Consider the following 56,971-nt stretch of genomic DNA (forward strand, 5'->3'; position numbering starts at 1 on the left):
TTCGGCAAATAAGACGATAGGCGCGGAGATTTATAAAGGCATAGTTGCGCCTGATTCGGCGTTTCGCGCCCAAAATCGTGCGAAATTCAAAGTCTTTGTCGCAATGTATCACGACCAAGGGTTAAGCGTCCTAAAAGCCCTATACGCGGAAAAAAGTATCAATGTAACGCTAGGAATCCCTATTTTGCGCGTCTCTGTCGAGCACGGCACAGGCTTTGATATCTCATACAGGGGGATTGCAGGGATAGACAGCTATAAAGAAGCGGTGAAATTTATTGCAAAGCATTAAAACACGTTGCGCTTTGCAAAAGGGCGTTTTTATCCCACTAGCAAATTCGCAGAATCTTTGCTATAATCGCAATTTTTGGAGAGAAAGATGAAAAATATCGCTGTGATTGTCCCCTGCTACAACGAAGAGAAGAGCATTATTGCCGTTATCGATGAAATATTTGCGACTTTGCCAAATGCTAAAATTTATGTCTTCGATAATAATTCTACGGACAAAAGCGCGGATTTGGTTAGGGCAAAAATCGCGCAAACAAAAACAGATGGGGGGGGGGGAATCGCCTAAATGCAATAACGCCGAATCTGCGAATCAAATAAAAATCGCAGAATCTAAATTAAATTCTACCCACCCCCTAGCCCCCTCCGCAAGGGAGGGGGAACAATTCGATTCAGCCTTTGCACGAAATAGAGATTCTGCGAATTGCCACGAATCGCTACGCGATGCAGGGTTTGCAAGCAAATCTCGTAATGACAATTATGACTTGCGCGGAAGTATTGTGAGTGAGAAATCGGGGTTGTGCAGCCACGAGCAAGGAAATAAGACTGATAGTCAATGGTTGCTTCGCTTAGCTCGCAAATCCTACGGATTAACGAAGCGAGTGGCAAATCTCTCCGATTTATCACCACAAGACAATCGCGCCAAACTTTACCTTCGCTCCACTTCCACGCAAGGCAAAGGCGCGGTTATCGCCGATGCGTTTGCACTCATAGAAGCTGATATTTATATAATGATTGATGCGGATTTAGAGTGCGATACGAGCATTTTGCCACGCGCCTTGCAAATCTTTAAAGAACAAAATTTAGATATGCTAAATATCGCCCGAAGCGCAGATAGCGCGAATCTCTATCGCAAAGGGCATAGCTTTGGCAACGCACTTTTTACCAAAATCGCGCAAATACTTTTTGGCGTTAGCCTAAAAGACTTATTAAGTGGCTACCGCATTTTTTCGCGTGCCTTTGTCAAAACATTCCCCGCCACAAGCAAAGGCTTTGAGATAGAGACGGAGCTCAGCGTCTTTGCACTTCAAAGCGGTTTGCGTATCGGCGAAATCACAGCACCTTATCGCTCACGAGTTGAGGGTAGCTTCTCAAAACTCCGCACATTTAGGGACGGATTTAAGATTTTATCGATGATAATGCAACTGCTTTTTACCGAACGCCCATTATTTGTCTTTGGAATCGCGTCATTTGCGTGTTTTATAGTCGCATTTGCGCTTGGAGTGCCTTTGGTGGTGGAGTTTATGCAGACTTCAAAAGTGCCACGCTTCCCTACGGCGTTTATCTGCGTGGGATTTGGCGTAGTGGGCGTGGTGCTTGGAATCGCGGGACTTTTGGCGCATTTGGTTGTGCGTGGGATTAGGGAAAATAGGCGATTTTTTTATTTGACAAATAAGAAATCTATGGCGAATCGCTCCGCGCGGGAGGGCGATAAATGAAATCCACGCAAAAGCAATTCGCGCTGTATTTGATTTTGGGCGGAATCCTTACGCTTTGCGAGTGGGTGGGATTTTACGCGCTGACTTTTATCGCACAGATTCACTACCTAATTTCAAGTGTCATAATGTTTGTGGCAATCTCTGCGCTTGGGCTTTTTGTGTATAAAAGGGCGATTTTTGGGCGTTCGCATTTGAGTTTGGGGCGCGAAATAAGCGTGATTTATGCAATTAATATCTTTGGAATCGCGCTAAATAGCGTGATTTTGTGGCTTTGCGTAGAATTTTTTGGCACAAATGCAATGCTTGGTAAAATCATCGCTTCGTTTTTGGTGGCGTTTTATAGCTTTTTTGCAAGAAAGCGATTCGTATATAAAAATCTTAAATAAAAAGGACGAAAAAATGAGTAATTTTAGGACAAAAATGGCGAATCTAAAAGCACTTTTTGCACCTCCAAAGTGGCTAAAAGTCTTTTTAATCGTTTTAAGTGCGATTTTTGCGGTGGGAATAATAGGCGCGTGTGCGCTAAATATCGCCACAAGTGGCAAGATTTACAGCGCGAAAATGTCCTTGCACGAGCAAAAAACTGCGCTAGAGCGCAACGAAATTAAGGGCGAGTTTAGCTACACAGCGCGGATACAATTTCAAAGCCTTGCGGCTTTGCTTCGTTCTAGTTCTATCTCAAATGTCGTAGCACAGGGCTATAAATGGGATAGTGCGGTGGATACAAGCGCGTTTAAGGGGCTAACGCACAGCAAACGCAATGTATTTTTTAACTCCACGCAGGATTTGGGGGCTTTGGGACTTGAATCGCTTGGCATTGTAGAATACAAAGTGGATTTTTATCCTTTAATATGGAGTTTGGTAAGGTATTTTGTCAATATTTTAGTTTTTGTAATGGTATTTTTTGCGCTGTGGCGTGTGTGTGTGGATTTATTGCGCTCTTTGCCACCAAAACGCCTTGAATCTATGCAAAAAATCGCACTAACACGCAAAGACTATGCCTTTTTAGGATTTGCCTTTGCGCTTTGTGCTGGGATTTGTGCCTTTACATTTTGGCTAGGATTTCCGGGATTTATAATGGATTCTGATACTTTTCGTGTGCTAAATTTTGATACAAGCAATTATGGACCTATTATGAACTCCATATTTATCGGGTTTCTATCGCTAATTTTTGGCAAACACACATTTTATTTCTTTTTGCTAAATAATCTAATGCTTTATTTGGGGATTTGGTTTTTGATTGCTGGATTTTATTTGCGATATAAAAGCATTTTTAGCCTTACTCCGCTACTCATCGCATTTATCGGCAATATTTATTTGGGTAATTTCATTTCGATGAATTATATTTTGATGGCAAATTTTATCTTTTGTGCGTATAGCATTATTTTATTTTTGATTTTGGCAGGGGATTTTGTAGGCAAAAAGATTCGCATTTTGCTTTGGATTTTGATATTTGTGCTTTTATTTTTAGGGCTTTTATGGCGACATAATGCCATTTTTAGTGCATTCCCTGCATTTTTTATCATTATATATTTATGGCTCAAAAATCGTGGTTTAGATTCTGCGATATTTTGCAAATTCAGCGCAAAACTCATCATTTTAAGCGCGATTTTGTGTTTGGCGATTGTAAGTGGTTTTCCAAAAGCTTTTTCCAAAGGGTCAAATCCGCAAAATCATTTGCTTTTATTGCAAATCGCTGGGGCTTGTGTGCCTAGCGATGATAAATCTTGCTTTAAAGATTCGTGGTATGAAAAGGGTGCAAATTTTGATGATGTCAAAAAAGCCTATCGTAGCAATCCGCTAAATGGGGATTTATATAGTGGATTTGGTGGGAAAATGTTTGGCTATGGCACGCTAAATGGACTGACATTTTCGTGGATAAAAGCCATTTTAAAGCACCCGATAAATTATACAATGCACGAAGGGCGATTTTTCAAAGCAATGTGGTGGCAAAATCCACGCGATGATGATATAAATGGCTTTGTTCGCTCTGTTATAAAATCGCCACAAACCATTCAACAACAGCCAGATAAATGGCGCACAGAGTCGCTTAAAAACTATCCAAAAAATGAATGGAGTATTACTTTTAGCCCCGTGAGAGAGAAAATCTATGCGTTTCTTTATGAAAATCTGCCCGTGCTAAATCACGCTATTTTTGTGGCTTTGGGGTTTGTGCTGTTTGTCATAAGTGGATTTTTGATTGTGCGGTGGCGCAAATGTGAGTGCGATAAATCATTGCTAATCTTTACCTTTGCAACTGCACTGACTGCCTTTGCAAGTGCCGTAATCATCGCTGGTATGGCAATCGTTACACATTCGCGCTATATGAGCCCTGTGGCGATTTTTAGCATTATTGCGCTTGTAGGTTTCGTGGCGGTTATGGCAGATTCTGCGAAATGTAATAAAAAATCATAGATTCTGCAAGGCGCGCACAAAAAACTCATAGATTCTGCGTTTTTATGCAAAAATCGCAGAATCTAGCGCAAATTCTCAATTTTTTTATGCAGTTTTATAATCTCGCTTCCAATGTTGTTTATTTCCATAAACTTCTCTTTTGCGCCACGCACAAAGTCCTGCGGGATTTCGATATCATAAAGTTCATTTATATTGATACTTTTTCGCTCGCTTTTTACGCACAAATCGCGCAAGAGATTCTGCGCCCCCTTGCTAAATAAAAAGCAAAATAATCCATACGCCTCATCCTCACTTTTTGCGCGAAGCACGATAATGCCGGCGTTTGCCACCATTGGATTTTTGCTTTTATTTACAATCGTAATCTTTGGATGCACCCCGCGCAAGGACAAAAGCACATCAAATGCGCGTAATTTATTTTTCTCAATCTTATCTTTATCGCCGATATGCGCCTCAATCGCCTCGCAGTCGATGAATCCATATTCATTAAAATTCACAATGCCGATGTTCGTGTAACTTTGCGCGTTTGACTCTTTTGTGCTGTAAATGCGCACCCCACGAAAAATCTTTACCCCAATGCTTTTTATGCTGTGCTTTGGCGTTTTCTTTTGTTGCAAAAGATAGTTTTGCACGCGCAAATCATCAATGTCAATTTGCGAATACGGCGTGAATTTCGAATACGGCGAATTTTGCCTATTTCGCAGAATCTCTAAAATTTGCTGCGTGTTTGTTAGGTGATTGTATTTCCCCTCTTTTTTGTGGAAGTTTGACGCATCAATATGCAAAATGCCATCATTGTTTTTTGAAATCACCATCAGCGAAAATTCCGCGCTATCGTGTGGGAAAATATTATTTGGCAGTTCGATAATCGCCTCAATTAGGCACTTTTGGCAAAGGATTTCCTTGAACTTTTCCTCCACCGAAGTTTTTTTGAGTATTTGATTTCGCAAAATAAAAACGCCCTTGTCCTTCAAATACGAAATGCCATTTATTATAAAACTAAGTTCAGGCACGCTTTTTGTGATAAGTCCCCACTGCGCGAATCGCTCGTTGTGCTTCAAATCCAAAATGCCTATATAAATATCGCGCGGCGGGTGGCAGATAATCTTGCTAAACTTGCGATTTGGCGGGAAAATCTGCTTTTTTAAAATATTATTGACAAATAAATTACTCGCATCAATTTTTATCGCCTTTAAAATCAGTCGCGCCACGCGGTCTAATTGCATATCTAATTCCTCGCCATAAATGCTAAAATGCCGTGCTTTGTGGGTTAGTGCGAGAAACAGCGAACCAATCCCATAGCAGGGATTATAAATCTCATCATTTTCGCTCAAATCCAAAATATCTGCGATTAGATGATTGATTTCTAATGGCGTGGAAAATGCGTAGAGTTTATTTATCGTTTGCTTTTGTGAGATGGTATTGATAAAACTCTCAATATCGCTATTTGTGGGATTTATCTCATCTACCATTCGCAGAATCTTAATGAAATTTACATTATTATTTGGCGCGACATAGAGATTTCCAAGCAGATTCTGCAAGGCGATATTTATATCAAATCCGATTTCTTTGCGCTTTTTGGCGCGATTTAGCAAAATGCGAATGTCATCTGGCGCGTGGATTTTGAGATTTATAAACCCAAGCGCAATGCAAAGCACATCCAAAATGTCGCTGTGATAGCGTTTGAGATAGTTAAACATAAGTAGCATTTGTTGCATTTGCGTCCTTTGAAAAGTGAAATTAACTTGATATTATATAATTTTTATTATAGAATTGCGAATTAAAATTTATCAAATACGATTTGTGTTTGTAATTTATCGTAAATTTATGGCGGTTGATGATAGAAATATAAGACGCCAAAAAGGATTTGATTTGAAGGAAAAAGTGGATTTAGTGATGGAAAAAATGCTTGGAGATTCTGCGTTTTTAAGCTATGAAATCGTCCCGCAAAAGGCATTTAGTGTTGAATCAATTTTGCAAAGCATAAAACAAAGCGCGATTTTTGGGGAGTTTGACGCCTTTGTATGCACGGATTCGCCACTCTCACGGCTAAAACATAGCGCGATTTTAGCAAGCATAAAAGTCCAAAATTTTTTAAACAAACCCGCCATTTGCACGATAAGCGCGAGAGATAAAAATTCCATTGCGATTCAAGGCGAGATTTTGGGATTAAATGAATTTGAAGTGCGAATCTTTCTTGCGCTTCGTGGCGACCCGATAAAATTAGGCGATAATCCACAAGCAAAGGCGGTTTTTGAGGGCAATAGCTTTATGCTACTTGAAATTATCCGCGCACTAAATAACGGCGTGGATTTGAATGGCGGGGCGATTAAGGACAAAGGCAAAATGATTTATCCGCTCTCTGTGGCAAATGCTTACGCAAATGATATGGAAAATATCGCCAAAAAAATGCGCAAAAAAATCGCGCTTGGCGCACTTGCGCTAATCACGCAACCCATTTTTGATGTCCAAAACGCCAAAGATTTACTTGCGATGATGGGGCAAATCAACGCTGATTTAGGCACAAATGCGAAGTTAATCTTTGGATTTTATCCAATAACTAGCCTAAAAACGGCGGAATTTTTATATCACAAATTACCGGGCTGTTTTATGCCACAATCGTGGATTGACGCGCTAAAAAGCGCGGGAGATTCGGCGCAATCGCAACGCAAAATCGGCGTAGAATTAAGTCGCAATTTGTATAAAGAAATTTCCGCTTTGCACCCAAAGATTCACTTTATGTGCGGAAATAAGATAGAAATAGCAGAGCAGATTGTAGTGTAAAAAATAATTGCGAGATTTAGTGGGTTTAGATTCTGTGAATTTGTTAAAAGTGTAGATTTGTAAATTTTTTACTAGATTCTGCGATTCGCAGAATCTCAATCGAAGTAATGGCGGTGTGGCTTTCGTAGTTTTTGATAATTTTTGGGAGCGAAGCTAGACTTGGGGTCTGTGAGCCTCCCAAAAATTATCAAATCTGCGAAATTGCATACCCCAGAACAAATTGCACCACCAAAGAAGCAATGCTTTACAAATTAGTCAAGCTAGAGAGTTCAAGCAAGACCCGCCACCAGTCGCTTGAATCTAGTGGCTTGGCTTATCTTAATAACAAACATTGACTAATACAAAAAATATCAGTATAATTGCCATCAAGATTTTTCTGGAAATCTTGCTTTTCATAGCCTCACCTCCTTTTTTGGATTTGAGGCTACACTAGGGAGGTCGCAACTCTCTAGTGCAACCTCGAGCGAAATTATACAATAATCTTAAATCATTTTGCTACAATACGCGGTTCAAATAATATCACAAGGATTTATAATGAAAAAAGTTGCCTTGCTTATGAGTGGCGGTATTGATAGCTCATACAGCGCGTATTTATTGCGCCAAAATTACGAAGTTTATGGCATTTATTTGAAGCTACACAACAACGACAAAAAACACGATTTTTTTATCCAAAAATGCCAAAAAGTCGCGGCGAATCTCAATATCGATTTTCGCGTTATCGACTTGCGAACGGCATTTAAGGCAAAAGTTTATGATTATTTTATAGCTTCGTATAAAAACGCGCAGACGCCAAATCCGTGCGCGATGTGCAATCCAAATATAAAATTTGGGCTTGGATTAGAAAAGGCTTTGGAGTTGGGCTGTGAGTTTATTGCAAGCGGACATTATGCGCGAATCAAGCGCATACAGGGCAAAAATTACATTCAAGAGGCGGTGGATAAAAGTAAAGACCAAAGCTATTTTCTCTTTGGAATCTCACAATTTGCCAAAGATAGGCTCATTTTTCCGCTTGGCGACAAACTCAAAGAAAATGTCAAAAAAGAAGCATTTGCCAAAATGTCGTGGTTTGGGGAGTTAGCGGACTACAAAGATTCGCAAGAGATTTGCTTTGTGGAAAAAGACTACATTGACACGCTAAAAAATGAGCTAAATATCGAGCAAAAAGGCGCGATTCGCAACTTGCAAGGCGAACAAATCGGCACACACAAGGGCTATATGCAATACACCATCGGCAAACGCAAGGGGCTAGACATTCCGCTGTCCTTAAAGGCGCAATATGTGGTGAAAATTGACGCGGGGCGCAATGAAATCATCGTAGGCGACAAGGCAGACTTGCTAAAACGCGAAATTGTCGCAAAGTCGCTTACGCCGTGTGATTTGGAGAGTTTAAAAGACGGCGAATATCATATAAAGATTCGCTATCGTAGTAGCGCGGTTCGCGCGAATCTAGCATTTAGTGGCGATGAGATTAGCGCAACGCTATTAGAGCCCGTGTATGGCGTGGCAAACGGACAGGGGCTAGTCATCTATAAAGATGATATTGTGCTAGGTGGTGGGTTTATAGAGTCGTCAATTTAGATTCACGTGTTTGTAGGCACAATTTGTATTTACTGAAAGAAACTGCACTTCGTTTGCTTACGGACACAAAAGTCCGCTATCATTTATATAGATTCGCCAAAATCACGCCTTTATTGCCTCAAATAGTGCGAAAGTTAGCTCTTTTAGTCCCCTTTTTTGAATGCTTGAAATTTGCAAAATAAATTTTTGTGGGTTTTGCAAAGCATTCAAATGAGCCTCCAAATCCGCTATATCGCGCAAAAAATTCGCATTGATTTGCTCTGCAATGTCGCTTTTTGAAATGGCAATGCCAAAATTTTTGCCAAAAAGTTCGCTTGAAAACTTCGATAGCTCACTTCGCAAACTCTCAAACTGCGCCAATACGCTATTTTGGCGCGTGGAGTCCAGCACAAATAGCAAAAATCGCGTCCGCTCGATATGCTTTAAAAATTGCAATCCAAGCCCCCGACCGATACTTGCGCCCTCTATTATGCCCGGAATGTCCGCCATTACAAACGAATCCAATTCACTCACCGCCACAACGCCCAAATTTGGGATTATCGTGGTAAATTCATAGTCCGCAATCTCGGGCTTTGCGTTTGATAGCGTTGAAATTAGCGTGGATTTGCCGACATTTGGGAAGCCCACTAATCCTACATCGGCGATTAGTTTTAGCTCTAATTTGATATGAAGTCTCTGTCCTTTTATCCCGCTTTGCGCGTAGGTGGGCGTTTGATTCGTGGCGTTTTTAAATCTTGCGTTGCCAAGTCCGCCCTTTCCGCCGACTAAAAGCGTGAGTTGCGAATCTATTCTATCCAAATCTGCGATTAGTTTGCCGCCCTCAAAGTCAAAAATCTGCGTTCCTAGCGGGACTTTTATGATGAGGTTTGCGCCGTTTTTGCCTTTGCAGTTGCGTGAGCTTCCTTGTGCGCCGTTTTGGGCTTTGTAGTGCTTTTTGCCACGAAATTTTGAAAGCGTATCGGCGTTGTTATCCACTTCAAAGATTATATCGCCACCTTTTCCGCCATCTCCGCCATCAGGTCCGCCTTGAATGACGAATTTTTCGCGCCGAAAGCTAACCGCCCCCGCGCCTCCATTGCCAGAACTTACAAAAATATCAACGCTATCAACAAACATTTTGCATTCTTATATTTAACTCGCATAATCCAAATCCACAAATCGCAGAATCTAGCGCAATTCACGCACTTAAATCGCATAAGATTCTGCGAATCGCACTAAAATCGCAGAATCTAGCGGACTTTTGCGACACTTTGCAAAATATGATTAGTTTGCATTGCTTGCGATGACGGAGACTTTTTTGCGATTTTTGTCCTTGCGCGAAAAGCTAACCACGCCATCAACTAGCGCAAAAATCGTGTGGTCTTTGCCAAGCCCGACATTGCTTCCTGCGTGGATTTTCGTGCCTCGTTGTCTTATGATGATATTTCCTGCGCGGACAAACTCCGAGCCAAATTTCTTTACGCCAAGTCTGCGTCCCGCTGAATCGCGGTTGTTTTGGGTGCTACCTTGTCCTTTCTTATGTGCCATACCTTAATCCTTTCTATAAATTTCTACTTGCTAATATCCACGATTCTAGCGCGTGTAAAGTCGCGTCTAAATCCTCGCTTCGTCTTGCTGTCCTTGCGTCTGCGCTTTTTAAAAGTGATGACTTTTTTTCCGCGCCCGTGATTGATAACTTCGATTTTAACTTTAGCACCCGCCACAAATGGCGTCCCAACGGCGATTTTCTCGCCCTCTACTATCGCTAAAACCTCCGTGATTTCAATGCTTGATTTTGGCTCAAGGTCTAATCTATCAAGTAGCAGAATGTCCCCTACTTGCGCCTTGTATTGTTTGCCTCCATTCTTAAATATTGCTTGCATTTCGGTTGTCCTTAAAATATAAAATAAAAGTGCGGATTTTATAATAATTTGGTTTATTTTTTTCTTAAAAAGTCTATAATTTATAGTATAATTTCGCATTTTTTTAAAAATTAACACCGATTCGTAAAGGACTGCGATGAAAAAACTTGCATTTTTAGGGCTTATTTTTTGTGTAAATTTAGGCGCAAATGACATTTACAATTTAGTCGATGAATACCGCAAAGGCGGGATTGCAAACATAAAATCCACACTTGAAAAATACTTTTTAGACAAAAATTATTGGAGCAATTATCTTGCAAAAAAAAACACAAGTTTTGGATATTTTGAAAATATGAATTTTATTTTTGTCGCTTCTAAAAAATCGCAGAATCTTGCACTTTATGAAATTAAAGGCGACAAAATAAATTTGCTAAATAAAACAAATGCGATTTTTGGCTCAAAACAAAGCGATAAATTCAAAGAGGGCGATTTGGCAACGCCGATTGGCGCGTATGATTTGACGCATAAACTGACGAATTTAGACCAATATTACGGACCTTTGGCGTTTGCGACTTCATATCCAAATCTCTATGATAGATTGCAAAAAAAGACGGGTGGCGGGATTTGGATTCACGGATTGCCCCTAAATGGCGATAGAGACAAATTTACCAAAGGTTGCATTGCTATTGATAATAAAACGCTTTTGGGTTATGAGAGCGCGATTGATTATAAAAAGGCGATTCTTATCACATATCCAAACGAAGTCAAAGAAACCTCCAAAGACGCCCTAGCGGTGATTTTGCAAGGGCTTTTTGTGTGGCGTGATGCGTGGGTAAAAAATGATTTGGAGGCATATTTGAGCTTTTATGATGAGAATTTCACGCGCTTTGATGGTATGAAAATCGCGCAGTTTAGGGACTTTAAGAAAAGCGTTTTTGCCAAAAATGAGAGCAAAACAATCGATTTTAGCGACATAAATATCGCGCCATATCCAAACGAATCGGGGCTAGATTTGTATCGTGTGCGCTTTTTGGAGGATTACAAAGCAAAGGGCGGATATAAATTTAATGGCACAAAAGAGCTGTATGTGGTGGTAAGCGCGAATAAAATGAAAATTTTAGTGGAGCGATAGGGGCGATAAAAGCGAGTAGATTCTGCGATTTCGCAGAATCTAACATAAAACGCAGAATCTAATACGCATTTCACAGAATCTAGCACGAAAAACGCAGAATCTAGTATATTTTTTAACGCAGATTCTGCGATTTTTCTCGTCATTGCGAGACTTGACAAAGTCAAGTCGTGGCAATCCAAATCAATTTCGCAGTCTAATGTGAAATTCTACCCGAGATTCTGCGATTTTTGAGATTTTTCGCTCGCTTCGCTCCCTCAAAATGACAAAAATTCTGCGCGAGATTCTGCGATTCGCACGAAAATCGCAGAATCTTACACAAAAACTTCACAGAATCACACGCAAAAATCACAGAATCTAATGTATGGATTGCCACGATTCTGCTTCGCAGAATCTCGCAATGACGAAATATTATATTCTTCACATAAATCTAGCGCGGAAGTATCGTGAGTGGAGTTCGTGGGTTGTGCCGAAAAATTCGAGCGAAGATAGGACTTGGGAGTCCATCGAGCGAGAATTTTTCAAACTCCCGCGAAATCCGCCACGAGACAAACGCACCCTTAAAAATCCACGATATAGCGAATCGTTACCCTATACGGATTATTTATCGTATATCCCGGGCGGTGCGTTGTGACGCCATTTACTAGCTGTATATCAGGATTTGCCGTAGCTTTATAGTCAAGCAATGGGAATTTCGCATTTAGCTCGATATTATGCCCTATGTAAAAGATAGGCACACGGCACACGCGCTTACCTTTGACATAATCACCGCACACCCTAGCTCCCGTGCGCCGAATCTTTTGAAAAATCACAGCGCGAAGCCCCACAGAAGCATTCACATTAAAAAAATGCTTTGCGTCATCTGCCAAGCCAATGGGCTGTCCAGCCGAATTATATTGCGCTAGATATTTGCTAACGGCATTTTTATCAAAGCTAGTCCCGCCAAAGCCCATACCGCCCAGCATTCCAATAGCCCAATGCGTCGTCTCATAAAAGTCGATTAGCAAGTCCGCATTTAGCGTATAATCCACAAAGCCAATTTCTTGCTTGTTAGAAGCAAATGATACGGGTTTATAGTGCTGAATCCCTATATTTCCATAATAACGAAAGCCTACCCAATCATTTATAAAGTGCTTGTAGCCGACTAAAAATTCCCACGCAACGCCCCAATCCTTTGCGCTTGTCGCGGTTATGACTTGATTTTGATTGAAAGCACCATTGCCTATATTTTTGACAAACGCAGAATCTGAGTATTTTTGGTCAATCGTGCTAAGTCCAGCACCAATTCCAAAGCCAAAAAGCCAATTTGTCGGCTCTTTGGCAAAGAGCGAATTGCCTAAAATGCCCCCCCCCAGCGCAAAAATCAGCAATATTTTGAAAATAAAATCAAATGAAGCAAATAGCCTGCCCGTAACGCCCGCCATATTTTCTTACAAACCCCTTAAATAAATGTAGGCGATATATCGTCCAATATTTAATAATTTTTTAACGCCATTTTAACAAAGTGAAAATTTATGCAAAATAAAGCAAAATTTTAATTAAATTTAAACTTTATTTGTGGTAAAATCCCGCCTTTGAATCTAAATTTTGTAATGAGCAATGGCTCTTAAATCACACACATTAGGGACTAAAATGAAATATTACAGATTTTTACTCGCAGGTTTTGGCACTGCTTTTATTGTAAGTGCGATTTTGGTAGGCAATCTCTTTGCCAAAGGCAACTCTAACCAATCGCGACTTGATGGATATAGCAAGATTCGCACGGTGATTTCAAATATCGAAAATTACTATGTCGATGATATTTCGATGAATGAGATTGTAAATAAAGCAATCAGCGGACTTTTGAGCAATTTGGACGCGCATTCTGCATATCTCACGCCCAAAGAATACACGGACTTAAAGGTGCAAACAAGCGGACATTTCGATGGAATCGGCATTCAAATCTCTATGAAAGATTCAGCACTTACCATTATTTCGCCAATCGAAGGCACACCGGGCGACAAAGCAGGACTAAAAGCAGGTGATGTGATTTTAAAAATCAATGACCAAAGCACACTAAATATGACTATTGATGATGCCGTGAATCTAATGCGTGGCAAGAAAAAAACGAGCGTTAAACTCACCATTATCCGCAAAGGCGCGCCAAAACCGCTTGTTTTTGACATACAGCGCGACACTATTGAGATAAATTCTACTTATGCAAAAAAGATTGATGGGACGGATTATCTTTATTTGCGCGTGAATACCTTTGATGAAAAGGTTACCAAAAATGTCGAATCGCTTGTAAAAAATAGCAAGGCAAAGGGCATAATTTTAGATTTACGCAACAATCCGGGCGGACTTTTGGAGCAAGCTGTGGGACTTGGCAATCTTTTCATAAAAGAGGGCGTTATCGTCTCACAAAAAGGCAAGATTAAAAGCAACAATGAAGAATTTAGCGCAGACGGCAAAGCTCCATTTGCCAAAATCCCGCTTGTGGTGCTAGTAAATGGCGGAAGTGCGAGTGCAAGTGAGATTGTCGCAGGGAGTTTGCAAGACCACAAACGCGCCATAATCGTGGGCGAAAATACCTTTGGCAAGGGAAGCGTTCAAATCGTGTTGCCACTAGATAATAGCGACAATGGGGACGCGCTTCGATTAACTACTGCGAGATATTATCTGCCTAGTGGGCGGACGATTCAAGCAGTCGGCATTACGCCAGATATTGTCGTGTATCCGGGAGCTGTGCCAAAGGACGGCGAGGATTTTTCGATAAAAGAATCTGATTTAAAAAAACACCTCCAAAGTGAGCTAGAAAAGTTGGATAGCGGGGCGCAAACGGCTTCGCAGCAAAGCGCAAAATCGCCCAAAGACAACAAAAGCAAAACAATCACAAGCGAGGATATTTACAATGATATTCAGCTAAAAAGTGCGATTGACGCGCTAAAAGTGCTAACGGTCGTAGGTATATCAGGCAAAATCAGCGTAGCAAACAAATAATTTTAGGGGGCAATTATGAAAAAGTTAGATTTGCTTTATGAAGGTAAGGGCAAAAAGCTATATGCGACAAGCGATGATTTAGCGGTAATTGCGGAGTTTAAAGATGATTTGACGGCGTTTAACGCACAAAAAAAGGGCAATGAAAAAGGCAAAGGTAGCCTAAACTGCCAAATTAGCACCATTGCATTTAATCTTTTGGAACAAAATGGAGTGCGGACGCATTTCATAAAGTCGCTTGATGAAAATTCTATGTCAAATTGTATGTTGTGTAAAAAAGTGCAAATTATCCCGCTTGAAGTGGTTGTGCGCAATGTCGCCACAGGTTCGCTTACCAAACGACTTGGCATTGCGGAGGGCAAAACGCTAGATTTCCCCATCGTTGAGTTTTATTACAAAAATGACGAGCTAAATGACCCGCTTGTAAATGATGAGCATTGTAAGATTATGGGGATTATTGATAGCGATGAGACGGCTGATTTCCTAAAAACTACGGCGCGAAAGATAAATAGCGTTTTGGTGGAGTTTTTTGCAAAGGCGAATCTGCGTTTAATTGACTTCAAAGTCGAATTTGGGCGAGATGAAAACGGCGCGATTTTGTTAGCTGATGAGATTAGCCCTGATGGTTGCAGACTTTGGGATAAGGTTAGCAATAAAAAAATGGATAAGGATATTTTCCGCCAAAGCAGTGGCAATGTTAGCGAAGCGTATAAGGAAGTATTAGCGCGAATCCAAAGCGTAAAATAACGCGATTCGTGGCAATTTTAAGGGCATTTTATGAAAGCAGAGATTGAGATTAGCCTAAAAGAAGGCATTTTAGACCCGCAGGCAAAGACAATTTTTAATGCGTTGCATTCGCTTGGATTTGATTGCGTCAAAGATTTAAAAATCACAAAAAAGATGATTGTGGATTTGGACTTACAAGACGCTGATTTGGCGCAGATTCGCGCAGAATCTATGGCAAAAGATTTACTTGCAAATCCTGTGATTGAAAATTACAATATAAAGATTTTGAATTGATAGCGATATTGCGATTTTTAGGCACAAACTGCGAGTTTGATGTAGAATACGCCACGCGCTTTTTACACAACGAGTGTGCGATTGTCTGGCATAAAGAAACCGCTTTGCCAAGCGGGACAAATCTAGTCATAGTGCCCGGGGGATTTAGCTATGGAGATTATCTGCGTTGCGGTGGGATTGCGAAGTTTGCGCCCATAATGAAAGCGGTGAAAAATTTTGCGGACAATGGGGGCTTTGTCTTTGGGATTTGCAATGGTTTTCAAATCCTATGCGAAGCAAAAATGTTGCCCGGTGTGCTTATGCGAAATAAGGACATTGCGTATAAAAGCGTGTTTGGCGAATTTGAGATTTGCGCTAATGACAACGCTTTGCTAAAAAGCTACGCAATGCGCGAAAAAATAAAGCTCCCAATCGCCCACGCAGAGGGGAATTATTACATTGATAGCGCGGGATTAGAGCAATTAAGCGCAAACAATCAAATTTTACTAAAATACACTACTGACATAAATGGCTCTACTGCGCGAATCGCAGGGATTTGCAATGAAAATAAAAATGTCTTTGGTATGATGCCACACCCCGAACGCGCCATTGAGCGCGTTTTGGGAAGCGATGATGGCGCAAAAATGCTAAAAGATATTTTTAGCGTAGAATCTAAATTCGCAGAATCTACCGCAGAATCTAATGAATCTAAATTCGCAGAATCTAATATTTTTAGCGTGTGAGTTTGGCAAATGAGCGCAGAATCTACTTTTATAAAATCAACAAAATCAACAAATCCGCAGAATCTCCCCAAAATATTCACGCAGATTCTGCTATTTTTTGCTTTTATTTTGAGTTTTGCGAACGCCGATGAAATCAAATCGCGATTAGTTTATATCACAAGCGAGATTGTGAAACCAAGCGAGTTGCGCTACATAGGCGAGATTGTCGCGGTGAAATACTCCGTGCTTGTGTTAGAAAATGCCGAGGTGCGCTCCATAGGATTTTTGGAGGGCAATGGAGTTGCGATTCAAAATGCGGATTCTGCGTTTGAGACGATGGATGATGGCAGTTTGGAAAAAATCGTGTATTTTAAGATTTTGGATAAAAATTTCGCCTTTCCGCAGTTAGAAGTAATCGTGCAAAACGCAGAATCTAGCGATGTTTCCATCAGCAAAGAAATGCGTGGCACTGCGATAGATTTGCGTCCAAATCATCCAAATTTTAGCGGTGTGGTGGCGGAGAATTTGAAGGTTACGCCAAATGTCCGCGAGTATGACGCAAAAAATAACATTATTTTGCTTGATTTTAGCGCGCAGATGGCGAATTTGGAGGATTTCAAAATCCCACATTTGAAAAAGCAGGGATTTGAGAGTTTTGAGGGCATTATCACGCGTAGCAACGGACTTTTTTATGTGGTGCTATCAAATCAAATTGCTGCGCTTGATTTTGAATATTTTGACTTAAAATCGCAAAGTTACAAGCAAGAGCATATTAAAAATATCGCCACAAGCACGAGCGTTAGCATAAATCAAGAAATCGCGCCCATAAACAAAGTGCTAATCTTTAAAAATATCGTTATTTTGGGTTTGAGTTTTGTGCTGTTTGTGGCATTTTTGATTCGCAAAATCCCATTTAAGATTCGCGTCTCTTTGCTTGTGGCGGGCATTTTGCTGTTGCTTTTTGTGGTGATTAGTGTAAATATCAATGAAAAAAGTTTGATGAAAAATGATAGTTATTTGCGAATCCTCCCTACGACAAATTCTACAATAATCGCCAAAATCCCCGCAAATGCGGAAGTGCAAATCATTAGTCGGCACAATGATTATATAAAAATTTTAACGAAAGATAATAAAACAGGGTGGGTTGAAAAGGCAAGTGTGAAATGAAAAGCGCAATGAGCCGTATTCGCGGGATTTGGGCGGCATTTAGCACACTTGTCATTTTGCCTTTTATAATTTTGAGCTTGTATATTTTTCGCCCCATAAATCGCCCATTTCGCAAGACTAGCCGTGTATTTTTTTGGATAAATGGCTTTAAGATGAAGCGAATCGGCGACTTTGATAGAAGTGCGCAAATTTTGGTGCTAAATCATCAAGGCATTATGGATATAGCCTATTTGGAGGCTTACTATCCGTGGGATATTTGCTGGGTGGCAAAAAAAGAGCTAGGCGAAGTCCCGCTTTATGGGCACGCGCTCAAAGCCCCAAAGATGATTTTAATCGATAGGGAGGACAAAAAATCGCTCGTTTATCTAATCAAAGAGGCGAAAAACAAGCTAAATGAGGGACGAATCCTAGCTATTTTTCCCGAAGGCACACGAAGCAAAGGCGGACGCGACTTTTTGCCCTTCAAAAATGGCGCAAAAATGCTAATTGAAAAATACAAATTAAAAGTCCAACCCATAGTGCTAATAAATACAAGAAATTTATTTGACGCTTCGAGATTAGAGGTGCGCTCCAAACAAGCAAGAGCGATATGTTTGGAGGCTTATACGCCTGATTTTAGCAATCCGCAATGGTATGATGACTTGCGCGATAAAATGCAAGAAATTTATCACAAACATTATGATGAGATGAATGCGTAGATTCTGCGAATTCTTTGTTAGATTCTGCGAAATTCGCAGAATCTGCTTTGTAAAATTCAAATATTTCGCAGAATCTACGAATTTTTTAACTCACCACGCAAGATTCTGCGTATCCGTAAATCTTTAATCCCCTTGCGATAAAACCTCGTGCATTAGGCGCAATGCCAAATCTTGTTTGCGCGAATCTATCGCAGAATCGCGCATTTGATTAAGCTCCCGCACTTTTTCGCCCAAATTTTCATTTTCAATCACGCGCTCCATTATCGCATACTCGGCAAAAATCGCCTCTAACGCAGTTTGCAACGCGCTTGGAGATAGCTGTGGCAAAATCTTTATCAAATGCTCTAATGGCGAACTCTCAAAAATTTCATCAAAAATATCGTTGTTTTTTTGCATTTTATCCCCTAAACTAGCGCGATTTGCGCGAATCTTTGCCTAAATCTTTTAGTCGAATCTCTACGGATTTTTGGTGCGCTTCTAACCCTTCGCTTTGCGCTAAAATCGCGCATTTATCGCCAATCTCACGCATCGCATTTGGCGAAAAGCTAATAATGGAGCTTTTTTTGATGAAATGCTCCACGCTCAAAGGCGAGAAAAACCGCGCACTACCGCCTGTGGGGAGCGTGTGATTTGGTCCAGCGATATAATCGCCAATCGCCTCAGGCGTGTATGCGCCCAAAAAAATCGCCCCTGCATTTTTGATAAAGGGCAACAAATCGTGCGGATTTTGCGTGGCGATTTCCAAATGTTCAGGCGCGATTTCATTCATCAGCGCGATAGATTCGGTAGTAGATTTAGTGATGATGATTGCGGCGCGATTGTCAATAGATTTTTGTGTGATTTCGCGCCGTTTTAGCGTGGATAGGACGCGCTTTACTTCCGCACTAACGGCGTTTGCGAGATTTTTATCATCAGTTATTAAAATCGCACTTGCCATTTCATCGTGCTCAGCTTGAGATAGCAAATCCATCGCCAAATACGCAGGATTCGCGCCCGAATCTGCGATAATCCCTATTTCGCTAGGTCCAGCAATCATATCGATATTTGCATCGCCAAATACGAGCTTTTTGGCGCACGCCACAAAGATATTGCCCGGTCCTGTGATGGTATCAGCCTTTGCAATGCCGCCTTTTGCGCACCCATAAGCCATAAGCCCTATTGCACTTGCGCCACCGACTTTGTATGCCTCTTTTATCCCGCAGATGTGCATCGCTGCTAAAAGCAAATGATTTGCTTCATTTTGTGGCGTGGGAGAACAAACGGCTATTTCGCCCACACCTGCTACAAGCGCGGGGATTGCATTCATCAAAAGTGAGCTAGGATAGGCGGCTTTGCCTCCGGGGATATAAAGCCCCGCACGGGCGATTGGCGTGATTTTTACGCCTAACATTGTGCCATCGCTTTCATACTCCAACCACGAATTTTGTTTTTGTTTTGTGTGAAAATCGTAGATTCGGCGGTATGCAAGATTTAGCGCGTCTTTTAAGTCGGCGGACAAGCCATTGTAGGCGTTTTCCATATCTTTTGGATTAAATTTTATGTCCTCCAAATTTTTGGGACTCCACTTATCAAACTTCGCAATGTGCGCTAAAATCGCTTCTATGCCATTTTTGCGAATGTCATTTAGCAATTCACTCACAATCTTGCTCGCATTTTCCAAATCCATATTGCCACGATTTAAAATCGCTTCAAAGTCCGCACGGAACGCCGAATCGCTTGTATTTAAAATCTGCATTTTAATCCTTTTTTAAAACAATTTTACAATCATAGCAAAAATTTACACGCTAGATTCTGCAAATCGCAGAATCTAGCACAGAAAAATCAATAAATCGCAGAAACTACAAAAAATTTTACAATAAAAACGCCATTTACGCTCGTGCTACAAGCAGAAAATGCGGATACCAAAGTTTTGGCAAATAAAAATATTCCACACTAAATCCGTGCGCTTCTAATCGCATTTGCAGTTTTTGCGGAAAAACAGAGCGCACCTTTTCGCCATTTATTAGCAAATCGTGCGTTTTGTTCATAAAATCCCCAAATTTATGATTTGCATCGATGTCTTTAATGATGATAAACTTCGCTCCGTGCGAGAGAAATGCGCTAAAAATCCTATCAAAATCCACGCTATCTAAATGATGAAATACATCACTTGCAAAAATCAAATCAAATTTTTGCGATGTTAGCGAAATATCTCTCTCCAAAATCACATTATCAAACGCGCATTTTGGGGCATAAGTTTCATAAATCGCATCGATTGCAAAAACTCTATTATGCCCCCCCCCTAATCGCAGAATCTGCTTTGTTGCCACCTAATTTTTCTGCAAAATATTCACTCCAAAAGAGCGTCCCTGCGCCAAAATCACACACGGATTTTATTGTGCTAAAATCTATATGCGCCTCTAAAATGCCTTTGATTTCATCGCTTGGTAAAATGAATTTTCGCCCAATTTTACGAAATCTATCCAAATATTTATTTGCAAAGCCCATAATTGCTCCATTTTGACTAAAATCGCAGAATCTACCAATCAATTGATTGAATCTTTTCGTTTGCCAAAGGGAAAAGGTAGCTTTTGTTGTAATTTAGGCGGATAATGCCTAGCGAACTCTCATCTTCTGTGCTTTTTACAAACATTATGCTTCCGCCATCACGCGAAAAGCGCGGGATTTGATTTATGCCACTTGCCGTTAATCGCCTAATATAGTCGCTTTTGGTAGAAATCAAATATAGATTAAAGATATTTGGTCCAAACTCATTTGCGCTCTCTCTGCTTGAATACACGATATATTCGTTGTGTGCGCTAGCACTGCTATTGTTGCGCCCGTGATAGACTAGCTGTGTAATAAGGCGCGATTTTAAGTCAAGCGAAAAAATATTTGGATAGCCGAGTCTGTCGCTAATAAACATTATGCTTTTTTCGCCATTTATGAAATTTGCGCCCACATCAATGCCGTTGTAATTTGTCAGCTTTGTATTTTGCTTTGTTGTCATATCGTAGAGATAAATATCTGTCTGTCCCTTTGGTGCCATAGTTATAAGCACTTTTTTGCCATCTTTGCTGACATCACTTGCGATGATTAGCCCATCGCTAGATAGCAATCGCTCCATTTTGCCTGTGTAGATATTGTAGCGCACAAGGGTTGGCTTTGGCAGATATTTGGTAAATAAAATCGTAGTTTGCTCCAAATCCACCCATTTTGGGAAAACATTTAGCCCCTCGCGAATTATCGCACTTTGATAAGTTAGCGTATAATCAGCAATCACAATGTAGCTCTCTTTGGACTTCGTGTATTTTGAAAAAACCACGAACCTGTTCATCCAATCAATGCTGGGTGCTTGAATGTATCCATTTATATCAATCGCCATTTTGTGCGCCAAAAACGGAAAGCGCATTTCTTCTTTTACGCTGTATTGCTTTGAGAGCGCGATTTGGCGGACATTTACATCATAGACTTGAATCGTAGAGATTAGCTCACCGCCACTTGCTTGGCTTTCGAGTTTTACTACCAAATTTACATTTTCTTTTGCGTAAGATTCATAGTCTATATCTTTTGCGCCTTCATTTCGTTCAATCACGCTAAAATGCCCACTTACCTTTAAATCCGCCACTAGCATTTTGTGAATCTTGCTTGATATTAGCACATCATTTTTGTTTGCGTTGAGATTTTCAACCACGATTGTAGGCAGTTTGTTTGCGTCCTTTACCACTTCGATAGTTGCATCAATCGCAAATAGATTCGCCACAAATATCAGCGCGAAAATTACAAGTATTTTTTTCATTCCATCCTTCCTTTATTTGTGAAATTTACTTCCAATTTGTCAATGCGGACATTTTCAAGCACGGGGACTTTTTGTGTCGTTAGATTCTGCAAAGAGTGCGCCAGCTCGCTATCAAATGTCGCATTGCCTGATTTTTTTTTGATAGTATAGCTAAAATTTCCGTCTTTGCTAATAGAAATTTGCACAATCGATGAAAGCACCTCATCAAAGGCACTTTTGGCATTCCAGCTTTTGTATAAAATCTCCGTTAATTTCTTGCAATAATCGCCGTGCTTTTCGCAAAATTTGGACGCGGTTGAATCGGTAATCATAATATTTGAGTTTAGATTCTGCAAGGTTTTTTCGATATTTTGCGTGCTTTGCAAAATCTTATTTAATGCGTCATTTGCGGGATTTTCGCCCTTTTTGTTAAGGGCGATTTTATCTCTGTCGCTTTGAATCTCATTTAGATTCTGCGATGGTTTTTTGGTGTCAATTTTGCTAAATAAATCACTCGCGCCAAGTCCGCTAATCGCGCTTTTTGAACCGCTCTCTTTTGGTTTGTTTTCACTTTTTGGGGCGATTTGTTCGGTGATTTTGGGGGATTGAGATTCTGCGTTTTGCTGTTTTAGTGGCACTTCGACTAGATTCACGCTGATTGATTGAATCGCACTTTTGGCGTTTATAGAGATATTTATGCGCTCACTACTTAATTTAAAAAATAACGCCATCAAAAGCAGCAAAAGCACATAAAGCGATAGTGAAAAAACCCCGCTAAGCACGAAAATGCCATCTTTATAATTACTGCCAAATCTATCCATTTGTAATTAAGGACACCTTTAAGAATCCAGCCTCTTTAATGCTTTTTAGCACAAAAATCACATCGCCGTAATTTATATCTTTATCCGCGCGGATTCGCACTTCTGTGGCTTTGTCATAGCTTTGAGCCAAAAGATTGAAATTATCCACAAAATTTTTGAAATTATAAGTGGCGTCTTTTATGTAAATATTGCGTTTTTTGTCGATTCGCACTTCGATTTGTGGCTCATTTATGACTTTTTGCGTTTTTGAGCCACGCGCAAGAGTTATATCCTCTTTATAAACAATCGTAGGCGTTGTAACCATCAAAATCGCCAAAAGCACAAGCATAATATCCACAAGTGGCGTGATATTTAGCTCTGGCTTATCATCTAAATCATCGTAAATATCCAAAATGCGCCCTGCCCTACTCTATCGATTTGCTAGTCGATTTGCTTAAAGTGATTTTAAAGTCATCTTTTTTGGGTGGGGCTGAAAGCATTACATTTATTTGCATATCCAAAAATGAGCCGATTTGATAGACTTTTCGGCGCAAAATGATATAAAATGAATACGCCGGGATTGCCGTTAAAATGCCAAATGCCGTAGCGATGAGTGCCTTTGAAATAATGGGTGCGATAATGTCAAAACTCACTTTGCCCTCGCCTCCCAAATGATAAAACGCCTCCAAAATCTCTACCACCGTCCCAAAAAGCCCGATAAATGGCGCGGTAGATGAGATAATGCTAAGCATTGAAAGCCCGATAGTTGCGTAAGATACGGCTTTTAGCTTATAGACTTTTAAAATATTTTCGCTAATATTATTCTCATCAAAAATCTTAAAAAACACAGCATTTGGCAGTGGCGCACGAGCGGATAGAAGCAAGTCTAGCGTGTCCTTTTCGATTCGCATAACATCGTTTAGCTTAATAATACGCCAAATAAAAATCCAAATATTTATGACAAAATAAAGTGACAGCCACGCCAAAACCGCCCAAGTCACAGGTCCAATATCGCTTAAAAAATTATTCAAAAATAGCCACCTTCGCAGAATCTAGCGTGAATTATTCTCAATCTTTGTAATGGCAATAGAGACTAATGCCTCTTCTGCGGCGGCGGATTTTAGCAAGTTTTTAGCATTGTCAATCGCATCGCTAATCTCACTATCGCTACTGCCCTCAATCGCCACAGCACCATTTGCCAAAACGGCGACTTTACTATCTGTCACCTCTGCATAGCCCCAATTTATCGCGACTAGCTCTCTTTTGTCATCTTTTTTCAAAATATCAATTACGCCCACTTTCAAAAGCGACAAAAAATCGCAATGCCCGGGCAACACGCCAAATTCGCCCTCGCTTCCGGGCAAAAACACGGACTTTACTTCATCGCTAAAAATCTCACCATAGGGCGTAACGATGCTTAATTTAATATGCTCCATTGCTTTTTACCTTTTAGCTTTTTAGCTTTTGTGCTTTTTCCACTACCTCATCTATATTGCCAACCATATAAAACGCCGCTTCGGGGATATCATCGTATTTGCCCTCCAATATGCCCTCAAAGCCGTTGATTGTATCCTCCAAACTCACATATTTACCCGCACTGCCTGTGAAAACCTCTGCGACAAAGAAAGGTTGCGATAAGAATCGCTCCATTTTCCTAGCACGGCTAACGGTGCGTTTGTCTTCCTCGGATAGCTCATCCATACCAAGCAATGCGATAATATCTTGCAAATCTTTGTATTTTTGAAGCACTTGCTGAACGCCCATAGCGACTTTGTGGTGCTTTTCGCCAACGATATGTGGGTCTAATATTCGCGATGTTGAGCCTAGTGGGTCAACTGCGGGATAAATGCCTTTTTCAGCGATTTTTCTATCTAGCACTGTGGTGGCATCAAGGTGCGCAAAAACACTCGCCGGCGCAGGGTCAGTCAAGTCGTCCGCTGGGACATAAACCGCTTGGACAGAAGTAATTGAGCCTTTTTTGGTAGAAGTGATTCGCTCTTGCAATTTGCCCATTTCAGTGGCAAGTGTAGGCTGATAACCCACAGCTGATGGGATTCGCCCTAAAAGCGCGGACATTTCTGCCCCAGATTGCGCGAATCTAAAAATATTATCAATAAACATTAGCACATCTAATCCCTTTTCATCGCGGAAATATTCAGCCATAGTAAGCCCTGTAAATGCGATGCGGTTTCGCGCTCCAGGTGGCTCATTCATCTGCCCATAGCAAAGCGCGACTTTATCCAAAACGCTACTTTCTTTCATCTCGTTATACAAGTCATTGCCCTCTCTTGTGCGCTCCCCGACACCTGCAAAAATCGAATATCCGCTGTGTTTATAAGCGACATTGTGGATTAGTTCCATAATGATGACCGTTTTGCCCACACCAGCACCGCCAAAAAGCCCGACTTTTCCGCCTTTTGAATATGGTGCAAGTAAATCTACAACTTTTATGCCTGTCTCAAACATTTCTGTTTTTGTGCTTTGCTCTTCAAAGCTAGGCGCAGAGCGGTGAATCGGCATTGTGATTTTGCGTGAGAGCGGTGCGCCCTCATCGATTACATCGCCTACAACATTTAAGATTCGCCCTAAAACTTCTTCGCCCACAGGCACTTCAATCATCGTGCCACGCGCCGTTACTTGCTGTCCGCGACTAAGTCCCTCTGTCATATCCATAGCGATTGTTCGCACACGATTATCGCCCAAATGCGCGGCGACTTCAAGCACAAGTCGCTTCTCCTCGCCATCCATTTGATATACAACATCAATCGCCTCATAAATCTTTGGCAAATACGCCTCTTCGCCCTCGCTAACAAAGTCAATATCCACGACAGGACCCATAATCTGTGAGATTGTCCCATTTAAATTTTTAGCTTTCATAAGTTCTCCTTTTTGTTATTTCACTTACCATTATTTCATCGCTTGCCATTATTTCATCGCTTCAACGCCGGCATTTATCTCTACTAGCTCGGTAGTGATTGCCGCTTGACGCGCTTTGTTATGCTTAATCGTCAAATCTCTAACCAGCTCCGAAGCGTTTTTAGTCGCTGTATCCATCGCCTGCATTCGCGCACTTAGCTCGGCTGCAAGTGAATCAATTAGCGCGTAAAACATATTATAATTTATATATTGTCGCACCAACTCATCTAAAATCTGCTTTTCGCTATCGCTTGGCTCAATAAGCATTTCGCCTTCAACTCTGCCACTTGATTTCGCGGCGACTTCGTCCAAATCGACTTTAAAGGGCAGAATCTCGACTTGCTGAATTTCTTGTGATAGCATATTTTTAAAGCCATTGTGAATAATTATGACTTTGTCTGTAATGCCCTCCACATAGTCATTTACCGCTTTCATAATAAACTCACTTGCCGCTGAATCGCTAGGATTTGATGAAAGCCCATCGCCCTCATCGCATAGCTCGATTTCATTAAAGTTAAAATACCGAATGCCCGTTTTCCCCACGCCACGCAGTCGCACTTTGATGTCTTGCTTTTTGTATTCATTCATAAGCGAAACAACGGCTTTTATCGTATTAGCGTTAAACCCGCCACACAAGCCCTTGTCGGATGTGATAAATACAATATCCACCATTTTTACCGCCCTATCCTTATCCACAAACAAAATGTCATTTTTCTCAAACAAATTGCCGTTGTGGAGCGTCTTTTGGATAATTTCATCAAATACTTCATTTAGCTTTTCAGCATAGATTCGACTGCGCTTGGCGGCTTCTACGGCTTTTTTGAGCTTTGAATTTGCCACGAGCTTCATCGCACGAGTGGTTTTTTGAATGTTTTTTACACTCGTAATCTTGCCTCGAATTTCTTTTAAACTATTTCCCATCGCTCTACCCTACGCCGTAAATGAATTATTGAACTCTTCTAATGCTTGTTTCAAAAGTGCCTCTAAGTCCGAATCAATCGCCTTTTTGCTAGTTAGCGTCTCAAAAATCTTTGGATATTTCGCTTCGATAAATGGATATAAATCCGCTTCAAATTTGGTGATTTTACTTGCGGGGACATTATCCAAATAGCCCTTTGCACCCGCAAAAATGATGATAATTTGCTTTTCAACCGACAAAGGCGAATAAGGTGGCTGTTTTAGCACCTCAACCATTCTTTGCCCCCTATCTAATTGCTTTCGGCTACCTTCATCTAAATCTGACGCAAATTGCGCGAACGCTTGAAGCTCCCTATACTGCGCTAAATCTAATCGCAAAGTCCCAGCGACTTGCTTCATCGCCTTAACCTGCGCTGCGCCACCCACGCGCGATACGGACAAGCCCACATTTATCGCAGGGCGAATCCCAGAGTAAAATAGATTTGTCTCCAAAAAGATTTGCCCATCGGTGATTGAGATGACATTTGTAGGTATATACGCCGCGACATCGCCTGCTTGTGTTTCAATGATGGGCAGTGCCGTTAGCGAGCCAGCTCCCAAATCATCGCTTAATTTCGCTGCGCGCTCTAAAAGCCGAGAGTGTAAGTAAAAAACATCGCCGGGGAACGCTTCTCTACCGGGCGGACGGCGCAAAATTAGCGACATTTCGCGGTAGCTTACGGCGTGTTTGCTTAAATCATCATAGATTATTAGCGCGTGGCGGGCGTTATCTCTAAAATATTCGCCCATCGTAACCCCTGCATAAGGTGCTAAAAACTGCATAGTAGCCGAATCTGAAGCAGGTGCATTTACGATAATGCTATATTCCATTGCGCCGTGTTCTTCTAACCTACGGACAACTTGCGCCACGGTTGATTCTTTTTGTCCGATTGCCACATAGATACAAATGACATCTTGCCCTTTTTGATTGATAATCGTATCAATGGCAACGGTTGTTTTGCCTGTTTGCCTATCGCCGATGATTAGCTCTCTTTGTCCGCGCCCAATCGGCACAAGCGCATCAATGGCTTTGATACCTGTTTGCAATGGCTCGTGCACTGATTTTCGTGCCATAATGCCGGGAGCTTTGACTTCGATAAATCTATGCTCTTTTGCCTCAATCGCGCCTTTGCCATCGATGGGTTCGCCAAGCGCATTTATTACGCGCCCCACAACCGCATCGCCCACAGGCACACTCATAAGAGTGCCTAGTCGTTTGACTGATACACCCTCTTTGATTTCTCTCCCAGCACCAAGCACAACCACGCCCACGCTGTTGTCCTCCAAATTCAAAGCCAAGCCTTTATCGCCTGTCTCAAATTCTACCATTTCGTAATACATTACATTTTTTAGTCCATAAACTCGCGCCACACCGTCCGCATAATTTATGACCGACCCTACCTCATCTATGTCGATTTTTAGCTCAAAATCCTCGATTTTTTGCTTGATTATTGAGCTTATTTCATCTACCTGAATCTTACTTGACATTTTTACTCCTTTCTTTTAATTAAATGCTTTTAAGATATGGCTTTTTATGCCATTTGTCAAACTTTGCTTTAAAAACGCGCCCTCAACGCCCAGCTCATCGATGAAAATCTTTATCCCATCGACATTGCTTTTTTTGTGCGTTGCCACAAGCGAGACGCCAAACTTTTGCTCTAACTTTTGCTTAATTTCTGAAAGCGACTTTGAATCCAGCGCAAAATTTGACTGCACGATGAGTTCAAATTCGTTGTTTTTAGCGCGAATGTGGCGATTCAGCTCATCATAAATGCGCGGAATCTCACACAGGCGGTTTTTCTCGCTTAATGCTTTGATAAAATTTTTTAGCGTTTTATCCTTAATCTTAAAAGTTTCGATAAGTAGCTCACACTTACGCGCCTTTGGGATAAAAGGCGAATTTATAATATTTAAAAACGCAGAATCTGCAAAACTTTTGCTAATTGATTCAAGCACCTTTATCGCCGTAGCGATTTCTTTCTCATTTAGCGCATTTACGAGCGCTTTTGTGTATCTTTTTGCTATCATTTATGCGACCTTTTTTGTGATGATTTCAACAAATTTCTTTTTGTCAAGCGCGATATTTTCATCACGCAGAATCTCGCTTAAAACCTCGCTAACGATGGACTTTTTAGCGCGTTTTTGCTCAAATCCCATTCGCTCGATATAAGATTTTTGCAAAATCTCTAAATCTTTTTTGCATTGATTTTGAATATTTTTAGTAATGACTTCTGCCTCTTTGTGGGCGTTTGCCACGATGTCAATGGCGAGTTTTTTGGCATTTTCTAATTCTTTTAATTTTTCTAGTTTTTTGTTGTTAGATTCTGCGAGTTTGACTTGCACGGCGTTTAATTGCGCTGAAATCTCATCTTGCCTTGCTTTGAGTGCGTTTTTGATATGCTTTGCCACAAGCCACCACAAAAGCGCGACAAAAATCACAAAATTCACACTACGCATTACAAAGTCGCTATTTTCAAAGCTGACCTCCGCCGCACAGGCAAAAATCGGCATTAGAAGTAATAATATTTTCATCGCCATCCCCCTTTACATACTTTTTATTTTATCATTTAGCGCATTTTGAAACGCCGGGATTTGCGACAAAAGGGCGGATTTCGCGCTCTTTTTTTCGCTATTTAATGCTTCTAAAAATGCCACTAATTTTCTATCATTTTCAGTTTTTAGTTGCTCGATATTATTCGCAGAATCTGCCTTTGCCTCCAAAGTCGCCTTTTCTTTAATACTAAATGCTTCTTTTTTGGCTGAATCTAAAATCGCCTGTATTTGGCTATCGATGTGCGCTATCTCGCTTTCATTGCCACTTGCATTATCCAAGTCATTTTTTATCATCGCATCGCGTGCGTCCATAAAGGCAAGAATTGGCTGATAGAGCCATTTATTTAGCAAATAAATAGACAAAATAAATAGCACAAACACTAACGCCATCAACTGCGGATTTAAACTTATGCCCATAAATTACCCCCGTATTTTTTTAAATTTAAAATGCTAACAAAATTCTGTCTTTTTTTCATTTAAATTTGCCATTTTTTTCTAAAATTTTTACCAAATGGTGAATTTTTTCATCATTTTTGAAGTTTAACACAAGCGAATCGCCCCTTATTTTTGCGATGATTTCTAACTTTTGAAATGCGCCAATTAGCGCATTCATCGCAGAATCTAACTCTTTTTTTGGTTTTTTGGCAATTTTTTTGCGATTATTTAAGGCTGAATCTGCGCGATTTTCTTTGATTTTTTGGACTAATTTTTCACTTTCACTAACCGATAATTTTTGCCCTACTATCGAATCTAGCGCGATTTTTAAATCTTTTTCATTTAGATTCACCAAAATTTTGGCGTGTCCTTGCGTGATTTTGCCACTAATTAGCAAATCTTGCGCACCTTTTGGCAATTTCAAAAGTGCCAAAGTGTTTGTAATCTGCGGACGGGACTTTTGCACCTTTTGTGCTAACTCATCTTGCGTGATATCATAATCCTTAATCAGCGCACTATACGACAATGCCAAATCGATGGGGTTTAAATCCTCCCTTTGGATATTTTCGATTAACGCCATCTCACGGAGCTTTTCAGGTTTTATATCTACTACAATCGCCTTAATCGCGGACAATTTCGCAACTTTTGATGCGCGAAGTCTGCGCTCGCCGGCAATCAAATAAAATTCATTATTTTCTTCATAAACCAAAATCGGCTGTAAAATGCCGTATTCTTTGATAGATTCTGCGAGTTCTGCGATGCTTGTTTCATCAAACTTTTTGCGCGGCTGCACTGGATTTGGGTGGATTAAATCAATGTCAATTTCTACCACTAATTGCGAATCATCGCCCAAATTCTGCTCATAAGCTTGCTCCATCTCGCCAATTAGCGCGCTTAGTCCGCGCCCAAGTGCTTGTTTCTTTGCCATTACGCGCCTTGCAAGATTGCTTCTGCCAAATTTTGATAGGCAAGAGAGCCGTTTGAGCGCATATCATATTGCAAAATCGGCTTGCCAAAGCTCGGAGATTCTGCGAGTTTCACGCTTCGCGGGATGATAAGATTTTGCATATTCATATCTTTAAACATATATTTATCAAAATGCTGTGATAAGTCGCAAACAACCTGCTTTGCGAGATTATTCTGCGCGGCAAACATCGTCGGTAAAAATCCTTTTATGTTTAGATTTGGATTTATTTGCTCTTTTAGAAGTTTAATGGTATTTAAAAGTTGCGCTAATCCCTCCAGCGCGAAAAATTCGCACTGAATGGGGATTAACACCGAATCTGACGCACTCAAAGCATTCATCGTAAGCGGTCCCAACGCAGGGGGCGAATCGATAATCATAAAGTCATATTCGCCCACTATCTCATCAATCTTTTTCTTTAAAATTAGCTCGCGCCCTTGCGTTTTTTTACTATAAAATTCTTTTTCAAACCCCACCAACCCGATATTTGAAGGTGCTAAAAAGAGATTTCGCACATCGGTTTTTACGATGATTTGGGAGAGCTTTTTTGAGCCTGTTAGCGTGTGATAGAGATAGTAATCGATATTGTTGCGATGGACGCCAAGACTTGTAGTTGCGTTTGACTGCGGGTCTGCGTCAATCAAAAGGACTTTTTTGCCCTTGTATGCGAGAGATGCAGAGAGATTCACCGCCGTAGTTGTCTTACCCACGCCACCTTTTTGATTTGCAATAGTAATAACTTCACATTTCATAAATCTGCCCCTAAAAATTTTGAAAAATATTTGAGAATTCTAGCGATTTTTTTATAAATCAAATCTTATAAAATAGATAAATTTTAAGATTTTTTGCAAAATTTGCGAATGTGCAAAATCGTAACAACCCCGCCAAAGTGCGTGGGATTCGAATATTTCATCATTTTTAGAGATTCTGCGAATCGCAGAATCTAATACCAAAAATTCGCAAGAATTTATAAATATTTCAATCACAGATTCTGCGATTCGCAGAATCTACCACTTCACTCTCCACTCAAAGCTTCCGCCATTGCTTATGCTTTTATCTCCAAAGCTCCCATTGTAGCGCAGTGTAAATTCCATATCAAACCTTTGCGCTTGCCATACATAGCTACCGCCGACATTTAGATAAGCCAAAAAGTTATCATTATCTAGCGTTATATCCACAGCGCGATTTCCCACCATTAAAGTGCCGTTTGTTGCCTTTGGAGTGAGATTCCCGCGAATCCCAAGCCCCGCATCGACTCCCCAAAGCCCTAAATCTGTGTTAAAATATTTATAATAATTTAACCCCAAATCCAAATATAACAAGTGATACAACGCGCTATTGTAACCTACGCTAGAATCACTTACTTTGCCTGTATTTAGTGCTTTGTAATCAATCGCACCTTCAATTCCTAAAACGCCCCATTTATCAAAATCAAAGTCTTTACCATAAGCCACGCTTACGCCAAAACCAAGATTATTTGACTTTGTTTTTGTGATACTGCTAGAATCTATTTCATTTAAAAAATAGTAAAAATCACCACGCGCCTTTAAAAACATTGCATAGATTAAATCCAAACGATAGTTTAGCCCAAGCATAAAATTTAGATTTGTGGATTTAAAATCCTTGTCATTTTTATCGCTCAAAGTCCCATAGCCTAAAGCAAAATGAGTGCCTAATGTATTGCTATCATTTAGCTTTCCACTAAATGCGGTTACGAATCCGCCATCAACGCCTGAAACTTCGTAATTCCCCGATTTGTAAAACAAAGTATGATTTATAAATGGCGTAAAAAGAAAACTATATTTATCGCTTTCTTTTGCAGAATCTGCGCTTTGATTCGCATTTAGATTCGTGCTATTTTGTGCCAAATCGATTGTTTTATCTCTCGCATCTGCAATCAATATTTGCGAATCATAAAAGAAATTTTCATTTTCTTTTAGCGAATTTAGCGTGATAGATTTGTGAGATTTGGCATAAAACGCATTTCGCGCATTAGAACGATTTGCCATTTTTTTCGCATATCGCGCACTATTTCTACTACTTGACATTATTGCACCACTTGCCAAAAATAGATTATTCATAGTAGCGACATTTGCCTTGCTTGTGGCGGTTATGGGCGTATTGCTACCGCCTATGCTTACGATAAAACTATCGCCTTGTTGCATAAGCGTAAAAATATCTTTGTTTAGCAATTCCAAGCGGGACAAATCAACCTTTAACGCATTTGCGCCGTCTGTATCCACCACTAGCTTATCTAGCGAATATGGCGTATCGTATTCAAAATCTCCGTCAAGCTCTAATATCAGCTTGCCAAACCCACGAGCGAGTCCATCGTTATTGTAAAATTGTAATTTTGTGCCTTTTTCCACGACAAGATGCGAATTATCGCCCGTATTTGCTCCATTGTATTTATTAAATGTTTCCGCATTTTCGGTAATTTTCATAGCATAATCGTGTATAGTAAATGTGCCACCGCCACCTAAATGATAAAATTGTCCATTCACGCGATTGATTGTGCCGTAATTTGTAAGATTGTGCGTATAGTTTGGATTTGCAGATAAAACTATACCATTCATTGTGCCATAATTGTCGATATTGCCAAGAATTGCGCCAGATTCTGCGTTTATGTATCCATTGATTGTGCCGTGATTGATTAGATTTGTCAAATGTGCTTTATCTTTGATAGTTATGGCAACGCCATTACTTGCGCTAATTGTGCCGTAGTTATAAAGATTGCCTATTCCGCCACCAATAGTTTGCCCGCTAATAGTTTGTGGATTTAGTGTTATGCCATTTGCAGTTGAAATTGAGCCCCTATTATATAGCTGACTTATAAGTGCGCTAACGCTTATGCTATCTTTTATGTCAATCGCACCTTCATTTGTCATAGCAAGAATCGTTACGCCTTCAAAAGTTAGTTTATTTAGCTCTAAACTTTTATTGCCAAAATGTATGTAGCCAACTTTTTCGTAGTTGCTTTTATCGATTTTACAATCAGTGCTTGAAGCACAAATCGTATCTAGCTCATAAGTATCTAATTTATAAGTAGAAAGTGTAGCAGAGTAGAGATTTGTAGTAAATAATAAAATGGTAGATATAAATGCAAAAAATTTGCATTTTATAGGGTTATAAGCATTCCCCCCCCCCAGCATAAACAAGGCGTTGTAAGTGTTTGTGTAGATTTCATAATATCCCTTTTTATTAAAATATATTTTAATTTCACGCTAAATCCTGCGTAAATCGCGCAAGATTCGCATATCGCTCACTATTCCTCTTCCGCTGGTTTTGGATAGCAAAAGCGATATCCGCGTCTGCGCACGGTTTCAATGGTAGAGATTCGCAAGGGCTTATCCATCTTTTGGCGGATTTGGTTAATCGCTACTTCAATAACATTTGGCGTAACAAGTTCGGGCTCTTCCCATATTGCGTCTAAAAGCTGCTCTTTGCTTACGATTTGGTCTCTGTGCTTTGCTAGGTGCGTTAGCACTTCAAATGGTTTGCCTTTGACTTCGATTTCTTGTCCTTTATAGACGATTTTTTCCTCATCGGGGTTGATTAGCAAGTCATCGATTTCAATTAGATTGCTCCCCCACGAACGCAACCTTGCCTCTACTCTTGCGACAAAGACTTCATTAGCGCAGGGGAAGCGGATAAAGTCATCTGCTCCGCCATTTAGCGCATTTACTTCAATGCTTATATCCTCTTTGCTTGAAGTGATGATTACGGGGATTTTGGGTTTTCTTTCTTTGATTTGGTTTATAATATCTACGCCATTTATGTCGCTTAGATTCCAATTTGATACGATTAAGTCGTAATTTCTAATGCTGACATAATACTTGCCATCTTTGAGATTTTCGGCGATGTCGGTTTGGTATTTCTTTTCATTTAACGCATCGCTAAGCGATTCGCCAAGCGTTTCATCGTTGTCTATGATTAAAACACGCATTTATTTAATCCTTTAAAATTAAAATGAATTTGGGATTATACCATAAATTTAAACGATTTTTAAGCAAATTTTAAAAAATAATCGTTTTGTTGTTGTGGATAAAGATTCGCGCCTCTATCGCCAAATCAACCGCACGCGCCAAAACCACGCGCTCAATATTGCGCCCTGCCCTTTGCATATCCACCCACGAAAAAGTGTGATTTACCTGCATAATATCTTGACAGATTATCGGTCCGCTGTCTAATTCGCTTGTAACGAAATGTGCCGTTGCGCCGATGATTTTCACGCCTCGCTCAAAGGCTTGTTTGTAAGGATTCGCCCCGATAAATGCGGGGAGAAAGCTGTGATGAATATTTATAATGCGATTTTCATAATGTGCGATAAATTTTGGGCTTAAAATCCGCATATATTTTGCCAAAATGATAAAATCTGGTGCGAATCTACCGCAAATTTCAAGCATTAAATCTTCGTAATTTTTAGATTCGTGTGAAATGTGAAAATATGGAATGCTAAATTTTTCTACCAAACTTCGCAAACTCTCATAATTTGAAATCACCGCTTTTATGTCAATGTCTAGCTCGTTATTGTAGTGTTTGATTAGCAAATCGCCCAAGCAATGCGCCTCTTTGGTGCAAAAAATAACAGCGGATTTTTTGCTTTTTGGCGCGATTTTTATGAAAGCATTTTGCGGGAGAATCGCATTTAGATTCGCCTCTATTTTTTTTGCAATCGCTTCAATCTCTGCGCTTTCATCGCTTTTTAGGCTAATTTCAGTGCGCATAAAAAAATGTTTGCTTGTCCTATCCACAAATTCATCGTTTTTTTCGATATTAAATTCTAACAGATTCGCCGTAACCTTATGCACCAAACCACGCGAATCAGGTGTGCTAATCAAAATAATAAGATTCATCGTATGGTATTTATTTGCGAAAAAATCGCACTTACTGCCTCTGCGCTAAATTTTTTCAAATAGCTATCAATAACGCCCTCTTTTGCCCACACAGGGTTGCTAACGCCACTTAATTCTTGCAGTAGATTTATCGCTTGTTTTTGTGTGCCGACTAAATCAATAAGCCCCACTTCTTTTGCGTCATAGGCGTTAAAAATCTTGCCCTCTGCGTAGATTCGGTAGTCAATTTGCCCAAGAGTTTTTGCCCTAGCATTTGCCACATCTCTTACAAACATTGCGTATTGCTGATTTAAGAATTTTTGCAAATATGCCCGCTCATTTTCGCTCCATTTGCGAGTAAAAGTCCCCGCTTCCTTAAACTCACCTGCTTTTAGTCCTTGTGATTGAATCCCTATTTTGCCAAGCAATTCTTCGATATTATATCCATTAAAAATCACGCCAATAGAGCCAATCATCGCGCCCCGATTTGCCACTATGAATCGACTATACATTCCTGCATAATAGCTTCCACTAGCCATCGTTCCGCGCACATAGGCGACTACGGGGATTTTGGCGTTTAGCTCTTCAATCATATCTGCGATTTCTACACTAGGCGACAATCCGCCCCCGGGCGAATCGATAACCAACAAAACGCCCCTTAAATTTGGGAAGTTTTTTAGCGATTCGATTTGTGTGGCAAATAAATCGCTTCTAAAAATGGGACCTTCTAAATAGATTTTTGCTAAATTTATATTTTGCGTTTGCGGTGGCGTAAATGCCGCACAAAGCACGATTACTAGCAAAATAAATAAGCAACTTTTAAAATAATTTTGAATGAAATTTAGCGGTTTTAGCACGAAAAATCGCCATATTTTTTTAAATACTCTCAATGTCTATCCTTTTTCCGTTGATATATAAATCCGTTACCTCCCTTGCGTGGAGCAAGAAATGCAGTGCCACTTGATTGCTTTTTTCGATGTCTTTGACAAAAAATACCGCCAAATCACTTGCCTTGCCCTTCTCCAAAGAGCCGTTGTTGAAACCAAATCGTTTGGCAATATTGCGCGTGATTCCTAGCAAGATTTCTTTTGCAAGGGCATTTACATCAAATTTAGGGTAACCAAAAAGTGCGATTCGCCCCTCATCAAGCAAACTTAACGAATTATTTGAGCTTCTGCCATCTGTGGCTAAAATGAGCTTAAATCTAAAATCCTTTGCCTTAAAAAAGTCAAAATAGCGATTGTTTAAAAGGCGATTTGAGCGTGGCGCAGAGATGATTTCGCAATCCAATCGTTTCAAAAATTCAAAATCATCATTGTTTAAATAAAGGCAGTGTGCAAAAAGCGTAGGCACTTGTGAAAAAAGCTCCATAAATTCGCGTTTTGTATAAAATGGCTTTGCAGATTCAACGCCCAAATTATTTTTAAAAAAGTCCTTAAAATAGCCTTTGCCATAGTCTAACCACAGCAATTCTTCGCGCGACTCCATAAAATGCGCCGATACTAGCATTTTGCCTTTTCGTGCTTTATCAAGCGCAAATTCTGCCAAATCATTATGCAATGAATATGGCGAATGAAGCGCGATTGCGTTTTTAAAGCGCGGATTTTCTAGCAATTTTGCTTTTTTTAATCTAGTCTCAAAATTTTCTTTTATCGTATCAAATTTCGCGGGATTTGTCCCCATAATCTCATTAAAATACATCACTTTTAGCGGACTTGTGCTTAAATCCTCCAAATCCGCGCCCACGCTACTAATCGCGCCTACACAAGCTGTGCCAGAGCGCAAAACTTCTTTGATTGCAGATTTTATATATCTTTGCGAATCTTCAAATAATTCGCCTCTTTTTTGCATAACCGAATCAAGCCACACGCCAAAATTGCCGTAATTTAGTGTGCTAAAATTGCTACTAAATTCAAAATGAATGTGCGGATTGATAAAAGCAGGGGTAATGACGCAGGATTCATAAAACTTGCTTTTGATTTTCGCCCCTTTTAGTGCGTTATAATCGCCCACCTTTAAAATTTTGTCCCCATCAAACAAAATCCCGCCATTTTTGATAATCTCAAAATGCTTATTGCACGAAATCACCGCACTTGCGCCAATTAGTTGAAGTTCTTTAATCGCCATAATAATCCTATTTTATTAGATTCACATCTAATTTGTTAAATGGTATTTCGATTTTCGCAGAATCTAGGGCATTTTTGACATTTTCAATCATTTTGCTTTTTGTGCTACCAAATGCGCCATTATCGATAACCCACGCACGGACGGCAAATTCAATGCCACTTGCTTGAAGTTCATTTACGCCTACAAAGATTTTTTTGGTTGAATCATTTGCGCCATTGTCAATGTTTGCAGTCGCCTCCACAGCGTCATAAATGACTTTTTTTGTGCGCTCAATATCGCTGCTATACCCCACGCTAATTAACCAATCAATTCGCAAAATGATATTATCGCCCTGCAAAAGTGGCAGATTCTGCTCTTTGCCGATTCGCCGAATGTGCTTTTTGGTGTAATTTATAATGCGCGAAGTCGCGACGCTGGTATTTGGCATAATGACAAGTTTGCCATCGCCTGTGCGCATATAAGTGTGAAAAAGCGAGATTTCCTCGACCACGCCGACAATCCCGCCCACTTCAATTCTATCATCTTTTGTAAATGGGCGAAAAATCACTAGCATTATGCCACTTGCGAGATTTGAGAGTGAATCTTTTAGCGCTAACGCGATTGCCAAACCCGCTGCGCCAAGTGCCGCGATGATTGAAGTCGTTTGAACGCCCATCGTCCCAAGTGTCGCAACCACCACTAAAATCATAATCCCCACAAAGGCGATTTTTGATAAAAATCCCGCAAGCATTTCATCTTTTAAAACGCGCATTAGGATTTTTCGCACCCGCCCAGCGATAAAATACGCAAACCACCATCCAAAGATTAAGATAAAAATCGCCTTTGACCCGACAATGATGGCATTTAGTAACTCATCGCCCATTTGCATTAAAACATTTAAGATTTTTTCTTTCATTTTTTGTCCTTTTAATTTTTAGATTCTGCGAATCGCTTGTCATTGCCATCGAAGCGAAGAATCTCAAATAGCCAAAAGAGATTTTTCGCTTTGTTTGCACTTCGCTCAAAATGACAAATTTGCACTAGATTCTGCGATTTTAACTTCATTTTGCTAAATTCTGCGTTAAATAAATCGCAGAATCTCCCCCTTCAAATCCGCATTTTTATACGGCGAAAACGCGCCATCCACCGCTACACTTGAATCCAAATCAACCGCCATAAGTCGCGCTTCTTTGCCCTGCTCTATTTTGCCACAATTTAGATTTAAGATTTTGGCAGGATTTTCCGCACAAATCTCAAATAATCGCTCCAAACTTATGATTTTTGTCGCAACCAAATTGCTATAAAGCAACGCAAAATAATGCGCGATTGCGTCAATCCCATACTCCGCATTGCCAAAGGGCAACTCTTTTTTGGAGTTAAAATGCGCACATTGCAGTGAAGTAAGCAAATCAATTTCGCCATTTTGCAGGGATTCGCATAGCTTTTCGCGCGTCTTTTTGTCCTTTAAAGGCGGATTTATTTTCGCGCTAGTGTTGTAATTTTCACACGCGCTTTCATCCAAAATCAAATGATGAATGGAGACTTCGGCAAAAATGCGCGGATTGTGCTTTTTGGCTTCATTTATGAGTGAAAGGCTACGAATCTCGCTAATCGCGCTAAAAACAGCTTTTATATCATAAAAAATCGCCACTTCAAGCATTTTTGCTACTTCTTTGATTTCACTAAGCGGGCTTCGCGCGGGGATGCCCAATTTCGCGCTTAACTCACCATAATTTATCATTCCGCCCAAATTGTCATTTGCGTTTATAAAAAGCGGAATATCAAGCATTTTGGCGTATTTGGCGACTTTGTCAATGGTGTTTGCGTCCTTTGCGCTGTCGATATTTATCCCAACGCCCCCAAGCGCGTTTAAAATCGTAATATCACAGATTTTTGAATCGTCTTTTTTGTTTATAGATTCGCCACCCAAATCCGCTACATTTGAGCTAATGAGTGGCAAAATCGCCACTTCGGCGTTTATATTTTTCACAAACTCCATTGCCATTTCATTATCGATTGCGGGGCTTGTCGCAGAATTTAGCGCGATAATTCCCACGCCTCCGCGCTTTGCCTTTTCCCCAAGCGAGAGAATCGAAGCGCGTGAGAGCGATTTATTTTTAGGATAGACATTCAAATCAATGAGTTGCGGTGCGATTAGCGCGTTTTTCAAATCCAAAACTTCGCAATCCGCACTTTTAGATTCGCTTGATTTGCCCTTTGATTCGGACGAATCCACACCCACAATTATGCCATTTTCAATTTTCACACTTTGATTTTTGCCTTTTATGATTTTCATTTTGTCCCCCTTTTTACGAAAAAATTGCCGAGATTCTATCTAATCCGCCAAAAATAATCACAACGCCGATTCCCACAAGCAACGCACCGCTGATGATTTCAATAACGCGATAATATCGCTTCACGCGCTCAAACACGCTAAAAAGTCGCTCAATCAAAAGCGCGGTTAGCAAAAACGGCACTCCAAGCCCAAGCGCGTAAATCACTAGCAAGGCAACTCCGCCACCGCTCACACTTATGCTATTTAGCGCGATTATCGAGCCTAAAATCGGTCCCACGCACGGACTCCACCCAAGCGCAAAGCCTATGCCTAAAATAAATGGCGCAATTATGCGCAAAAATGGGGCAGATTGCGCGATTCGCACAAAATCAAATCGCTTTGTTTTATAGAGAATAGCAAGGCGAAAAATGCCTAAAAAATGCACCCCAAAGATGATGATAATGCCCCCAGCGATGTAGTTTGCGATAGGATTGCTTAAAAATCGCCCCAAAAGCGAGTTAAAACTAATGCCAAGCATTATAAAAACCACCGAAAATCCCGCCACAAAGAGAGCTGCCTTTTGAAATATAAAAAAGCGATTTTGTGCTTTTAGCTCACTCACCGAAACGCCCCCAATGTAGCTCATATATGGCGGGATTAGTGGCAAAACACAAGGGCTTAAAAATGTAAGGATACCTGCCAAAAACGCCGCAAGATAGGGCAGATTTTCATATAGACTAACTAATGCGAGTTCCACGCGCTTCCTTTTTTTGCGTTGCAAAATTGTTGCAAAATTTAAGCGCGAATTATAGCTAAAAAAAAATTATGGTAATGTTAAGAAAAAAATTAAGAAAAAAATAATGTTAGATTCTGCGATTTGCAGAAAAATCGCTTCAATTTCGCAGAATCTCGCCCAAAATCAATCGCAGATTTTTGAGAAAAACGCAGAATCTGCTTGTGGATTGCTTCGTCAGTGCTACGCACTTCCTCGCAATGACGAAAAAAAACATACTAGATTCTGCGATTCGCAGAATCTATCGCAAAAAATCAAGCAAAATCACAGAATCTATCGCACCAAAACGCAGAATCTCACAGAATCTCGCCAAAAATCAATCGCAGAACCTCGCCCAAAATCAATCACAGATTCTGCGAAAAATACAAATTTCGCAGAATCTCACTTGTTTTTCATAAAATCCGCCCTACCACGCCACAACGCCATCGATTGGCGAGCTTGCGGTGGCGTAAGGTTTGCGTGGGATTCGCCCTGCTAGATAGCTCTGTCGTCCCGCAATCACGGCATTTTTGATTGCCTCTGCCATCAAAATGGGATTTTTCGCCAAAGCAATCGCGCTATTGCTTAAAACCGCATCCGCGCCTAGCTCCATAGCCACGCTTGCATCGCTGGCACAGCCGATTCCCGCATCGACAATCACGGGGATTTTCACGGCGTCCTTGATAAAGGCGACATTGTAGCGATTTTGTATCCCGAGTCCAGAGCCGATAGGCGCAGCAAGGGGCATTACCGCACTTGCACCAGCAGATTCAAGGCGTTTTGCCATTATCGGGTCATCGTTGCAGTAGGCAAAAACGATAAAATTATCCTTTGCCAAAATCTCACACGCACAAAGCGTCTCAATCATATCAGGGTAAAGCGTTTTTGCGGTATCGCCGATGATTTCAAGCTTTATCGTGCGAATCCCTGTCGCCTCGCGCACCACATTAAAAAGCGCAATCGCTTCATCGCTTCTTGTGCAACCAGCGGAGTTTGGCAAGAATTTTATGTCGCTATCTTTGAAATAATCCATAAGATTTTCGCTGTTTTTATCAGTGATATTTACGCGCCGCACGGCAATAGTTATCATCTCTGCGCCACTTGCCAAAGTCGCTTCGCGCGTGGTTGCAAAGTCCTTGTATTTCCCGCTACCGACAATCAAACGCGACTTAAATTCAATGTCGCCAATTTTTAAAATATCATTTTGCATTTTTATCCTTTATAATAATTTTATCGCATTTATCAAATCCATAGGCTCTAATCCAAAGTCGCTTTGAACCTTTTGCGAAGCCAAAGAATGCGCCAAAGACGCATTGATAGCCGAATCTAATAGCGAATATCCTTGCGCCAAAAGTGAGACAATTAGTCCGCTTAGCACATCGCCACTGCCACCTTTTGCCAAATTATTGCGCCCTAGCGTGTTTATGTAGATTTTTTCTTTTTGTGCGATAAAGACATTTGCGCCTTTTAGCAATAGCACGACATTTGGATAACGCGCCGAAAAATCCATCATCAAATCCACTTTTTTGCGCTCAATCTCTTTAATACTAAATTCGCCAAAGCCCAAAATTTTTAGCATAGAGCTAAATTCCTTTAAATGCGGGGTTAGCACCAAATTGCCCTTTTCTAAAATCCCGCGCAAATCGCTATGATAAAACATATCCGCATCAATCACCGATGGGATTTTCCCTAAAAAATCAAAATTATAACGCTCAATTTTTGCGCCAAGCCCCATACCAAAGGCGATTGCGTTGCAGTTATTTGGCAGTTGCGTGGCATTCATAATGTGGTGCGGGAGATTTTTCACTTCGCCAATAATGCTAACAAGTCCGCTACCAAAGGAAAATGCGGAGAGTGCGCTTAAAATACACGCACCCTCTTTTTCCCCAGCAATTACGCAACTATGCCCAAATCGCCCTTTGTGCGTGTTTTGGGCGATTCTATGTGGGAGTTTTAAATCGCGCCTTTCAAGCAATTTGATATGCGAATCGCTTTCATAGTTTGCGCGTGAAATGCCTAAATTTGCTACGACTATTTCGCCTACAAAATCCTTTGCAAAGTCGCTAAAATACGCGATTTTTAATGCGCCCATTGCGATTGTAATGTCGGCTTTGAAAATCGCAGAATCTGTGCTAGATTCTGCGATTTTGTGGGATTTTGCGCTAGATTCTGCGAAAAGATTAGATTCTGCGATAAATTTTGTTTTAGATTCTGCATTTGTCGCTAAAAGTCCGCTTGATATATCACAGGCGATTTTTAGCCGTCCTACCGCATTCATTTGCGCTATCAAATCGCCCATTTGCGAATCCAACTCCCCGCTAAATCCGCTCCCAAAAAGGCAATCCACAACAATATCACACAAAAAAAGTTTATCGACAAAACTCCCGCCCACCGCTTCAAATCGCGCTTTTTGCAATGCGTTTAAATCGCTTTGTGTGCGAGATTGAAGCGATTCGGGCGCAAAAACTTTGACATTGTATTTGCCACTCAAACGCCTAGCAAGGGCGAATCCGTCCGCACCATTATCACCCCTGCCACACACGATAATTATTAGCGCATTTGGCGCAGATACGCGCTCATCGATAATTCGCTCAATCGCCCCTGCGGCATTTTCCATCAAAATCTCATTGCTTACATTAAACCGCTCTACTGCGCTTTTGTCTAAAAAATCCGCGCTTTTAAAAATATTTTGCATTTTACTCTCCCAAAAGTATTAAACTAATTGCCATTATGCCCATTCCAAAGAAAACACCAGCCACTGATTCGTGCCCTTTGGTGCTTAATTTGGAGGTTGGCAAAAGGCTATCGATTGAAATAAAAACCATAATCCCAGCGATGATTCCAAAGCTAATGGCAAGTGTGGCTTCGCCCAAAAGTGGCGCAAGTAAAAAATACCCGATTACCGCACCAAGTGGCTCTGATAGCCCGGATAAAAGTGTGAGTTTTAACGCCTGTCTTTTATCGCCTGTGGCATAATAAATCGGCAAAGACACAGCCAAACCCTCAGGGATATTGTGAATCGCCACAGCCACCGCAATGCTAACGCCAAAGGCAAAGCTATCTAACGCACTTATAAAAGTCGCAAAGCCCTCAGGGAAGTTGTGAATCGTAATTGCGATTGCCGTAAAAATCGCCGTGCGTTTTATGGCGTTGTTGCGTGAAATGTGGCGTTCCCGCGAATCTAGTTCGCAATAGACTTCATTTTGGCTTTTTAGCTCGTGGGGATTGACATCTTTTGGGATTAAAATGTCGATTCCAAATGCCAAAACCATACCCACAAAAAAGCACAAAATGCCAAGCGATTCGGCATTGTTTGAATCTATGCGCAAAAAATAGTCGATGGATTTTGGCAAAATCTCTACAAAACTCAAATACACCATAACCCCACCACTAAATCCAAGTCCAAAGGATAGGACGCGCGTCTCATCTTTTGTCTTAAAAAATGCCAAAAACGCGCCAAATGCCGTGCTAATCCCAGCGATTAGCGTTAGCAAAAAGGCAAAAAGCATAGATTCAAAAGTCATAAAAGTCCCTAAATTTGCGTGAATCTAATGCGTTTGCTTTTGTCATTGCGAGAATTTGACTTGTCAAATTCGTGGCAATCCACGCCTTTTGCTTCGTCATTGCGAGACTTGCTTGCAAGTCGTGGCAATCTATTAAAATAATGTTTCATATAAATCCTCCCATTGTGGATTTTGTGATTTTATCAAATCAATTTTGGTTTGCCTTTTGCCAGATTTTAGTTGCTTTTCGCGCATTATGGCGGATTCTATGTTCTCACAAACTTCGTAATAGCCAAGTTTGTCAATGTTATATTTTTGCGTAAAGCCTTTTGCAAGTTTGCTTTTATGCTCGAAAATGCGCTTTGCCAAATCGCTCGTTGCTCCCGTATAAAGCGTCCCATTTGGTTTGCTAAATAAAATATAAACAAAGCCTTGTTTCATTTTATAATCCTTTTTTATGGATTGCCACGAAAATCCTAACGGATTTTCTCGCAATGACGGAGAGTGTGGATTGCCACGACTTGCATTCGCAAGTCTCGCAATGACGGAATGTAACGCAAAGCCTCGCAATGACGGCGCGGAGCGCGAATCTTGCAATGACGAAATTTTGATGGATTTAACGCATTTATTTTGCATTTAGATTCGCCCTATTCGATTAGCATAATTGCTTGATTCGCCACCACTGCGCTATCCAAATCCACAAAGATATTTTTTACGCTACCATTTTTTTGCGCGGTGATTTCATTTTCCATTTTCATAGCCTCTACAATCGCCACGACATCGCCCTTTTTGACTTTATCGCCGATTTTGACATTGATTTTGCGAATGGTGCCGGGCATATTTGAGCTAATGTGATTTTCATCATTTGCGATAATCGCGCCTTTGGGTGCGCTTTTTGCCACCTTTGGTGCGCTAGATTCGGCACTTGAATCGCCTAAATCCTGCTCGACATAGACTTCTTTTAGCTCCCCATCAAGTCGCAAGAAAAAGGGTTTCACGCCATTTGTGCTCCGTCCCGAGCCCTCAATCTTTATGCCATACTGCTCCCCATTTACGATAATCTTAAACTCTTTTGCCAAATCCTCAGCTATATTTTCAAAGGATTCGATTGGCTCTGGTTTCAAAGCATTGTGATTGCGCTCATCCAAAAATGTCTTTGCCACGCCCTCAAACATCGCGTAGCTTATGACATCGGTAGGCGATAGCGCGAAATCCTTGCTCTCTTTCTTTGCCTTTGATATTTCAGGCGATAAATAATCCGCGGGGCGTTTGGTGATAAATTCCTCTTTTAACGCCACAAGTTTGCTTTTTAGCTTTTTGTCAATCTCTGTGGCACTTTTACCATAAAATCCGCGCCCCAAATTCTTTGCCTCTTTGCTAATGCTTTTATATCTCTCACCCGTTAGGACATTTAGGACGGCTTGTGTGCCTACGATTTGTGAGCTAGGCGTAACAAGTGGCGGATAGCCAAAGTCTGCGCGGACAGCAGGGATTTCATCTAGCACTTCGTCCATTCTATCTAGCGCGTTTTGCTCTTTTAGCTGATTTGCTAAGTTTGAAATCATACCGCCGGGGATTTGATTCACAAGCACACGCGTATCAATCAAACTATAATGTGATTCAAACTTCTTGTATTTTTTACGCACACGGCGCAAGATTTCGGCGGCTTTTTCCATTTTTGCAATGTCTAATTTTGTATCCCATTTTGTGCCTTTGAGTGTGGCTACCATTGATTGAGTGCAAGGGTGCGAAGTCCCGCTTGCAAAGGCAGAGTTGCTTAAATCCACAATTTCCGCTCCCGCTTCTATCGCCTTTAAATGCGATGCGAATCCAAATCCCGCCGTGCTATGCGTGTGAAGCACGATTGGTTTGTCGATTTCGCCTTTTAACGCTTTGACTAACTCATAAGCATCAAAAGGCGTGATTAGCCCTGCCATATCTTTGATGACAATTTGGTCGCTTCCCATTTTGACTAACTCTTTGGCATAAGCCACAAAGCCCTTAATCGTGTGAATGGGCGAAGTGGTGTAGCTGATTGCGCCTTGCACGATTTTGTTTTGCTTTTTTACCTCATCGATTGCGGTTTTTAGATTCCTACTATCATTTAGCGCGTCAAATATGCGAAAAATGTCGATTCCGCCCTGCGCTGAGAGTTTTATAAATTCTCTCACCACATCATCGGCATAGTGCCTATAACCTACCAAATTTTGCCCACGAAGTAGCATTTGGAGGGGCGTTTTTTTGAAAATCTCTTTGAATTTGTAAAGTCGCTCAAATGGGTCTTCTTTAAGATAGCGCAAACAAGTATCATAAGTCGCGCCTCCCCAAACTTCCACGCTATAAAAGCCGATTTCCTCAAAAATCCGCGCCACTTCCAACATATCCTCCGTGCGAACGCGCGTAGCAAGTAAGCTCTGATGTCCATCACGCAATGAATTTTCTGTAATTTTTATCATTCAATCTCCCCTTTATATGATTTTATCAAGCTGTGCTAATTTCTCTGCCTGCTTGCGTTTCGCCTCCATTTGGCGGTGTCCTTCTTTTTTGAGATATTGCGCTATGTCATTATTACCATTTGTCTGCGCTATGCTAAATGCCGTGCTTCCGGCAATATCACTTGCAAAAATATCTGCGCCATTTTCTACCAAATAGCACACCAAATTCAAATTCCCGCTATTTGTCGCCTTCATAAGCACCGTTGCGTTGTTGTAATCCCTTGCGTTGATAAAGGCGTCATTTGCCACTAAAAATTTCACCACTTCTAAATGCCCCTCAATAGCGGAGAGCATTAGCGCGGAGTTGCCATCATTATCGATGTCATCGATATCTGCGCCTTTTTCAAGCAAAAGTTTCACAATATCCAAATGCCCCTTTTCAGCCGCCCAAATAAAGGCATTCCACGCATTATTTGAGCGAAAGTCCGCCCCTGAATCTAGCAAAAACTGCACAACTTCAATATGCCCTTTGAAACTAGCACTCATCAAAGCCGTGTAGCCGTCATTTTTACTTGCATTTACATTTGCGCCACTCTCAACTAAAAATTTCACGATTCCCAAATGCCCCTTAAAACTCGCGCTCATAAGCGCGGTATATCCGTCAGTCTTATGCGAATTTACATCCGCGCCATTTGCCACTAAAAATTTCACAATCTCAAAATGCCCCTTAAAACTCGCGCTCATAAGCGCGGTATAGCCGTCATTTCGCGTGGCGTTAATGTTTATGCCGTTTTTGACTAAATACTGCACGATTTTTAGGTGGTTAAATGAGCACGCCCACATCAGCGCATTCCACCCGTTTTCATCAGCGGCGTTGATATCCGCGCCATTTTTATGCAAGTAGCGGACGATTTCTAAAAAGTCAAATGAGCTTGCAAGCATTAGCGCGGTGGTGCTGTCATCTCGCTTGGCATTGACATTTGCGCCATTTTCTACCAAAATTTTCACAATATCGATATGCCCTTCGCTAACCGCACTCATAAGGGCACTCCACCCGTCATTATCGCTTTCATTGACGCCGACATTCAAATCCAAAAGTAGCGAAACAGCGGCTTTATTGCCACTAAGTGCGGCAAACATAAGCGCGGTATAGCCGTTATTTGCGCGGATATCTAATCTCGCGTCATTTTCGATTAGAAACTTTGCCATTTTAAAATTGCCATCTTTACACGCCCACATTAGCGCGGTGCAGCCATCACTATCCACCGCATCGATATTTGTGCCGTTTTTAATCAAATATTTCACGCTTTGCGAATTATCCTCAATCACCGCTTTTATAAATTCTTGCTCCAAAACACTCACAGGCAACCTCCGATTTTTGCGATTTTTTGTAAAATTATAACAAGTAAAAATAGAAAAATGCGAATTTTATCGCAGAATCTCGCATATTTTCGCAGAATCTACGCCAAAATTTACATTTCGCAGAATCTAGCGTTTTGCGTTAATATGAAGTTGCAATTTTATGCTTAGATTCTGCGGGAGGTGCGTTTTTATAAAATATTTTAGACGCATATTGAGAAATTTTACGCAAAATATGGGGATATATAATTTATTGTATTTTGCAATAATGCGAATTTCCTCTTTGAAAAATATCACACTTGGTTTTGCGGAAATCCCGCTCCCATCGTATAATGCAACAATTTCTTTTGAGTTAAAAAATCTCGCATTTTCCAAATGATAAATTTTGGTAAAAAAGTCGTTATCCGCGCAAATTTTAAAGTTCGTATCAAATTTATATTTTTTAAGCAACTCCGTTTTGACAAACGCACTTTGATGGCAAAATGGCATTCTAAATGCTGGATTTGACTTAAAGTGCGGTATTTTAGAGATTTTATCACTAATTTTTAACGCGATATCGCCATAAATCACTTTGATTTTTTTCATCCCTTGCCTCCAATTCGCAGAATCTAACTCAAATCGCAGAATCTAACTCAAATCGCAGAATCTCGCATATTTTCGCAGAATCTAACTTGCCATTTTAGCATATTTAATGTCTTTTTTTACCAAAAAATACCCGTGCTTTGTTGCGATATTTGCTTGGGATGATATTCCGCGTAAATACACGAGGCACGACCCAAAACACATAATACGCAAAATGTCGCAAGGGGAAAAATTTATTGTATTTAAATCCGATTATGCAATCCTCTTTAAACATCAACCACGATAGACGCGAACTCACCCCCTCGACATTAAATGATATTACAATCTCATCAAAATGCCTAAAACTCTCGCCATTATTATAACAGCGGGTAAAAAAGTCCGTATCGCCTGCGATTTTGAAGGTTGTGTCGTATTTGTAGGATTTCATAATATTTGATTTTATAAATGCTGCTTGGTGGATGAAATGATGGCGGTATTTGTGCTTTGTGGTGGTGCTTTTTAGGATTTTGCGATTAAGATTATCATAAATAATTTCTGTATCGCCATAAATAATACTACTCTGCCCCCCCCCAGCGCGATATGCCGCAAATATGCGTTCAATCGCGCTATTATCATAAAATCTATCGCCAGAATTCATAAAGTTACACCACGCACCACTTGCTAAATCAATGCCCTTATTCATCGCATCATAAATGCCACTATCGCTTTGCGAGAGAAACTTCAAACTAAAATTTGCATTATCTTTTTTTGTCGCTTCTAAATACTCGCCATTATTTTTTGTGATATTTGCGATGGTTTTGATATATTCCACAATCTTTTCTGTCGTGCCATCGGTGCTTTTGCCATCGATGATAATGTATTCGATATTGCCATAAGTTTGATTTAGGACTGAATTCATCGTCTCTATAATATTATTTGCGTCATTAAAGACGACCGTAATTACTGAAATTTTCTCCATCGCACAATCTTTCATCATAAAATAAAAGCGAAATTATACAGATTTTTGCGCTAGATTCTGCGATTTCGCAGAATCTAATATTATTTTTTTGCCACTGCCTTTATTTCATAACTAAAAATTTGCGGACTTGGCGCGTGAAAGGCGGAATTTGTGATTTTATTCCAAAAAGCAATTTTGCTTTTATAAATCCACAAAAAGATTTTTCTAACAATCCTTTTTATTCCCTTGCTTCCAGCGAGTGCGTCTTTGTCAATCAAATCCACCTTGCTAAATCCCGCCATTTTCAGCACGAAAATCAAACTTCCCGCAGTAAAAAGTGTATTATGTGTAAAATCTTCATACGCCCAATAAGCACCTGTGGCACTTTGTGCGTTTGGCACAGCGATAAAAATGCTTCCATTTTCATTTAGCATCTCCCTAAAATGCGCTAAAATTGGGATGATTTGCCCTTTTTCCAAATGCTCCAAACAATGCGTAGTTATTATCAAATCAAACTTTTGCTTTGGGGAAAACTTCAAAATATCATCCACTTTTATCGCATCAATGCCTAAATTTTTGCACGCTTCAATCGCATTTTCATTTATATCAATGCCAAGTAATTGATAGTTTTTACTTAAATCCCCCCCCCCGTTAGCATTTTGCGAGTTCCACGCGAAATTATTATGTTTTATCGCATTTAGAATTTGCCCAAATCCGCACCCAAAGTCCAAAATCCTCGCATTTGCTGGCAAACCTTCTATCACTTCTTTGAAATAATGCGCCAATTTCGCGTCATTATAATCACCACACCCTACGCCTCTTGCGCTAAAATAGTCATTTTTCATTTTTTCCTCCGTTTTGATAGATTTCATCGATAATTTTTATCACAGATTCTGCGCTAATTTCATTTATATCCAAATCACTTTTATATGCAAAGGCATTGCTTAACTCGCGGTATTTTCGCATATTTGCCTTTATAAAAGGATGGAATGCAGGATAATATTTAGCGGCGATATTTTTTGGATAGGGGATAAATCTCCCCAAATGATTGCCATTATACACAGCGATAATCGCTGTGTCTAAAAAGACTGCGAAATGCGCTGCACTTGTTTCATTACTAACTATAAGATTGCCATTATACACAAGTGAGGCAAGTTGCATTAGCGAGGTTTGCCCGCTAAAATCAAGCACTTTTGCAGAATCTATCAAATCCACCAAAATTTTCGCGCTATTTTTATCCTCCACCCCGCCACAAATGACAATATTTTGATTGTATTTTGCAATCAAATGCCTTGCGACTTTTGCGAAGTTTTCAACGCTCCATTTGCGATATTTTGCCGATGCACCGATAAATAAAACGCAATAATTTTGGCGCAATTTTTCAAGCATATTTTTCCCCACAAAACTCTCCAATCTTGGCAAAAGCGCAGAATCTAATCTCGCTTTTGGAAGAGATTGCGTGAATTTTGGATTTTTTGCGGTGGATTCTGCGAAATGCTTTAAAAAATCAAAGGCATTGTTGCAAAACTCCGCATTGCGATAATATTCAAACAAAACGCCATCTTTGCAAGGCAAAAGTGCCGTGTAGTATTCGTCATTTGCGTTTTTTAAATGTAGTGGGAGATTATTATCATCGCCACTTGGCGTTAGGCAAATTTGCGCATTTATGTAGGAAATAATCTCTTTGCAAAGCAAATCGCGCGAATAAATGGGATTTAGACAAATTGTAAAATGGCGTTTTTTAAGCGAATGCAAAAATGAAATACGATAAAAAAGACTGCGATTAAACTGCCTTGGCGAGATGAAAATAAACTCATCGATATTTTTGCTATGCAATCCAAGTGCCAAATTTTTCACGCAATTATTTGCAAGTAGCGTAATGTGATAATCGCCAAAAAACTCCCTCATCTGCGCTAAAAATGGCGAAAATAGCACAAAATCGCCGATTGCATCGATGCGAATAATCAAAAGTCGCTTTTTTGCCTTTGGCGGGAAGGGCGGGATGATTAAATGCGTAATTTTATCTCGCAGGGATTTTGTTAGATTTTTAAAATACGCCATTTTATGCGCACCTTAAAAATTTTGGCGCAGATTCTGCGAATTTGGGATTTTTTGTGCTAGATTCTGCGAATTTGGGATTTTTTGCGCTAGATTCTGCGATTTTCATGCGATTCGCAGAATCTAAATAATGATTTTTTGGATTGCCACGATTTGCCTTTGGCAAATCTCGCAATGACAAATCGATGGCAGAATCTGCAAATTTTGGATTAGATTCTGCGAATTTTAACTCATTCTGCCCCCCCCCAATTTGCATTTTTTGACGCAACATCTTTGCTTCATATCTAATCATAATTTCTATCATCGCTTCAATGCTTGTCTTTTTTGGATTCCACCCTAAAATCTTTTGTGCTTTTTTGGCATCGCCAAGCGAACTTTTTACATCAAGCGGACGAAAATAATTTGGATTAACCTCAATTAGCACTTTATTATTCGCAGAATCTATGCCTTTTTCATCCACGCCACTGCCGATAAAGTGCAAATCTATGCCGACTTTTTTAAAGGCAATTTTGCAAAAATCTCTAATGCTTGTTTGCCTTCCTGTGGCGATGATAAAATCCTCTGGCGCGCTATGTTGAAGCATTAAGTGCATACATTCCACATAATCCTTTGCATAACCAAAATCCCTCTTTGCATCCAAATTCCCAAGATATAATTTCTCTTGCAAACCAAAGGCGATTTTTAGTGCCGCTTTAATAATCTTTTTGCTTACAAACTCATCGCTTCGCAGTTCGCTTTCGTGGTTAAACAAAATGCCATTTGTCGCAAAAATATTATATGCCTCCCTATAATGTCGCACCATATAAAAAGCATATAGTTTTGCGATGGCATAGGGGGATTTTGGGTTAAATGGCGAGTTTTCATTTAGCACGCCATCACTTGAACCAAAAATCTCGCTACTGCACGCATTGTAAAATTTGGCATTTAGATTTAGCAGCTTTATGGCATCCAAAATGCGAAGTGTGCCTAGCGCGATGGAATCTGCCGTCCTTTGCGGGAGCGAAAAGGAAATTTTGACATTTGAAATGCCTGCTAGATTATAAATCTCATTTGGTCGCACTTTGCCTAAAATATCAATAATGCAGCTAAAATCACTTACATCGCCATAATGATAAATAATCGCAGAATCTGCCTCATCAAAATATAAATCATCATAATGAATAAAGCACAAATCCTCGTATTTTGGCACTTTTCGCACGAAAATGTGGATGATATAATTTTTTTGCGCTAAGAGTTTCATCAAAAAATATCCATCTTGTCCGCTAGCACCGATGATTAGGGCGATTTTGGGCGGGGAAGGTTGAGATTGCTTTGTAGATTCTGCGAATTTTGTTTGCATTAGATTCTGCGATTTCGCAGAATCTGCGATATTTTCGCCATTTTGTTTATTAGATTCTGCGAATTTTGCAGAATCTACAATTCGTAGGATTGGATAAAGAAACTTCGGCTTCGCCTTGTTTTGCGAGCGAAGCGAAGCAACAATCGAAGTAATGGCGGTGGTGCTTTGCGTTGTTTTGGCGCGAAATGAGCGAGATAGAACTTGGGGGTTCATCGAGCGAAATGTTGTGTCAAAACAACGCAAATGATTACCCCAGAACAAATTGTCATAAACTTCATTATAAAATTCAATCGTTTGTTTATAGGCACTCTCCCAGCTAAACATTTCTAATCGCTCTTTTGCGTGCAAAATTTTTCGTGCTTTTAAATTTTCATTTTGAATGCCCTCCAAAATCGCATTTGCGATGGAATGCGCATCGTTTGGATTAAAATAAATTGCGCAATCCCCCGCAATCTCTCTAAAAACCTCAATATCACTCAAAATCGCCAAGCACTCCGCAAAAAAACTCTCCAAAATAGGAATGCCAAATCCCTCATAAAATGACGGAAACACAAAGCACAGCGCATTTTTATAAATGCTATATAATTCATCTTCTTTTGCTTGGATGGCGACAAAATGCTCTTTTATTTTTAGCGATTGCAAAAAGTTGATTTCATCACTAGAAAACTCCGTCCCAACGCAAAGTGCCGTAATCTGCGGATTAAAGGCGATAATCTCCACCATCGCCCTTGCAAAAGTGGCAAAATTTTTATATCCGCCACGAGTGCCGACAAACAAAATGTAATTTTGCGGGAGATTTTGCGGGAGATTCTGCGATTTTTGCAGACTATGCCCTAAATAAATTACTCTTATTTTATTTTCATCAATGCCAAAAAATTTGATTAAATCCCTTTTTGTCGTGTGAGAAATAGCGATAATCCCATCGCAACTCTCGCAATTAGCGCGTTTTAAGGCGGAGGTTTTGCTATCATTTTTAAAATAAGAATTTGCATAAATCTCGTGTATCATATCATAAACACTAACGATAAAAACCGCGCCTTTGGGGCGATTTGGCGTTTTTTTATAATAACTAATGTGATAAATGTCAAAAATATTTTTTGCGACAAATCGCTCGTGCAGTTCATTTAGCGCACTAATTAAGCGCACCTTGCCTCTAAAATCTTTTGTTTTTTTATTTTTGTTTAAATAGAGATTTTCGCTGTAAAGAAGCGGGATTTTGGCATTTTCATTGCGGATGAATAATTCAAAAATATAGCGCGAAATACCGCCGACAAACTGCATTGAAAAAATATCGTGGGAATATAGGACTTTTAGATTTCTATGCGACATAAAAAGTCCTAAAATGAGATTTTGCAAATATCGCAGAATCTAGCGGAGATTCCGCGTTTTTCGCAAAATCTAAATAATTATTTTTAGATTGCTGTGACTTGACTTTGTCAAGTCTGGCAATGACAAATATCGCAGAATCTGCGAATTTTGGATTAGATTCTGCGATAAATATTAACTTATTCTGCCCCCCCCCCCATTTAGCATTTTTTCATACAATGCTAAATATTGCTTTGCGATATTTTTCGCGCTAAAATTTAATATGCCTTTTCTTGCATTCAAAGCATTATTTGCCACAAAATCAATGCCACGCGCCAAATCTTTTGCGCTATCAAATTTCGCTAAATATCCATTTATTTTATGTGAAATAATATCCCTTGCGCCACTATTATCAAAGGCAACCGCGCTAGTGTTGCACGATAAACTCTCCATAATAGTCTTTGGCGCGGCATCTAGCAGACTTGGAGCGACAAACACATCTGCGACACTATAAATCAAACGCAAAGCAAGATTGCTATTATGATAACCAAAACTTCTAAATTCAAATCCTTGCGGGATTTTCTGCCTATCTAATTTGCCAAAAAAGCACAAAAAATATTTGTCTTTTGGCAAAAATTTCAGTGCTTCTAAAAAATGCGAAAATCCTTTGTAAAAATCACCTAGCGCATTTGCCCCGCATAAAATGATTTTTTTATGTGTGTTAAGTCGCAGAATCTGCCTTGCGATATTTTTATCAATAGGCATAAACTCGCTTTCATCGATGCAATTAGCAATCGTGCTTATGTTTGCATTTTTTGTAATGGCACTTTTTTGCAAACACTCGCTAATAAAACTGCTAATACCTACAAAATGCAGATTCTGCGGATAGTGCCTAATTTTGGCGCGTTGATTGAAATGCGCCAAATTTCGCAGAATCTTTATCTTTGGCGACAATGCAGGGCAGTTTTTGCACGAAGTTTGATATTTGAAACATAGCGCATTATTAGCGATAGCATAATGACATCCGCCACTAAATGCCCACATATCGCGCACACTCCACACAATCGGTTTTTTGATTTTAGCGATGGTGGATAGTGAGATAAATCCGCTATTTATCCAATGGAGATGGATAATATCTGCTTTTTGAAATACATTGTGCTTTAAAATATTAAATCCAAAAAAATTATTACTAAAAATATTTTTACTACCGCAAATGCGAGAAATACCGCCATCAATCTTTGCGTAAAAAAATGCCTGATATTTATTTAGATTGCTAATATTTGGGTGGTTTTGAATATCTTTTGCAGTGGTTAAAATGTGACTTTTTACACCTAAATCTAAAAGTGCATTATGCAAATTTAGCGCACCTTTTGCCGCTCCGCCAGATAACTCACCAGCGACTAAATGCAGCACTTTCACGCCACTGCCCTTAAATGTGATTTGGTTGATATTTGATTAAAAGAAAGATGGAGGAAAATTACTAATTTATACCTTACTACTAATTTATACCTTTCTGCCCCCCCCCCCCTATTTGCAATTTTTGCATATTGAGAAATGTAGTGTTTAGCGATTTTTGCGGAATTAAAATGTGCTATTACGCTATCTCTTGCATTTTGGCGCAAAACTTCATAATTCGCAGAATCTAAGCACCATTCAATCCCACACGCCAAATCGCCAATATCTTTTGCCAAATATCCATTTTGCTTGTGTGATATCATATCGCCATTGCCACCAATATCAAAGGCGACCACAGGCACAGCGCAAGAAAGTGCCTCCATAATGGCATTACTTAGATTTTCTGCCAAACTTGGGACGACAAAAATATCACACGCATTATACGCAAGGCGAATGCTATAATCATCACTTAAACGCCCAAAGGCAATAGATTCTGCGCCAAAAGTATTATTATTTGCGCCAAAAATGACTAATTTATAAGGAATTTTTAATAACGCTAATGCCTTTAAAAACTCCGCATAACCTTTGCGCGGGATATCATCAATCGCCCCAAATCCAATGTAATAAATATTTTTCTTTGCAGAATCTAGCGCAAGGGACAATAACTCTAATAAGAATTCTCTGTGCTGCCCCCCCCATTTAATATTTTTTGGTATTGAGAGACATACTGCGGGGCGATTTTTGCAAAATCAAAGTTTGTGGCACTATCTCTTGCATTTTGGCGCAAAACTTCATAATTCGCAGAATCTAAATTTAAAATCCAATCCAATCCCCTTGCCAAGTCATCTACATCCATCAAATTCGCCAAATATCCATTATACTTGTGCGAAATAATATCTTTTAATCCACTCGTATTATAAGCCACCACAGGCGTTCCACACGCCAAACTTTCCACCGCCACTTGCCCAAAACTTTCAATATGACTTGGCATAAGCACCACATCCGCCACGCTATACACGATTTTTAATGCGATATCATCGCTTAAATACCCCAAATAAATGCTTTCAATATCCTCAATTTCCCTTCCATTGCTTGCACCAAAAATTAGCAATTTGATATGCGACTTATCTTTTAATAAACGCAGGGCATTTTTTAAATCATCATATCCCTTGCGCTCCAAACTCATCGGTGCTATTGCGCCAAATGCGATTATTTTTTGCGAATTTGGAATATTTAAAAGGCGTCTAGCGATATTTTTTGGAATGGGGGCAAATATGCTTGTATCAATCGGATTTGGCAAGTTTATAATGCTTTTATTGCTAAAAAGCGCAGAATCTTTGGCGCATTTAGCAATCCACCGCGATAGACCATTTATGGTGATATTAATTTTATTATACACTTTTTGCTTTCGCTTAAATGAAAAATAACTAATATCATAAGGCATTTTTCCGCCAAGCAGGGGACATTTCTTACAACCGATGCTAACCCCTACACAGGCGGCTGCCACATAGTGGCAGCCGCCTGTGTAGGGGTTAGCATCGTGTAAGCTCCAAATCATTGGAGCGTCAATTTCAGTTAAATCTTTGATATTTATAAACCCACTTTCAACCCAATGCAAATGCACAATATCTGGTTTTAACTCCGCTATATATTTTAGCAAC

The 56,971-nt window shown here is 40.2% G+C and carries 66 protein-coding genes (2 of these 66 only partly in view); 17 read left to right on the forward strand and 49 right to left on the reverse strand.

What is annotated here, in order from left to right:
- From ACWIUD_RS04050 to ACWIUD_RS04070, 5 genes are all read left to right on the forward strand, one after another.
- Positions 1-289 carry the 3' portion of a 4-hydroxythreonine-4-phosphate dehydrogenase PdxA gene (locus tag ACWIUD_RS04050; RefSeq protein WP_454146965.1) on the forward strand. It extends 758 nt beyond the left edge of the window, so 289 of the gene's 1,047 nt are visible here — the last part of the coding sequence; the start codon falls outside the window, past its left edge; it ends in the stop codon at positions 287-289.
- Positions 290-376: 87 nt separating this feature from the next.
- Entirely contained in the window at positions 377-571 is a 195-nt protein-coding gene (locus ACWIUD_RS04055; protein ID WP_454146967.1) for a glycosyltransferase, read from the forward strand.
- Complete coding sequence (locus ACWIUD_RS04060) at positions 549-1,721, forward strand: glycosyltransferase (RefSeq protein WP_454146969.1); 1,173 nt, start codon at positions 549-551, stop codon at positions 1,719-1,721. The genes ACWIUD_RS04055 and ACWIUD_RS04060 overlap by 23 nt, the downstream gene beginning before the upstream one ends.
- Positions 1,718-2,107 (forward strand): GtrA family protein, encoded by a 390-nt coding sequence (locus ACWIUD_RS04065; RefSeq protein ID WP_454146971.1) that lies wholly within the window; start codon positions 1,718-1,720, stop codon positions 2,105-2,107. Before ACWIUD_RS04060 ends, ACWIUD_RS04065 begins: the two co-directional genes overlap by 4 nt.
- A 13-nt stretch (positions 2,108-2,120) precedes the next feature.
- Entirely contained in the window at positions 2,121-4,136 is a 2,016-nt protein-coding gene (locus ACWIUD_RS04070; protein WP_454146973.1) for a hypothetical protein, read from the forward strand.
- Between the two features lie 62 nt (positions 4,137-4,198).
- Here the strand turns inward: ACWIUD_RS04070 and ACWIUD_RS04075 are convergent, their stop codons facing one another.
- On the reverse strand, positions 4,199-5,851 hold the full coding sequence (locus ACWIUD_RS04075) for an N-6 DNA methylase (protein ID WP_454146975.1): 1,653 nt from the start codon (positions 5,849-5,851) through the stop codon (positions 4,199-4,201).
- Positions 5,852-5,936: 85 nt separating this feature from the next.
- On the opposite strand from ACWIUD_RS04075, the gene ACWIUD_RS04080 reads away from it, so the two are divergent.
- The gene (locus ACWIUD_RS04080; RefSeq protein ID WP_454146977.1) at positions 5,937-6,917 is read left to right on the forward strand and encodes a methylenetetrahydrofolate reductase; all 981 of its coding nucleotides are present in this window, start codon (positions 5,937-5,939) and stop codon (positions 6,915-6,917) included.
- Positions 6,918-6,960: 43 nt separating this feature from the next.
- Here ACWIUD_RS04080 and ACWIUD_RS04085 read toward each other — a convergent pair whose 3' ends face one another.
- A complete protein-coding gene (locus tag ACWIUD_RS04085) occupies positions 6,961-7,098 on the reverse strand; it encodes a hypothetical protein (protein WP_454146979.1) in 138 nt (45 codons plus the stop codon).
- 353 nt (positions 7,099-7,451) lie between these two features.
- Here ACWIUD_RS04085 and mnmA point away from each other — a divergent pair, with 353 nt between their 5' ends.
- A complete protein-coding gene (mnmA, locus tag ACWIUD_RS04090) occupies positions 7,452-8,495 on the forward strand; it encodes a tRNA 2-thiouridine(34) synthase MnmA (protein WP_454146981.1) in 1,044 nt (347 codons plus the stop codon).
- A 102-nt stretch (positions 8,496-8,597) separates the two neighbouring features.
- Here mnmA and obgE read toward each other — a convergent pair whose 3' ends face one another.
- From obgE to rplU, 3 genes are all read right to left on the reverse strand, one after another.
- Positions 8,598-9,611, reverse strand: coding sequence for a GTPase ObgE (gene obgE, locus ACWIUD_RS04095; protein ID WP_454146983.1), 1,014 nt, complete (start codon positions 9,609-9,611; stop codon positions 8,598-8,600).
- A 147-nt stretch (positions 9,612-9,758) separates the two neighbouring features.
- On the reverse strand, positions 9,759-10,022 hold the full coding sequence (gene rpmA / locus ACWIUD_RS04100; RefSeq protein ID WP_454146985.1) for a 50S ribosomal protein L27: 264 nt from the start codon (positions 10,020-10,022) through the stop codon (positions 9,759-9,761).
- A gap of 23 nt (positions 10,023-10,045) precedes the next feature.
- On the reverse strand, positions 10,046-10,357 hold the full coding sequence (rplU, locus tag ACWIUD_RS04105; RefSeq protein WP_454134159.1) for a 50S ribosomal protein L21: 312 nt from the start codon (positions 10,355-10,357) through the stop codon (positions 10,046-10,048).
- Positions 10,358-10,493: 136 nt separating this feature from the next.
- Here rplU and ACWIUD_RS04110 point away from each other — a divergent pair, with 136 nt between their 5' ends.
- Positions 10,494-11,468 carry a L,D-transpeptidase Cds6 family protein gene (locus ACWIUD_RS04110; protein ID WP_454146987.1) on the forward strand — a complete coding sequence of 325 codons (975 nt, stop codon included), beginning with the start codon at positions 10,494-10,496 and terminating at the stop codon, positions 11,466-11,468.
- Here ACWIUD_RS04110 and ACWIUD_RS04115 read toward each other — a convergent pair.
- Together ACWIUD_RS04115 and ACWIUD_RS04120 are read right to left on the reverse strand one after the other, a co-directional pair.
- Positions 11,375-11,647, reverse strand: coding sequence for a hypothetical protein (locus ACWIUD_RS04115; RefSeq protein ID WP_454146989.1), 273 nt, complete (start codon positions 11,645-11,647; stop codon positions 11,375-11,377). The genes ACWIUD_RS04110 and ACWIUD_RS04115 overlap by 94 nt on opposite strands.
- A 14-nt stretch (positions 11,648-11,661) precedes the next feature.
- Positions 11,662-11,841, reverse strand: a complete 180-nt coding sequence (locus ACWIUD_RS04120) for a hypothetical protein (RefSeq protein WP_454146991.1) — start codon at positions 11,839-11,841, stop codon at positions 11,662-11,664.
- Here ACWIUD_RS04120 and ACWIUD_RS04125 point away from each other — a divergent pair.
- Positions 11,830-12,099, forward strand: coding sequence for a hypothetical protein (locus ACWIUD_RS04125; protein ID WP_454146993.1), 270 nt, complete (start codon positions 11,830-11,832; stop codon positions 12,097-12,099). The genes ACWIUD_RS04120 and ACWIUD_RS04125 overlap by 12 nt on opposite strands.
- Here the strand turns inward: ACWIUD_RS04125 and ACWIUD_RS04130 are convergent.
- Entirely contained in the window at positions 12,026-12,889 is an 864-nt protein-coding gene (locus ACWIUD_RS04130; RefSeq protein ID WP_454146995.1) for an outer membrane beta-barrel protein, read from the reverse strand. The two genes, ACWIUD_RS04125 and ACWIUD_RS04130, sit on opposite strands and share 74 nt — an antisense overlap.
- A gap of 208 nt (positions 12,890-13,097) precedes the next feature.
- On the opposite strand from ACWIUD_RS04130, the gene ACWIUD_RS04135 reads away from it, so the two are divergent.
- Genes ACWIUD_RS04135 through ACWIUD_RS04165 form a run of 7 tightly spaced genes read left to right on the forward strand, consistent with a single transcriptional unit; the run spans position 13,098 to position 18,154 of the window.
- Positions 13,098-14,444: a S41 family peptidase gene (locus ACWIUD_RS04135; RefSeq protein ID WP_454146997.1), complete on the forward strand. Its 1,347-nt coding sequence runs from the start codon at positions 13,098-13,100 to the stop codon at positions 14,442-14,444.
- 15 nt (positions 14,445-14,459) lie between these two features.
- A complete protein-coding gene (gene purC, locus ACWIUD_RS04140) occupies positions 14,460-15,188 on the forward strand; it encodes a phosphoribosylaminoimidazolesuccinocarboxamide synthase (RefSeq protein WP_454146999.1) in 729 nt (242 codons plus the stop codon).
- Positions 15,189-15,218: 30 nt separating this feature from the next.
- Complete coding sequence (purS, locus tag ACWIUD_RS04145; RefSeq protein ID WP_454134148.1) at positions 15,219-15,461, forward strand: phosphoribosylformylglycinamidine synthase subunit PurS; 243 nt, start codon at positions 15,219-15,221, stop codon at positions 15,459-15,461.
- Positions 15,458-16,183, forward strand: a complete 726-nt coding sequence (gene purQ, locus ACWIUD_RS04150; RefSeq protein WP_454147001.1) for a phosphoribosylformylglycinamidine synthase subunit PurQ — start codon at positions 15,458-15,460, stop codon at positions 16,181-16,183. Before purS ends, purQ begins: the two co-directional genes overlap by 4 nt.
- A 9-nt stretch (positions 16,184-16,192) precedes the next feature.
- Complete coding sequence (locus ACWIUD_RS04155; RefSeq protein ID WP_454147003.1) at positions 16,193-17,329, forward strand: SH3 domain-containing protein; 1,137 nt, start codon at positions 16,193-16,195, stop codon at positions 17,327-17,329.
- Complete coding sequence (locus ACWIUD_RS04160; protein ID WP_454147005.1) at positions 17,326-18,027, forward strand: 1-acylglycerol-3-phosphate O-acyltransferase; 702 nt, start codon at positions 17,326-17,328, stop codon at positions 18,025-18,027. The genes ACWIUD_RS04155 and ACWIUD_RS04160 overlap by 4 nt, the downstream gene beginning before the upstream one ends.
- Positions 18,020-18,154, forward strand: a complete 135-nt coding sequence (locus ACWIUD_RS04165; RefSeq protein WP_454147007.1) for a hypothetical protein — start codon at positions 18,020-18,022, stop codon at positions 18,152-18,154. The genes ACWIUD_RS04160 and ACWIUD_RS04165 overlap by 8 nt, the downstream gene beginning before the upstream one ends.
- Here ACWIUD_RS04165 and ACWIUD_RS04170 read toward each other — a convergent pair.
- The 26 genes from ACWIUD_RS04170 to ACWIUD_RS04295 form a co-directional block, all read right to left on the reverse strand.
- Positions 18,151-18,423 carry a DUF2018 family protein gene (locus tag ACWIUD_RS04170; protein ID WP_454147009.1) on the reverse strand — a complete coding sequence of 91 codons (273 nt, stop codon included), beginning with the start codon at positions 18,421-18,423 and terminating at the stop codon, positions 18,151-18,153. The two genes, ACWIUD_RS04165 and ACWIUD_RS04170, sit on opposite strands and share 4 nt — an antisense overlap.
- Positions 18,424-18,436: 13 nt before the next feature.
- Positions 18,437-19,762: a histidinol dehydrogenase gene (gene hisD, locus ACWIUD_RS04175; RefSeq protein ID WP_454147011.1), complete on the reverse strand. Its 1,326-nt coding sequence runs from the start codon at positions 19,760-19,762 to the stop codon at positions 18,437-18,439.
- 133 nt (positions 19,763-19,895) lie between these two features.
- Entirely contained in the window at positions 19,896-20,336 is a 441-nt protein-coding gene (locus ACWIUD_RS04180) for a hypothetical protein (RefSeq protein WP_454147013.1), read from the reverse strand.
- Positions 20,296-20,514 carry a hypothetical protein gene (locus ACWIUD_RS04185; RefSeq protein ID WP_454147015.1) on the reverse strand — a complete coding sequence of 73 codons (219 nt, stop codon included), beginning with the start codon at positions 20,512-20,514 and terminating at the stop codon, positions 20,296-20,298. Before ACWIUD_RS04185 ends, ACWIUD_RS04180 begins: the two co-directional genes overlap by 41 nt.
- Positions 20,515-20,545: 31 nt before the next feature.
- On the reverse strand, positions 20,546-21,805 hold the full coding sequence (gene tolB / locus ACWIUD_RS04190) for a Tol-Pal system protein TolB (RefSeq protein WP_454147017.1): 1,260 nt from the start codon (positions 21,803-21,805) through the stop codon (positions 20,546-20,548).
- Positions 21,802-22,605 carry a TonB C-terminal domain-containing protein gene (locus ACWIUD_RS04195; protein ID WP_454147019.1) on the reverse strand — a complete coding sequence of 268 codons (804 nt, stop codon included), beginning with the start codon at positions 22,603-22,605 and terminating at the stop codon, positions 21,802-21,804. Before ACWIUD_RS04195 ends, tolB begins: the two co-directional genes overlap by 4 nt.
- The gene (locus ACWIUD_RS04200; protein WP_454147021.1) at positions 22,598-22,996 is read right to left on the reverse strand and encodes a biopolymer transporter ExbD; all 399 of its coding nucleotides are present in this window, start codon (positions 22,994-22,996) and stop codon (positions 22,598-22,600) included. Before ACWIUD_RS04200 ends, ACWIUD_RS04195 begins: the two co-directional genes overlap by 8 nt.
- A 13-nt stretch (positions 22,997-23,009) precedes the next feature.
- Positions 23,010-23,615 carry a MotA/TolQ/ExbB proton channel family protein gene (locus ACWIUD_RS04205; RefSeq protein ID WP_454147023.1) on the reverse strand — a complete coding sequence of 202 codons (606 nt, stop codon included), beginning with the start codon at positions 23,613-23,615 and terminating at the stop codon, positions 23,010-23,012.
- Between the two features lie 21 nt (positions 23,616-23,636).
- A complete protein-coding gene (gene atpC, locus ACWIUD_RS04210) occupies positions 23,637-24,020 on the reverse strand; it encodes an ATP synthase F1 subunit epsilon (protein ID WP_454134126.1) in 384 nt (127 codons plus the stop codon).
- 13 nt (positions 24,021-24,033) lie between these two features.
- On the reverse strand, positions 24,034-25,461 hold the full coding sequence (gene atpD / locus ACWIUD_RS04215) for a F0F1 ATP synthase subunit beta (protein WP_454147025.1): 1,428 nt from the start codon (positions 25,459-25,461) through the stop codon (positions 24,034-24,036).
- Positions 25,462-25,509: 48 nt separating this feature from the next.
- Positions 25,510-26,421 (reverse strand): ATP synthase F1 subunit gamma, encoded by a 912-nt coding sequence (gene atpG / locus ACWIUD_RS04220; RefSeq protein WP_454147027.1) that lies wholly within the window; start codon positions 26,419-26,421, stop codon positions 25,510-25,512.
- 9 nt (positions 26,422-26,430) lie between these two features.
- Complete coding sequence (gene atpA / locus ACWIUD_RS04225; RefSeq protein WP_454147029.1) at positions 26,431-27,945, reverse strand: F0F1 ATP synthase subunit alpha; 1,515 nt, start codon at positions 27,943-27,945, stop codon at positions 26,431-26,433.
- Between the two features lie 15 nt (positions 27,946-27,960).
- Positions 27,961-28,485: a F0F1 ATP synthase subunit delta gene (locus ACWIUD_RS04230; RefSeq protein WP_454147031.1), complete on the reverse strand. Its 525-nt coding sequence runs from the start codon at positions 28,483-28,485 to the stop codon at positions 27,961-27,963.
- Complete coding sequence (locus ACWIUD_RS04235; protein WP_454147033.1) at positions 28,486-28,989, reverse strand: F0F1 ATP synthase subunit B; 504 nt, start codon at positions 28,987-28,989, stop codon at positions 28,486-28,488.
- Between the two features lie 12 nt (positions 28,990-29,001).
- Positions 29,002-29,427 (reverse strand): F0F1 ATP synthase subunit B family protein, encoded by a 426-nt coding sequence (locus tag ACWIUD_RS04240; protein WP_454147035.1) that lies wholly within the window; start codon positions 29,425-29,427, stop codon positions 29,002-29,004.
- Positions 29,428-29,482: 55 nt separating this feature from the next.
- Entirely contained in the window at positions 29,483-30,373 is an 891-nt protein-coding gene (locus tag ACWIUD_RS04245; RefSeq protein WP_454147037.1) for a ParB/RepB/Spo0J family partition protein, read from the reverse strand.
- The gene (locus ACWIUD_RS04250; protein WP_454134112.1) at positions 30,373-31,161 is read right to left on the reverse strand and encodes a ParA family protein; all 789 of its coding nucleotides are present in this window, start codon (positions 31,159-31,161) and stop codon (positions 30,373-30,375) included. The genes ACWIUD_RS04245 and ACWIUD_RS04250 overlap by 1 nt, the downstream gene beginning before the upstream one ends.
- A 255-nt stretch (positions 31,162-31,416) precedes the next feature.
- Positions 31,417-33,561: an autotransporter outer membrane beta-barrel domain-containing protein gene (locus tag ACWIUD_RS04255; protein ID WP_454147039.1), complete on the reverse strand. Its 2,145-nt coding sequence runs from the start codon at positions 33,559-33,561 to the stop codon at positions 31,417-31,419.
- 113 nt (positions 33,562-33,674) lie between these two features.
- Positions 33,675-34,355 carry a homeostatic response regulator transcription factor HsrA gene (gene hsrA, locus ACWIUD_RS04260; protein ID WP_454134108.1) on the reverse strand — a complete coding sequence of 227 codons (681 nt, stop codon included), beginning with the start codon at positions 34,353-34,355 and terminating at the stop codon, positions 33,675-33,677.
- 70 nt (positions 34,356-34,425) lie between these two features.
- Complete coding sequence (purU, locus tag ACWIUD_RS04265) at positions 34,426-35,265, reverse strand: formyltetrahydrofolate deformylase (protein WP_454134106.1); 840 nt, start codon at positions 35,263-35,265, stop codon at positions 34,426-34,428.
- The gene (gene sppA / locus ACWIUD_RS04270) at positions 35,262-36,134 is read right to left on the reverse strand and encodes a signal peptide peptidase SppA (RefSeq protein WP_454147041.1); all 873 of its coding nucleotides are present in this window, start codon (positions 36,132-36,134) and stop codon (positions 35,262-35,264) included. The genes purU and sppA overlap by 4 nt, the downstream gene beginning before the upstream one ends.
- A complete protein-coding gene (mqnF, locus tag ACWIUD_RS04275; protein ID WP_454147043.1) occupies positions 36,121-37,371 on the reverse strand; it encodes an aminofutalosine deaminase family hydrolase in 1,251 nt (416 codons plus the stop codon). Before mqnF ends, sppA begins: the two co-directional genes overlap by 14 nt.
- 7 nt (positions 37,372-37,378) lie before the next feature.
- On the reverse strand, positions 37,379-38,266 hold the full coding sequence (locus ACWIUD_RS04280; RefSeq protein ID WP_454147045.1) for a mechanosensitive ion channel family protein: 888 nt from the start codon (positions 38,264-38,266) through the stop codon (positions 37,379-37,381).
- Between the two features lie 11 nt (positions 38,267-38,277).
- A complete protein-coding gene (locus ACWIUD_RS04285; protein WP_454147047.1) occupies positions 38,278-38,415 on the reverse strand; it encodes a hypothetical protein in 138 nt (45 codons plus the stop codon).
- Between the two features lie 16 nt (positions 38,416-38,431).
- Entirely contained in the window at positions 38,432-39,646 is a 1,215-nt protein-coding gene (locus ACWIUD_RS04290; RefSeq protein ID WP_454147049.1) for an amidohydrolase family protein, read from the reverse strand.
- 13 nt (positions 39,647-39,659) lie between these two features.
- Entirely contained in the window at positions 39,660-40,382 is a 723-nt protein-coding gene (locus tag ACWIUD_RS04295; protein WP_454147051.1) for a cytochrome c biogenesis protein CcdA, read from the reverse strand.
- Between the two features lie 103 nt (positions 40,383-40,485).
- Between ACWIUD_RS04295 and ACWIUD_RS04300 the strand changes: the two genes are divergently transcribed.
- A complete protein-coding gene (locus tag ACWIUD_RS04300; RefSeq protein WP_454147053.1) occupies positions 40,486-40,896 on the forward strand; it encodes a hypothetical protein in 411 nt (136 codons plus the stop codon).
- Here ACWIUD_RS04300 and ACWIUD_RS04305 read toward each other — a convergent pair.
- The 15 genes from ACWIUD_RS04305 to ACWIUD_RS04375 all read right to left on the reverse strand — a co-directional run.
- Complete coding sequence (locus ACWIUD_RS04305) at positions 40,825-41,607, reverse strand: thiazole synthase (RefSeq protein WP_454147055.1); 783 nt, start codon at positions 41,605-41,607, stop codon at positions 40,825-40,827. The two genes, ACWIUD_RS04300 and ACWIUD_RS04305, sit on opposite strands and share 72 nt — an antisense overlap.
- A gap of 9 nt (positions 41,608-41,616) precedes the next feature.
- Positions 41,617-43,092: an NAD(P)H-hydrate dehydratase gene (locus ACWIUD_RS04310; RefSeq protein WP_454147057.1), complete on the reverse strand. Its 1,476-nt coding sequence runs from the start codon at positions 43,090-43,092 to the stop codon at positions 41,617-41,619.
- Position 43,093: 1 nt separating this feature from the next.
- On the reverse strand, positions 43,094-43,921 hold the full coding sequence (zupT, locus tag ACWIUD_RS04315) for a zinc transporter ZupT (RefSeq protein WP_454147059.1): 828 nt from the start codon (positions 43,919-43,921) through the stop codon (positions 43,094-43,096).
- 8 nt (positions 43,922-43,929) lie between these two features.
- A complete protein-coding gene (locus ACWIUD_RS04320) occupies positions 43,930-44,070 on the reverse strand; it encodes a hypothetical protein (protein WP_454147061.1) in 141 nt (46 codons plus the stop codon).
- Positions 44,054-44,536 (reverse strand): GIY-YIG nuclease family protein, encoded by a 483-nt coding sequence (locus tag ACWIUD_RS04325; RefSeq protein ID WP_454147063.1) that lies wholly within the window; start codon positions 44,534-44,536, stop codon positions 44,054-44,056. The genes ACWIUD_RS04320 and ACWIUD_RS04325 overlap by 17 nt, the downstream gene beginning before the upstream one ends.
- An 11-nt stretch (positions 44,537-44,547) precedes the next feature.
- Complete coding sequence (locus ACWIUD_RS04330; protein ID WP_454147065.1) at positions 44,548-46,356, reverse strand: pyruvate/oxaloacetate carboxyltransferase; 1,809 nt, start codon at positions 46,354-46,356, stop codon at positions 44,548-44,550.
- 12 nt (positions 46,357-46,368) lie between these two features.
- Positions 46,369-47,697, reverse strand: a complete 1,329-nt coding sequence (locus ACWIUD_RS04335; RefSeq protein WP_454147067.1) for an ankyrin repeat domain-containing protein — start codon at positions 47,695-47,697, stop codon at positions 46,369-46,371.
- 126 nt (positions 47,698-47,823) lie between these two features.
- Positions 47,824-48,279: a hypothetical protein gene (locus tag ACWIUD_RS04340; protein WP_454147069.1), complete on the reverse strand. Its 456-nt coding sequence runs from the start codon at positions 48,277-48,279 to the stop codon at positions 47,824-47,826.
- A gap of 103 nt (positions 48,280-48,382) precedes the next feature.
- A complete protein-coding gene (locus tag ACWIUD_RS04345) occupies positions 48,383-49,234 on the reverse strand; it encodes a glycosyltransferase family 2 protein (protein WP_454147071.1) in 852 nt (283 codons plus the stop codon).
- An 80-nt stretch (positions 49,235-49,314) separates the two neighbouring features.
- Positions 49,315-50,058: a class I SAM-dependent methyltransferase gene (locus ACWIUD_RS04350; protein WP_454147073.1), complete on the reverse strand. Its 744-nt coding sequence runs from the start codon at positions 50,056-50,058 to the stop codon at positions 49,315-49,317.
- On the reverse strand, positions 50,048-51,274 hold the full coding sequence (locus tag ACWIUD_RS04355; protein ID WP_454147075.1) for a glycosyltransferase family 9 protein: 1,227 nt from the start codon (positions 51,272-51,274) through the stop codon (positions 50,048-50,050). Before ACWIUD_RS04355 ends, ACWIUD_RS04350 begins: the two co-directional genes overlap by 11 nt.
- A gap of 1 nt (position 51,275) precedes the next feature.
- On the reverse strand, positions 51,276-53,939 hold the full coding sequence (locus ACWIUD_RS04360; RefSeq protein WP_454147077.1) for a GDP-mannose 4,6-dehydratase: 2,664 nt from the start codon (positions 53,937-53,939) through the stop codon (positions 51,276-51,278).
- Positions 53,940-54,110: 171 nt separating this feature from the next.
- Positions 54,111-55,334, reverse strand: a complete 1,224-nt coding sequence (locus tag ACWIUD_RS04365; RefSeq protein ID WP_454147079.1) for a glycosyltransferase — start codon at positions 55,332-55,334, stop codon at positions 54,111-54,113.
- Positions 55,331-55,972, reverse strand: coding sequence for a glycosyltransferase (locus tag ACWIUD_RS04370; protein WP_454147081.1), 642 nt, complete (start codon positions 55,970-55,972; stop codon positions 55,331-55,333). Before ACWIUD_RS04370 ends, ACWIUD_RS04365 begins: the two co-directional genes overlap by 4 nt.
- 5 nt (positions 55,973-55,977) lie before the next feature.
- A protein-coding gene (locus ACWIUD_RS04375) for a glycosyltransferase (protein WP_454147083.1) crosses the window boundary here: on the reverse strand, positions 55,978-56,971 show its 3' portion. 281 nt of this gene lie beyond the right edge of the window; the window shows 994 of its 1,275 coding nt (coding positions 282-1,275); its start codon lies off the right edge, out of view; its stop codon occupies positions 55,978-55,980.

Source organism: Helicobacter sp. 23-1044 (assembly GCF_053654695.1).

Bases quoted from the DNA above. Each gene is read 5' to 3' on its own strand.
- ACWIUD_RS04125 (WP_454146993.1), top strand. From the start codon at position 11,830: ATGGATTGCCACGATTCTGCTTCGCAGAATCTCGCAATGACGAAATAT.
- rpmA (WP_454146985.1), bottom strand. From the start codon at position 10,022: ATGGCACATAAGAAAGGACAAGGTAGCACCCAAAACAACCGCGATTCA.
- atpC (WP_454134126.1), bottom strand. From the start codon at position 24,020: ATGGAGCATATTAAATTAAGCATCGTTACGCCCTATGGTGAGATTTTT.
- ACWIUD_RS04160 (WP_454147005.1), top strand. From the start codon at position 17,326: ATGAAAAGCGCAATGAGCCGTATTCGCGGGATTTGGGCGGCATTTAGC.
- mqnF (WP_454147043.1), bottom strand. From the start codon at position 37,371: ATGGCGATTAAAGAACTTCAACTAATTGGCGCAAGTGCGGTGATTTCG.
- ACWIUD_RS04280 (WP_454147045.1), bottom strand. From the start codon at position 38,266: ATGAAAGAAAAAATCTTAAATGTTTTAATGCAAATGGGCGATGAGTTA.
- ACWIUD_RS04130 (WP_454146995.1), bottom strand. From the start codon at position 12,889: ATGGCGGGCGTTACGGGCAGGCTATTTGCTTCATTTGATTTTATTTTC.
- ACWIUD_RS04070 (WP_454146973.1), top strand. From the start codon at position 2,121: ATGAGTAATTTTAGGACAAAAATGGCGAATCTAAAAGCACTTTTTGCA.
- ACWIUD_RS04245 (WP_454147037.1), bottom strand. From the start codon at position 30,373: ATGGCAAAGAAACAAGCACTTGGGCGCGGACTAAGCGCGCTAATTGGC.
- ACWIUD_RS04255 (WP_454147039.1), bottom strand. From the start codon at position 33,561: ATGCTGGGGGGGGGGAATGCTTATAACCCTATAAAATGCAAATTTTTT.
- obgE (WP_454146983.1), bottom strand. From the start codon at position 9,611: ATGTTTGTTGATAGCGTTGATATTTTTGTAAGTTCTGGCAATGGAGGC.
- mnmA (WP_454146981.1), top strand. From the start codon at position 7,452: ATGAAAAAAGTTGCCTTGCTTATGAGTGGCGGTATTGATAGCTCATAC.
- hsrA (WP_454134108.1), bottom strand. From the start codon at position 34,355: ATGCGTGTTTTAATCATAGACAACGATGAAACGCTTGGCGAATCGCTT.
- atpG (WP_454147027.1), bottom strand. From the start codon at position 26,421: ATGGGAAATAGTTTAAAAGAAATTCGAGGCAAGATTACGAGTGTAAAA.
- hisD (WP_454147011.1), bottom strand. From the start codon at position 19,762: ATGCAGATTTTAAATACAAGCGATTCGGCGTTCCGTGCGGACTTTGAA.
- atpA (WP_454147029.1), bottom strand. From the start codon at position 27,945: ATGTCAAGTAAGATTCAGGTAGATGAAATAAGCTCAATAATCAAGCAA.
- ACWIUD_RS04345 (WP_454147071.1), bottom strand. From the start codon at position 49,234: ATGGAGAAAATTTCAGTAATTACGGTCGTCTTTAATGACGCAAATAAT.
- ACWIUD_RS04340 (WP_454147069.1), bottom strand. From the start codon at position 48,279: ATGAAAAAAATCAAAGTGATTTATGGCGATATCGCGTTAAAAATTAGT.
- atpD (WP_454147025.1), bottom strand. From the start codon at position 25,461: ATGAAAGCTAAAAATTTAAATGGGACAATCTCACAGATTATGGGTCCT.
- ACWIUD_RS04300 (WP_454147053.1), top strand. From the start codon at position 40,486: ATGTTAGATTCTGCGATTTGCAGAAAAATCGCTTCAATTTCGCAGAAT.
- ACWIUD_RS04135 (WP_454146997.1), top strand. From the start codon at position 13,098: ATGAAATATTACAGATTTTTACTCGCAGGTTTTGGCACTGCTTTTATT.
- ACWIUD_RS04330 (WP_454147065.1), bottom strand. From the start codon at position 46,356: ATGATAAAAATTACAGAAAATTCATTGCGTGATGGACATCAGAGCTTA.
- rplU (WP_454134159.1), bottom strand. From the start codon at position 10,357: ATGCAAGCAATATTTAAGAATGGAGGCAAACAATACAAGGCGCAAGTA.
- ACWIUD_RS04165 (WP_454147007.1), top strand. From the start codon at position 18,020: ATGCGTAGATTCTGCGAATTCTTTGTTAGATTCTGCGAAATTCGCAGA.
- ACWIUD_RS04240 (WP_454147035.1), bottom strand. From the start codon at position 29,427: ATGGGCATAAGTTTAAATCCGCAGTTGATGGCGTTAGTGTTTGTGCTA.
- ACWIUD_RS04060 (WP_454146969.1), top strand. From the start codon at position 549: ATGGGGGGGGGGGAATCGCCTAAATGCAATAACGCCGAATCTGCGAAT.
- ACWIUD_RS04195 (WP_454147019.1), bottom strand. From the start codon at position 22,605: ATGGATAGATTTGGCAGTAATTATAAAGATGGCATTTTCGTGCTTAGC.
- ACWIUD_RS04110 (WP_454146987.1), top strand. From the start codon at position 10,494: ATGAAAAAACTTGCATTTTTAGGGCTTATTTTTTGTGTAAATTTAGGC.
- ACWIUD_RS04290 (WP_454147049.1), bottom strand. From the start codon at position 39,646: ATGAAAATCATAAAAGGCAAAAATCAAAGTGTGAAAATTGAAAATGGC.
- ACWIUD_RS04185 (WP_454147015.1), bottom strand. From the start codon at position 20,514: ATGGGCTTTGCAAATAAATATTTGGATAGATTTCGTAAAATTGGGCGA.
- purU (WP_454134106.1), bottom strand. From the start codon at position 35,265: ATGAATCTTATTATTTTGATTAGCACACCTGATTCGCGTGGTTTGGTG.
- ACWIUD_RS04170 (WP_454147009.1), bottom strand. From the start codon at position 18,423: ATGCAAAAAAACAACGATATTTTTGATGAAATTTTTGAGAGTTCGCCA.
- ACWIUD_RS04305 (WP_454147055.1), bottom strand. From the start codon at position 41,607: ATGCAAAATGATATTTTAAAAATTGGCGACATTGAATTTAAGTCGCGT.
- ACWIUD_RS04325 (WP_454147063.1), bottom strand. From the start codon at position 44,536: ATGCAAAATAAATGCGTTAAATCCATCAAAATTTCGTCATTGCAAGAT.
- tolB (WP_454147017.1), bottom strand. From the start codon at position 21,805: ATGAAAAAAATACTTGTAATTTTCGCGCTGATATTTGTGGCGAATCTA.
- zupT (WP_454147059.1), bottom strand. From the start codon at position 43,921: ATGACTTTTGAATCTATGCTTTTTGCCTTTTTGCTAACGCTAATCGCT.
- ACWIUD_RS04320 (WP_454147061.1), bottom strand. From the start codon at position 44,070: ATGAAACATTATTTTAATAGATTGCCACGACTTGCAAGCAAGTCTCGC.
- ACWIUD_RS04360 (WP_454147077.1), bottom strand. From the start codon at position 53,939: ATGTCGCATAGAAATCTAAAAGTCCTATATTCCCACGATATTTTTTCA.
- ACWIUD_RS04230 (WP_454147031.1), bottom strand. From the start codon at position 28,485: ATGATAGCAAAAAGATACACAAAAGCGCTCGTAAATGCGCTAAATGAG.
- ACWIUD_RS04055 (WP_454146967.1), top strand. From the start codon at position 377: ATGAAAAATATCGCTGTGATTGTCCCCTGCTACAACGAAGAGAAGAGC.
- ACWIUD_RS04285 (WP_454147047.1), bottom strand. From the start codon at position 38,415: ATGAAGTTAAAATCGCAGAATCTAGTGCAAATTTGTCATTTTGAGCGA.
- ACWIUD_RS04065 (WP_454146971.1), top strand. From the start codon at position 1,718: ATGAAATCCACGCAAAAGCAATTCGCGCTGTATTTGATTTTGGGCGGA.
- ACWIUD_RS04310 (WP_454147057.1), bottom strand. From the start codon at position 43,092: ATGCAAAATATTTTTAAAAGCGCGGATTTTTTAGACAAAAGCGCAGTA.
- ACWIUD_RS04235 (WP_454147033.1), bottom strand. From the start codon at position 28,989: ATGAAAATATTATTACTTCTAATGCCGATTTTTGCCTGTGCGGCGGAG.
- purS (WP_454134148.1), top strand. From the start codon at position 15,219: ATGAAAGCAGAGATTGAGATTAGCCTAAAAGAAGGCATTTTAGACCCG.
- purC (WP_454146999.1), top strand. From the start codon at position 14,460: ATGAAAAAGTTAGATTTGCTTTATGAAGGTAAGGGCAAAAAGCTATAT.
- ACWIUD_RS04250 (WP_454134112.1), bottom strand. From the start codon at position 31,161: ATGAAATGTGAAGTTATTACTATTGCAAATCAAAAAGGTGGCGTGGGT.
- ACWIUD_RS04155 (WP_454147003.1), top strand. From the start codon at position 16,193: ATGAGCGCAGAATCTACTTTTATAAAATCAACAAAATCAACAAATCCG.
- ACWIUD_RS04075 (WP_454146975.1), bottom strand. From the start codon at position 5,851: ATGCAACAAATGCTACTTATGTTTAACTATCTCAAACGCTATCACAGC.
- ACWIUD_RS04355 (WP_454147075.1), bottom strand. From the start codon at position 51,274: ATGGCGTATTTTAAAAATCTAACAAAATCCCTGCGAGATAAAATTACG.
- ACWIUD_RS04350 (WP_454147073.1), bottom strand. From the start codon at position 50,058: ATGAAAAATGACTATTTTAGCGCAAGAGGCGTAGGGTGTGGTGATTAT.